Below are 56259 nucleotides of genomic sequence, written 5' to 3'. Positions count from 1 at the left end.
CAGCTGCTTGCACACATCGGTCCCGGACATGCCGGGCAGCATCAGGTCGAGCAGCACGATGTCGGCGCCGCCACGATCGAACTCGGCCAGGGCGGCTTGTCCATCGGTCACGACCGTGGCCTCGAAGCCCTCCTTGCGCAACAGGAATGCCAGCGGATCGGCCAGCGACTCCTCATCCTCCACGATCAGCACACTGGTCATCAGCGCGACTTCTCCTCATCGCTTCGTCCCCCGCAAGCGGGCGGTACCCCCACTGCATCGTCGTACGCGCGGGTCATCGACTTAGTTCTTCCTCTCGTTGTGACCTGTTGGGCCGCACGTCGCGACCCTGCGGTTGATCGGGTTGTTCGTCCTCGTCCCGGTAGGCCGGAATCGACAGCGTGAAGGTGGATCCCGTCCCCGGCTTGCTCCACACTCCGATGCTGCCGTTGTGGTTGGCCGCGACGTGTTTGACGATGGCCAGGCCCAGCCCGCTACCGCCAGTGGCGCGCGAGCGTGCCTTGTCCCCCCGGAAGAACCGCTCGAAGACGCGCTCCTGATCCTCCAGCGCGATCCCGATGCCGCGGTCGGTAACGGCGATCTCGATGTTGTCGCCGCGGCGGCGTCGACTGATCGAAACCGGCGAACCGGGCGGCGAATAGGCGATCGCGTTGGACACCAGGTTGGCCAACGCGGTGACCAGAAGCGTTTCGTCGCCCAGCACCCGCAGGCCGCTGGGCGCATCGGTGCGAATCTCGATGTGGGCGTTGTCGGCGCCCACCTTGTGACGTGAAATCGCTTCCGACACAACGGTGTCCACGTCGACCTCGGTGACGTTGGGCAACCGCTCCGCGCCCTGCAGGCGCGACAGCTCGATCAGCTCGGCGACCATGTCCCCCAGCCGGTTGGCCTCGACCAGCACCTTCTCGGCGAACCGGCGAACGGTTTCGGGGTCGTCCGCCGACGCCAGCAGGGCCTCGGCGAGCAACGCCATGGCGCCAACCGGGGTCTTGAGCTCGTGGCTGACGTTGGCCACGAAATCGCGCCTGGTGGCTTCCATGCGCGCATAGTCGGACTGGTCGTGGGCGAACACGACGGCGAACCGGCGGTCTTCTTCGCTGAGCAACCGGGCCTGCCCGTGCACCGACAGCCCGGACCGGCCCGCCGCCCGTTTGGCCGGCCGCAGATCGAATTCGACGTCGATGCCCCCGAGCGCCCGCTGCGCCGCCTCCCACGCCTGATCATCGAGCTGCCGATCGCGCACCAGGCCCAGTTCCCTGGCCCGATCATTGAGGTAGACGACGTCGCGGTGGGAATCCACCACCGCGACACCCAGCGGCATCAGGGCGACGATGCGCTGCAGCATCTGCGCGACGGTGATCCCGGTCCATTCCGTGCTGACTCGCTGCCGGCGCTGGGCCGCTTTCGGGGACAGCCGGGTCCCGGCCGCTACACCGACGGCCAGTCCCAGCACGGACAACACCCCGGCCAGCAACAGCGCCGAGAACACAGTCACATAGCAAATCCTACAAATCTTCCTGAACGCAGCCCTAGCGGAACGAGGCCAAAATCGAACAAGTCACACCCTGCGCTTCAGGTGTTCCACTGCCGTTCACGCGATGTTCGGCAAACAGGCCTATGGATATTGCCCAAGACTGTGACGTGCGTCAGCCGCGTCCCTGGTTGGCGACGGCCGCCGCGCCCGCTGCGGCCGCCTCCGGGTCGAGGTAGGTACCGCCCGGCACCACCGGCTTCAGGTCGGCGTCCAGGTCGTAGCGCAGCGGAACCCCGGTCGGAATGTTCAGCCCGACGACGTCGTCGTCGGACATCCCGTCGAGGTATTTGACCAGGGCTCGCAATGAATTGCCGTGCGCGACGATCAACACCGTCTTGCCGCTGCGCAGGTCGGGGACGATGACGTCGGTGAAGTACGGCAGAAACCGGACCACCACGTCGGCCAGGCATTCGGTCAGCGGGCCGCCGCCGATGTTGGCGTACCGCGGGTCGGTGTCCTGGCTGAACTGGCTGCCCTTCTCGATCGGGGGCGGCGGCGTGTCGTAGCTGCGCCGCCACGTCATGAACTGCTCGTCGCCGTAGCGCTCCTTGGTCTCCGCCTTGTTCAGGCCCTGCAGCGCGCCGTAGTGCCGTTCGTTGAGTCGCCAGCTGCGCCGCACCGGGATCCACAGCCGGTCGGCGGCGTCCAGCGCCAGGTGCGCGGTGGTGATCGCCCGGCGCAGCAGCGACGTGTAGAGGACGTCGGGCAGCAGGCCCTGCTCGGCCAGCAGCTCGCCGCTGCGCACCGCCTCGGCCCGGCCCTTCTCGGTCAGCCCGACGTCCACCCAACCGGTGAACAGGTTCAGGGCATTCCAATCGCTCTCGCCGTGGCGGAGCAGGACCAGCGTGGCAGTGTCTCCCATGCCGGCTAGCTTATTCGTCGTCTTCGTCGATCAGGTGAGCGAACGCCTCGAGGTTCTTCAGCGACTCGCCGCGGGACACCCGCCACTCCCATTCTTTCTGGATCGATGAGCGAAAACCCAACTCCAGCAACGTATTAAAGTCCGAATCCACCGCTTCGAGCACCTGTCCGAGCACTCGGTCGATCTCGTCGGCGTCCACCGACGCCAGCGACATGCGGCCCACCAGGTAGATGTCGCCGACCTTGTCCAGGGTGTAGGCCACCCCATAGAGGCGGCGGTTCCGCCTGAGCAGGAAGCGGTAGACGCCCTCGTGGTTCTCGTCGGGCTTGCGGCACACGAACGCCTCGACCCGCACCGAATGCTCGCCGATGCTCAAGATGGTGTTGGTCTTGAGTTTGCGCTCGCCGGGCAGCTCCACCACCAGGCCCGACAGGCCGCCGTGGGCCCCCTCTTGTTTCGAATATTTCAGCCCACTGGCCTGCAGCGCGTCCTCGATCACCCGCTCCACGGTGGAGGTCACGCGCCCACCCCTCGGCGCTCGGCGATGTACCCGCTGATCGCCCGGCGATAGCTGGCCAGCAGCGCATCGGTGGTGTTCTCCCAGGAGAAGGTGGCCGCGTGCGCGGCGGCCGCGCGGCTCATCGCCTCGGCCTGGGGGGCGCGCAGGCGCAGCAGCCGGTCCAGGGCGTCCGCCCACCGGTCGACGCCGTGGCCGGGCACCAGCGTGCCGGTGATCCCGTCGCGCACGGCCACCGGCAGGCCGCCGACCGCGGCGGCGACCACCGGAGTGCCACACGCCTGGGCCTCGACGGCCACCAGACCGAACGACTCCGAGTAACTCGGCACGGCGACCAGGTTGGCCGCCTGGAACAGGGTGGCCAGGTCGGTGCGGGACTGCGGGGGCAGGAAGGTCACCCGCGCCGCGATGCCCAGGTCGTCGGCCAGCCGCCGCAGACCGTCCGGGGACGCCAGGCCGCTGCCCGACGGGCCGCCGGCCACCACGATGCGCACGCCCGGCAATTGCGCGGCGGCCCGCAACACGATGTCGGGCGCCTTCAACGGCTGGATCCGCCCGACGAACGCGACCACGTCCTCGTCGAGCGGCAACCCCAGCGCGGCCCGGGCCGCCCGGCGGTCGCCCGGGTGGAACACCTCGAGATCCACCCCGGGGTGGACGACGTCGATGCGCGCCGGGTCGGCGCGGTGGAGCGAAATCAGTTGCCTGGCTTCGTCATCGGTGTTGACGATCAGCCGGTCCGACTCGTCGACGACCTGTTGCTCGCCGACCGTGCGCAGTGGCGGCTCTGGCGCGTCGCCGGCCGCGAGCGCCGCGTTCTTCACCGCGGCCAGCGTGTGCGCGGTGTGCACCAGCGGCACCGCCCAGCGGTCGCGGGCCAGCCAGCCGACCTGTCCGGACAGCCAATAATGCGAGTGCACGATGTCGTAGTGGCCCGGTTCGTGCGACGCTTCGGCGCGCAGCACCCCGGCGGCGAACGCGCACAGCTGGGTGGGCAGGTCGTATTTGTCCAGGCCCTCGAACGGCCCCGCCACCACGTTGCGCACCAGCACGCCGGGCGCCACCCGCGCGACCGGCGGGTCGGCGGATGCGGTGGCCCGGGTGAAAATCTCCACCTCGATGCCCCTGCGCGCCAGGTGCAACGCGGTTTGCAGCACGTAGACGTTCATGCCCCCGGCGTCGCCGGTGCCCGGCTGGGCCAGCGGTGAGGTGTGCACCGCCAACACGGCGACACGGCGCGGTTTCAGCCGGAAGACGTCATCGTGGCGCACTCTGTCATCTTTACAGGAGGCTCCATTCACGAGCCCAACGCCCAGCACAGGACTTCGCGCTAAGCGGACGGCTCGTCGGCGGCGACATCGCGCAGCCGCGCCCCGACCCGCCGCATCGCACCGAGCGGGTCGGCGTACAGGCCGCCCAGCGACACGGTGCCCGCGCCGGACTCCTGCACCCGATTGCCGAAGACGGTGACACGGATGTCGCGCGGGGGCAACACCGAGCGCTCGGCGAACGCCGCCTCCACGTGCGCCATCCCTTCCGGGTACTCGGTGAAGGCCTGCCCGCCGACCACCAGCTCGTCGGGGTTGAGCATGTCGCGCAGCAGCGCCACCGCCTCCCCGAGCACCCGGCCGCGCTCGTTCAGCAGCTCTTTGGCCTGGTCGTTGCCGGCCCGGGCCAGCCGCAGCAGGTCGGCGATGCCCGCGGCCGGCGCGTTGGCGCGGCCCGCGGGCGAAAACGGCAGGATCCGCAGCCGGCGCGCGGCGGCGAGCACCGCCTCGTCGCTGACCGTGGACTCCAGCTGGCCGGTGCCGCCGAGCAGCTCGGAGTGGGCCGGCAGGGCCGCGATGGTGCCGGGGCCGCTGGCCGGGCAATGCACCCGTCCACCGATCACCAGCGCGTAGCCCACGGTCTCGCGCGCGTAGACGTAGAGACTGGTCGGCGAGCTGGGCAGGAATCGCCGCATGCCGAGCAGCAGCTCGGCCCCGGCCATGGCGTCGACGTGGGAGGCCACCGAGACGGGCAGCCCCAGCGCGTCGGCCAGGACCGGGCCGACCGGCGCCTGCCGCCAACCCAGCCGCGGGTGGTCGACGTGCCCGGTGGCGCTGTCGACCGTGCCACCGATGGCGACGCCGACCCACAGCGGGCGGCGCCGATGCCAACGGCGCAGGTAACGGGCGGCGCTGTCGGCCAGCGACGCCAGCGCGGGCCCGGCGGCGCTCAGCGGTGTCGGTGTCTCGACGGTGTCGAGCGTGCGACCGAACAGGTCGGTGGCCACGATGCTGGTGGTCCGCGCGCCCACGTGGATGCCCAGCGTCACGAACGGTTCGTGGTTGACCTCCACCGGCACGCGGGGCCGGCCGATCGCGCCCGCGACGGCCAGGTCCGCGCGTTCGCGCAGCAAGCCGGCGTCGAGCAGGGCGATGACCTGGCGGTTGACCGTCGCGATGCTCAGCGAGGTGACGCCGGCGATGACGTCACGCCCGACGGGGCCGCGCAGCCGGACGGCCCGGAACACCGAGGCGGCCGCGGAGTCGGGGATGTGCAGTGCCGGCGGCAGGATCTGCCGGCGCACCGTCCGGTGCCCCTTGCGGCCGGCACGGTTGGTCGAATCGTGAGTCTGGGTGAGGGTGTTCGTGCGCACGAGCGTCCTTTTGTCCGATTTTCGTTGGCCGTCACTGGCCACACCTGAAAGTCAGGAGCGGCAAAGTGCGCGACAACAACACGCACCCGCCGCGCAAAGACACGCGGTGGTCGTGGTGCTGGACAGGGCGCTGAGGTGCACCCCAAAAATTTAGCACGTTCATTAAGGTTGTTTCGATGGTGGGAAATATCAGGAATGAGCGGGTCGCGGTGGTCACCGGTGCCAGTTCCGGGATCGGGGAGGCGACGGCCCACACCCTTGCCGCCCAGGGCTTCCACGTGGTCGCGGTGGCGCGGCGGGCAGACCGGATCAACGCCCTGGCCAGGGAGATCGGCGGAACGGCGATTGCGGCCGACGTCACGGACGACGCCGCGGTCGCCGCGCTGGCCGATGAGTTGAGCCGGGTCGACGTGCTGGTCAACAACGCGGGTGGCGCCCGCGGGCTGGCACCGGTCGCCGACGCCGACCTCGAGCACTGGCGATGGATGTGGGAGACCAACGTGCTGGGCACGCTGCGGGTCACCCGCGCGCTGCTGCCCAAGCTCATCGATTCCGGCGACGGCCTGATCATCACGGTGACTTCCGTTGCCGCACTTGAGGTTTACGACGGCGGCGCCGGGTACACCGCGGCCAAACACGGCCAGGGAGCGCTGCACCGCACGCTGCGCGGCGAGCTGCTGGGCAAGCCGGTGCGGCTGACCGAGATCGCGCCGGGCGCGGTCGAGACCGAGTTTTCGCTGGTGCGCTTCGACGGCGATCAGCAGCGGGCGGACGCCGTGTACAGCGGCATCACCCCGCTGGTCGCCGAGGACGTCGCCGAGGTGATCGGCTTCGTGGCGTCCCGGCCATCCCACGTCGACCTCGACCTGATCGTGATGAAGCCCCGCGATCAGGCGTCGGCCACCCGCTTTAACCGCCGGGGCTAGTGCTCGTGGTCGTGGTCGTCGGCGTGCCGGACAGGCTGGGAGCGGTCGACGGGGTGACGGGCGCGGTGACCGGGATCTGCGTCGACGGCTGACGCGCGGTCGGCGGCGGCAGCGCCGACATGGCGACCCAGGTATCCCAGTCGACCGCCCAGTCCCAGATGTCGCCGTCGGAGTAGGACAGCTGGATGGAGCTGCCGGTCACCTCGACCGGGTCGCCGTACATCGCCGATTGGTAGTACTGCTCCGCGTCGCCGGTCGACAGGTTGATGCAGCCGTTGGTGACGTTGGTGTTGCCCTGCGCGCCCGCGCTCGCCGGGTTGGCGTGGATGAACTCGCCGTTGTTGGAGATCCGCACCGCCCACCGCTCGTGCACATGGCTGTAGCCGGCCGCGGGGTTGGACATGTAGAAGTCGGCGTACTTCTCGGTGACCACGTGGATGCCGTTGCGGGTGACGTTGCGCGCCTTGTCGGCCTCGCCGTAGCTGCACGGAAAGTCCATGATGACGCCTTCGTCCCTGATCACCTGGATGCGGTGCGACGAGACCTCGGCCTTCACCACCTGCCGGCGACCGATCGCGATATTCAGCGAGATGTCCTCGGCCCCGTACGCGCTGTCGCCGAACGGCAGGCCGTACAGCTTGGCGTCGACGTTGACGGTCGTGCCCGCGGGGTAGTACTCGCGGGTGCGCCAGTGCACCCGGGCGCCGGCCGCCTCGTCGGGCAGCCAGGCCCAGCTGCCCTCGACGGGCGGATTCGTGGTGACGGTCAGCGCCTTCTCGACGGCGGCCTTGTCGGTGATCGGCGCGTCGAACTGGATGATGATCGGCGCCGCCACCCCGACGGTCTGCCCGTCGGCCAGCTGAAACGCCCCGCTGATCTTCTTGGTGGGCGACACGGTGGTGAATTTGCCCGCGACCGGGATCGCCTTGCCGTCGTGCCCGACCGCCGATCCGGTCCAGGTGTAGGTCGAGTCGTAGCCCAGCGGCTCGGTGGTGGTGTAGACGGTGCGGTCGGAGTTGAACTTGCCCGCCACCACTTTGCCCGCGGAATTCGTCAGCGCCACGTGCTGGAACCAACCGTCGCTGATCTGGACGCTGATCGGCGCGATCGGCACCACGTTCTCGGTCGCGTCGGCCGGCTGGAACTTCAGCTGCGGCCCGGGCTGCTCCTTCTTCTGGGCCTGCCTGGACGTGGTGCCGCTGCACGCGGCCAACAGGCTCGGGGCGAACACCCCCAGTCCGAGGGTCGCCAAAGCCACGCGCCGGTTGATCGGCGGCGGGTTCTGCGACGTGCTCACGAAAAACAAAGATACCGGGCAAAATCCATCAACCCCGCCGCGACAAATCGCCGTCGGGGCGGTCGTGGGAGGGATTCCGAGCTACAGCCTGCAGCCCAGCAGCACCGGCTCGGGTTTCAGTGTGACACCAAACACATCGCGGACGCCGTCGCGGATGGTGCGGGCCAGTGCGAGCACGTCTTCGGTGGTGGCGCCGCCGCGGTTGGTCAGCGCCAATGCGTGCTTGGTGGACAGCCGGCACCGGGCCGCCGGATCGGCGGGATAACCCTTGGCGAAGCCGGCCCGCTCCACCAGCCAGCCGGCGGCCAGCTTGACGCCGTCCGGTGCCGGATAGTGCGGGACCGGCCCCTCGAAGCCGGCGGCCAGCCGCTCGTAGACCTCGGGCGCGACGACCGGGTTGGTGAAGAACGAACCCACGCTCCACGTGTCGTGGTCGCCCGGGTCGAGCACCATGCCTTTGCGGCCGCGCAGCGTCAGCACCGCCCGGCGGACCGCCCGGGGATCGGCACGCTCCCCACTGCCGGCGCCCAGCGCGGCCGCGAGTTCACCGTAGCGCAGCGGCGCGCTGCGCCCCGAGGCATCCAGCGCGAACTCGACTTCCAGTACGAGCCAAGGCATTTCGAACCCGGCGTGACCGGTCCGCTTGAACACGCTGGTGCGGTAGCCGAAGCCGAGCTCGCCGCCGGGCACCCAGCGGACCTCGCCGCTGCCGCGGTCGAGTATCCGGACCCGCGTGATGGTGTCGGAGACCTCGGCGCCGTAGGCCCCGACGTTCTGCACCGGGGTCGCCCCGGCCGAGCCGGGGATCCCGGACAGGCATTCCAGCCCACCCAGACCGTGCTCGATGGCGGTGACCACGACGTCGTCCCATACCGCACCGGCCTCCGCGCGCACCAGGTTGCCGTCGACGGCGATGCCGTCGTTGGCCAACCGCACCGCGGTCAGGTCGGTCAGCGTGTCGGCGATCACCAGGTTGGAGCCGCCGGCGAACACCAGCACCGGGCCACGTTCTCCCCCACGGCTTTCGGCGTCCAGCTGTGCCAGCACGTCGAGCACCTGCTGGGTGCTGGCGCAGGTGATCAGGCGGCGCGCCACCGGCCCGATCCGCAGCGTCGTCAGCGGCGCGAGCGACACCGCGTCGGCCACATGCGCGCCGGCGAATGTCGAACCGGCATCGCTGGATTTCATGGCCCGTAACGGTAGCCTCACCTGCTATGCCGCGTTCATTCGACTTGTCGGCCGACTACGACGGCAGCGTTGACGAGGTGCATCGGGCGTTCACCGACGAGACCTATTGGTTGGCACGGCTGGCCGGATCCGGCGTTGACCTCGCAACGCTGGAGTCGATGCGGGTCGGCGGCGAGACCGGGGACGAAGACACCGTCGAGGTCGTCACCGTCCAGGTGATCCACAGCCACAAGCTGCCGGGGATGGTCACGCAATTGCACAGCGGCGATCTGCGCATCCGCCGCGAGGAAACGTGGGGACCGGTAGCCGACGGCGCGGCGCGGGGTACGGTCGTCGGCTCGATATTGGACGCCCCGGTGCACCTCACCGGCACCGCCATGCTGTCGTCGATCCCGAAGACCGGCGGTGCGCGACTGAGCTTCCGGGCCACCGTCCAGGTCCGCGTCCCGATCATCGGCGGCAAGCTGGAAAACATCATCGGCACCCGGCTGGCCGAGCTGGTGGCGGCCGAACAACGGTTCACCACGGAGTGGATCGCCGGAACGGTGTGACCTGCCCGGCCTAAGCTGGCGCCCATGCGAATCGCGTTGGCGCAGATCTCCAGCGGCACCGATCCGGTCGCGAACCTGGAGCTGGTGCGCGAGTACAGCGGACGGGCCGCCGACGCGGGCGCGGACGTGGTGGTGTTCCCGGAGGCGACCATGTGCCGGTTCGGCGTTCCGTTGGCGCCGATCGCCGAGCCGCTCGACGGCCCATGGGCGACGAGCGTGCGGCGCACCGCGACCGACTGCGGGATCGCGGTGATCGCCGGCATGTTCACCCCGGCCGGGGACGGCCGGGTGAAGAACACGCTGATCGCGGCCGGCCCGGGCAGCCCCAACGAACCGGACACCCACTACGACAAGATCCACCTCTACGACGCGTTCGGGTTCACCGAGTCGCGCACCGTCGCACCCGGCCGCGAGCCGGTGGTGATCACGGTCGCCGGCGTGCGGGTGGGGTTGACCGTCTGTTACGACATCCGCTTCCCGGCCCTGTACACCGAGCTGGCCCGCCGCGGCGCGCAGCTGATCGCCGTGTGCGCGTCCTGGGGCGCCGGCCCCGGCAAGCTCGACCAGTGGACGCTGCTGGCGCGGGCGCGCGCGCTCGACTCGATGACGTACGTCGCGGCCGCCGGCCAGGCCGACCCCGGCGCGACATTGACGAACACGGGCGCGCCCACCGGGGTGGGCGGCAGCCTGGTGGCCTCACCGTTCGGTGAAGTCGTCGCGTCGGCCGGCCCGGAGCCGGAGTTGGTGGTCGCCGACATCGACGTCGAACGGGTGGCCAAGGCCCGCGAGAGCATCGCGGTGCTGCGCAACCACTCACATTTCGCTCAGCTCGATAGGGCAGAATCGGTCGGGTGACGAACCCACAAGGACCACCGAACGACCCGTCGACGTGGGGCCGTCCTGGCAGCCCGGGGGCCTTCGGCCAGCCCCCCACCGAGCGGCCAACCGAGCAGATCAATACCGGCGGTGCCGCCGCGCCGCCGCCGTCCGCCGGTCCGCCGCCGGGTCAGACCGAGCGGCTGGGCACGCCCCCGCCGAGCATGCAGCAGCCCGATTACCCGCCGCCGCCTCCACCGATCCCGCCTGCGGGCCCGACGGAGAAGCTGGCCACACCCGGCGGCAACGCGGCGCCGGGGAAGAAGCGCCGCTTCCTGCGCGATCCGCTTTCGGTCGTGCTCGTCTGCATCATCGTGGTCTGCCTGGTGATCGCCGGGCTGGTCGGCGCCGAGCTGTATGTCCGCCACATCGCCAACAGGAAGGTCGCCGAGGCGGTGGCCTGCGAGGTCAAGGATCAGGCCACCGCGTCGTTCGGGGTGGCGCCGCTGATGCTCTGGCAGCAGCTCACCAAGCACTACACGAACATCTCGGTGACGACGGCGGGCAACCAGGTCCGCGACGCCAAGGGCATGAAGATCGCCATCGACATCCGTAACGTCCAGCTCAAGAACACCGCGAATTCCAAGGGCACCATCGGATCGCTCGACGCGACCATCACGTGGACGTCGGACGGGATCAAGGAATCCGTCCAGAACGCGATTCCGGTGCTCGGCCCGTTCGTGACCAACACGGTGACCACGCATCCCAACGACGGCACCATCGAGCTCAAGGGCATGCTGGACAACCTCACCACCAAGCCGGTGGTGTCGGGCACCGGCCTGAAGCTGCAGATCATGAGCTTCAACGCGCTCGGGTTCACGATGCCCAAGGAGTCGGTGCAGTCGACGCTGGACGACTTCACGTCGCAATTCACCAAGAACTACCCGCTGGGCATCCACGCGGACAGCGTCCAGGTCACCTCGACCGGTGTGACCAGTCACTTCTCGACGCAGAACGCGAGCATTCCCACCGGCAACAACAACGACCCCTGCTTCGCCAACCTCTGACGGTCTGAGCCGTCCGGCGCGGGCGCGCTGAGGCGCCGGACCATTCAGCCCAGCCCGTCGAGCACCGCCCGGGTGCCGGACAGGCCCAGCCGGGTGGCGCCCGCATCCAGCATCGCCAGTGCCGCGGTGGCGTCGCGGATGCCGCCGCTGGCCTTTACGCCCAGCCGGCCGCCGACGGTCTGGCTCATCACGGCGACCGCGCGCACCGACGCGCCACCCGCGGGATGGAACCCGGTCGACGTTTTCACGAAGTCGGCGCCGGCATCCTCGGCCGCGCGACACACCTGGACCAGCGTGCCCTCGTCCGTCCCGGACAACAGCACGGCCGACTCCACGATCACCTTCAGCACGGCATCGGGGACGGCGGCGCGCACGGCCGCGATATCGGCCCGCACCGCGCCGATGTTCCCGGCCAGTGCGGCGCCGATGTCGATGACCATGTCGACCTCGGCGGCGCCGGATGCCACGGCCTGTTTGGCCTCCTGCGCCTTGATCGCCGACGTGTGCTTGCCCGACGGGAAACCCGCCACGCTGGCCACCGGTAGGACTCCCCCGGCTCGCACGGCGACGGGCACCATCGACGGCGAGACGCACACGGCGTAGACGCCCAGCTCCGCGGCCTCGGCGACCAGGGCGGCCACGTCCGCCTCCGTGGCCTCGGGCTTGAGCAGGGTGTGGTCGACCATGGCCGCCAATTGGGCGCGGGTGGGTTTGCTCGCCACTAGAACCTTTCCTCGGGTCCGCCCGGGTTGCATCCGGACGCCACCATCTCGGCGTCGTCGACGACGGGTCGCCACGGCTCCAGGTTCCAGCTGACCTTGCCGGGCTCCGCCAGTTCGGCGAACTGCCAGTGACAGATGAACTGAGCGCGCATGCCGGGGGTGTCGGCGTTCGGTGACAGCGCCAGCACCTCGCCCCACGCCTCGTCGGCGAGGGCGGCGTTGGCGGGCTGCGTGGAGGCCAGCCGGCCCGACGGTGTCGGGTAGACGCGCAGGCTGGCCAGGCCATGCCACTGCGCCCACTGGGTGTGGTCGATGAACGGCGGCGACATCGTGACCGGGTCGGCCGCCGCCGCACTGCCCGGGCCCCACAGCGCGACGAGCGCCGCCGCCGGCGCCGTCAGCAGCGCCTTCATCGCGCTAGCGCGACTTACCTTGAATTTCCAGGAGTTTGGGTCGCACGTCGACCAGATACACGCCCGCCGCACACGCGGCGATGGCCATCCCGAGTACCCCGAAGACGAAACTCAGAATGGACGTCAGCGCGACGGCCCCGCCGAGGATCACCAGCCACACCGGCTTGGTCAGCTTGTCGGCGGCGGTGTAGGCGTCGGGCCGCTGCAAGGCGGCATGCACGAACGCGTATACCGCCGTGACCAAGACGGCGATCTGCAAGACCAACATGACGGTACCCACGAGGTGGCTCACGCCTTAAGCGTATGCGGGCGCCATCGGAAACGTCGACTCAGAGTTGCCCGATCGACAACTCCGAGTCGTCCGCTCGACTTACTTCTGGGTGACCTTCTTGGCGGCGGCCTTCTTGGCCGGAGCCTTCTTGGCCGGAGCCTTCTTGGCGGGCGCCTTCTTGGCGACGGCCGTCTGCGCCTTCCCGGCGGCCTCGTCGGACTTCTTGGGCAGCTCGATGCCGACCAGCTTGGCCGCGCGCTCACCGACGGCGCGGGTCTGCGACGCGACGGTGCCCAGCGCCTCCTGGGTCAGCTCGACGGCCTGGTCCACGTAGCCCTCGGCGCGGGCGGAGGCGTCGTCCAGGCCCGTCTGGCTGCGCAGCCGCTGCAGGGCGGCCTCGCCCCGCTCGACCAGCTCGTTGTAGCGGTTGGTCGCCGCGTCCAGGTAGCCCTCGGCCGCCTTGCGCAGTTCGTCGCTAGTGAACCGCTCGCGAAGCTCGCCCAGCTGCTCGGGCAGGTCCTCCTGCAACTTGGTCAGGCGCGCGCGGCTCTCCTCCACCCGCGAGCGGGTGTCGGCGCGGGTCTCCTCCGCGCGGTCACGCAGGTTGGCGATCAATTCGTTGACCGTCGCCAGAGCCAGGTCTGCCGCGCCGAGGGCCGCCAGCAGGGGAGCCCGCAAGTCCTCGATATTCGTGTTGTCCGCCATGGTTTTTCCTTTCATGGTTTTCCGTTGTCGGCGTTCTTGGTGTTGTTGTGGGAGCCAGGCGAGCGGGTGTTTCTCCTCCGGGGTCCGTCGGATCCTCGCTTCTGGGTAACCCGGGCGGTCGGTGGTCTATACCTCACCAGCGCTACCCGATGGGTTCGGACGAACACTCCTCGCTGGTTGGCTCACTGGATTCGTTTTGTTGGGTGAACGATGTGTAGATGTCGAGCAGAACCTGCTTCTGTCGCTCGGTGATCGCGGTGTCGGTGATGATGGCGTCGCGCACCTGGCTCTTGTCGCTGGGCTCGAGGATTCCGGCCCGCACGTAGAGCACCTCGGCGGAGACGCGCAGCGCCTTCGCGATCTGGTTGAGCACGTCGGCCGACGGCTTGCGCAACCCGCGTTCCACCTGGCTCAGGTACGGATTGCTGACACCGGACTTCTCGGCGAGTTGGCGCACCGAGACCTGCGCGAGTTCGCGCTGGCTCCGGATGAAACTCCCGATGTCCGACGCCATGTCGGAGGCGGCGTTGGACACCTTGGCGGAGAGCTTCTCCTCGGGCCCCATCGCGTGCTCCTGGGTCGGACGATCGATCGTGACGACCACAGACTACTACAAGTGCTTGCTATTGCAAGCACTTGTTAGCACTACTAGAAAAGTAGCTGCGCGACGGCGTAGATCACCAGGCCCGCCAGCGAGCCCACCACGGTGCCGTTGATCCGGATGAACTGCAGGTCACGGCCCACGTGGAGCTCGATGCGCCGGCTGGCCTCCTCGGCGTCCCAGCGCTCGATGGTTTCGGTGATGATCGCCGTGATCTCCACCCCGTATTGCGAAACCAGGTGCTGGGCCGCGCGCACGATCCAGTTGTCCACCTTGTCGCGCAGGTCGGCGTCGTCGCGCAGCGACTCCCCGATGCGGACCACCGTGTCGGCGATGCGGGTGCGCAGCGTGCTGGAGGGGTCATCGACGCCCTCGAGCACCAGCCGTTTCAGGGTCTTCCAGGCCGTCGCGGCGGCGTTGGCGATCTCGTCGCGCGCCATCAGCTGTTCTTTGATCGCGTCGGCGCGCGCGATGGTCTCCGCGTCGTTCTGCAGGTCGTCGGCGAATTCGAACAGGAACCGGGTGGCAGACCGGCGCAGCTCGTGATCGGAATTTCGGCGCACCTTGTCGGTGAAGTCCATCAGCTCGCGGTGAATGCGGTCGCCGACCAGGTGGTCGACGAAGCGCGGCGACCACGTCGGCGAGTCGCGCTCGACCACGCGCTGGATGACCTCGCCGGCGTTCAGCGACCACTGGAATGCGCGGTCGGCCAGCAACTGGATCAAGGCCTCCTGCCGGTTCTCGGCCAGCAGGGTCGCCAACACCCGCCCGACCGGCGGCCCCCACTGCGGCTCGGCGATGCGGCGGACGATCATCCGGTCGATCACCTGCTGAACGTCGTCGTCACGCAGCAGCTCGACCAGCACCCGCAGCACCGTCGCCGTCTCGCCGGCCACGCGCTGGGCGTGCGCGGTCTCCGACAGCCACTTGCCGAGCCGGCCGGGCACCTGGGCGTCTCGCAGCTTGGTCTCCACCACCGGCGGCGACAGGAAGTTCTCCCGCACGAAGGTGCCCAGCCCCTCGCCGAGCTGATCCTTCTTGCGCTTGATGATCGCCGTGTGCGGGATGGGGATGCCCAGCGGATGCCGGAACAGTGCGGTCACCGCGAACCAGTCGGCCAGCGCGCCCACCATCCCCGCCTCGGACGCGGCTCCGACGAAGCCCACCCAGGCGCCGAGGTGGGCGTGCGCCTGGGCCCAGCGGCAGGCGAGGAACAGGACGGTGGCGCCGACCAGGAAGCCCAGCGCCACGGCCTTCATCCGGCGCAGCGCCACCCGGCGCTCCGCGTCGGCCTGCGGGTCGGCGCCGGCGAAGGATTCGGCGAACGAGGTGTGTGGACGCCCCGTTCCGGTCGACGGTGGCGTCGGGCTCGGCGCCGCGGCGTGCGGTCCCGACGCTTCGCCTCGAGGCGAGGCTCTGTGTACCACCACTCCATCATCTATCGTTCGCGGGCGATTAGTGTGACGACACTGGTCGGCGGCCCGCGCCGGGATGCGGCCGGAGCCCCAAACACGTCCGCACGCCGTAGTATCGAGGCGTCTAGTGAATGGGATTCGGCGACAGTGGCAGAGCGAACGTTGGCTGCGGCGGTTAAGACGGATGGCCGCAAGCGGCGCTGGCACCAGCACAAGGTGGAGCGCCGCAACGAGTTGGTAGACGGCACGATCGATGCGATTCGGCGGCGGGGCGGCACCCTGAGCATGGACGACATCGCCGCGGAGATCGGCGTCTCCAAAACCGTGCTGTATCGCTATTTCGTCGACAAGAACGACCTGACCACCGCCGTGATGATGCGGTTCACCCAGACCACACTGATTCCCAACATGGCCGCGGCGCTGACGTCCAACCTGGACGGCTTCGACCTGACCCGCGAGGTCATCCGGGTGTACGTCGACACCGTGGCGTCCGAGCCCGAGCCGTACCGGTTCGTGATGTCCAACAGCTCGGCGAGCAAGAGCAAGGTGATCGCCGACTCCGAGCGGATCATCGCCCGCATGCTCGCGGTGATGATGCGGCGCCGCATGCAGCAGGCCGGGATGGACACCGGCGGTGTGGAGCCGTGGTCCTACCTGATCGTCGGCGGCGTGCAGCTGGCCACGCACTCCTGGATGTCCTCCCCCCGCATGAGCCGCGACGAGTTGATCGACTACCTGACGATGCTGAGCTGGAACGCGCTGAAGGGCATCGTCGAGGTCGGCGGATCGCTGCAGAAGTTCCGCGCGGAGCCCCATCCGTCGCCGATCGTGCCGCCCCGTGAGCATGCGGATCAGTCCCCGCTCGAGTGAGCTGCAACGCAGCGCGGCTTTTTGTCAATTCGGTCCGTCTCGTGTGACGCTATGACCGGCTGGGGAGAGCGACTTGCATTGCCGTAGCGGCTAACATGCAGGGGTGCATCGGGGGTGACGCAGGGTTGCGTCGTGCTGGCCGGCGATCCCTGCCTCCGCATAAACGAAAGGCTCTACTCGACATGTCCGTGCAGCTCACGCCGCATTTTGGAAACGTGCAAGCCCACTACGACTTGTCCGACGACTTCTTCCGCTTGTTCCTGGACCCCACCCAGACGTACAGCTGCGCCTACTTCGAGCGTGACGACATGACCCTGGAAGAGGCGCAGCTGGCCAAGATCGATCTGGCGCTGGGCAAGCTGAAGCTCGAGCCGGGGATGACGCTGCTCGACATCGGCTGCGGCTGGGGCGCCACCATGCGGCGGGCCATCGAGAAGTACGACGTGAACGTCGTGGGCCTGACGTTGTCGGAGAACCAGGCCGAGCACGTGCAGAAGACGTTCGACGCGATGGACACGCCCCGCACCCGGCGAGTGCTGCTGGAGGGGTGGGAGAAGTTCCACGAGCCCGTCGACCGCATCGTCTCGATCGGCGCCTTCGAGCACTTCGGTCGCCAGCGCTACGGCCGCTTCTTCAAGATGGCCTACCAAGCGCTGCCGTCCGACGGTGTGATGTTGCTCCACACCATCGTTCGCCCGTCTTTCAAAGACGCCCGCGCGCGGGGCATGAAGCTCACCCGCGAGATCGTGCACTTCTCGCAATTCATCCTGACCGAGATCTTCCCCGGGGGCTGGCTGCCCACACCGCAGACCGTCGGGGAGTACGCGGTCACGGCCGGGTTCGAGCTGACCCGGGTGCACTCGCTGCAGCTGCACTACGCGAGGACGCTGGAGACCTGGGCGGCCGCCCTCGAGGCCAATCGCGAGCAGGCCATCGCCATCCAGTCCCAAGAGGTCTACGACCGTTACATGAAGTACCTGACGGGATGCGCGAAGCTGTTCCGCCAGGGTTACACCGACGTGGATCAGTTCACGCTGGAAAAGTAGCGGAACGAAACCCGGTCCCTCGCCGCCTACTTCACGAGGGTGAACTGGCCGACATTGCTGATGCCCTTGCGGAAGAAGTCCTCGCAGCCGGTCAGGTAGTGCATATACCGGTCGTAGACCTCCTGCGACTGGATCCTGATGGCCTCTTCCTTGTTGGCCTCCAGATTTGCCGCCCATATATTGAGAGTCCGCTCGTAGTGCTCACGCAGTAATTGCACCTTTTCGACCGAGAACCCGGCGGGCTCAGCGAATTTGAAAATATCTTCCTGCGTCGGCAACTGGCCGCCTGGGAAAATCTCGGTGCCGATGAATCGCGCGAATCTTATATCCCTCATCGTCAGCTTGATGCCGAGTGCGGGCATCTGCTGCCATTGATAGGTCAAAATGGTGTGCAAGAGCATCCGGCCGTCGTCGGGCAGGATGTGGTGGGCGCGTTCAAAAAACGCCGGCCAGCGGTCCGCCTTGAAGGCTTCGAAGGCGCCGATGGAGACAATCCGGTCGACCTTGTCCTCGAACTCTTCCCAGCCCTGCAGGCGGACTTCGACGCTGCGCTCGGTGGGGATAGCGGCGAGTTTGGCCTTACTGTAGGCAAACTGGTTGCGGCTCAGCGTGATCCCGATCACGTTGACGTCATACTTCTCGATCGCCCGCTGCAGCGCTCCCCCCCAGCCGCAACCGATGTCGAGCAGCGTCATCCCCGGCTCGAGATTCAATTTGCCCAGCGCCAGATCGAACTTCGCATTCTGCGCCTCTTCGAGCGTCATGTCGCCGCGTTCGAAATAAGCGCACGTATAGCCCATTGTCGGATCTAGGAACAGCGCAAAGAACTCATCCGAAACGTCGTAGATGGATTGCGATTCTTCATAGAACGGAGTCAATGTGGTCATGGGGTTCCCGATTACCCTTTCGTGTATTTAACACGAGCATACTAACCGGAAAACCCAACGCTGTCTTGACTTCCCGAGCGGAATATCGGTGTCGTCGGCGTTGCGCGGCGGGTCGTCAGTAGCTGTAGAAACCCCGGCCCGCTTTTTTGCCGAGCCGGCCGGCCTCCACCATGCGCAGCAACAGCGGCGGCGGACCGTACTGCGGCTCCTTGAATTCCTCGAACATCTTGTCCGCGATCAGCTTCAGGGTGTCCAGACCGACGAGGTCGGACAGCCGCAGCGGGCCCATCGGGTGTGACAGCCCGGCGACGACCGCCTTGTCGACGTCTTCGACGGTGGCAAAGCCGGCCTCCACCATCCGGATGGCCGACAGCAGGTAGGGAACCAGCAGCGCGTTGACGACGAAGCCGGACCGGTCCGAGCAGCGCACCACCTGCTTGCCCAGGACGGCGCTCGCGAACTCCTCGGTGCGCGCGGCGGCGGCTTCGTCGGTGACCAGGGTGCTGACCAACTCGACCAACGGCAGCACCGGCACGGGGTTGAAGAAGTGCAGCCCCAGCACTCTCTGCGGGTTCTTGGTGGCGGCGGCGATCTTCATGATCGGAATGCTGGAGGTGTTGGACGCCAGGACCGCGTCGGGGTCGCCGATGACGCGGTCGAGTTCGGCGAAGATGTCCGCCTTGACGGCCTCGTCCTCGATGATCGCCTCGATGACCAGTTGGCGGTCGGCGAGGTCCTCGAGGTCGGTGGTGAAGGTCAGCTTGCTCAGCGCGCGGTCGCGCTCGCGCTCGGTGACCTTGCCCGCGCTGACCCCGCGCTCCAGGGACTTCACGATGCGGTTGCGTCCGGCCGTGATCAGGGCCTCGGTGGTCTCGAACACCGTCACGTCGACACCGGCACGCACCGAGACTTCGGCGATGCCGGATCCCATCTGGCCGGCCCCGACAACCCCTACCCGCTGAATCGCTGCGTCGCTCACTGTCATCTCTTTCGGTGTCGTATCGTCTTGCACCGCAATAGGCCCCGCCCAGTATCAACTGGGCGGGGCCTACGCTACTTCATCGCCGAACCGGCGCGGAATCGCCTCAACTGGGCCGCAGAAGAACGATTCCGTGCCTGCTCAGCACCCCTCAGTGACTCAGTGACTCGAGCCCGCCGGTTTCACTTCATCCTCGCGGGCCAAAGCCCGCTCGTCCTCAGTGACTCGAGCCCGCCGGTTTCACTTCATCCTCGCGGGCCAAAGCCCGCTCGTCCTCAGTGAAACTGACCCTCTTCGGTGGAGCCGGTCAGCGCGGTGGTCGACGAGGTGGGGTCGACCGTGGTGGCGATGCGGTCGAAGTAACCGGCACCGACCTCGCGCTGGTGCTTGGTCGCGGTGTAACCGCGCTCCTCGGCGGCGAACTCGCGCTCCTGCAGCTCGACGTAGGCGCTCATCTGGTTGCGGGCGTAGCCGTAGGCCAGATCGAACATCGAGTAGTTCAGCGCGTGGAAGCCGGCCAGCGTGATGAACTGGAACTTGAATCCCATTGCGCCAAGCTCCTTTTGGAACTTCGCGATGGTGGAGTCGTCCAGGTGCTTCTTCCAGTTGAAGGACGGCGAGCAGTTGTAGGCCAGCATCTGGTCGGGGAACTCGGACTTGACGCCCTCGGCGAACTTGGCCGCGAGCTCGAGGTCCGGGGTCCCGGTCTCCATCCAGATCAGGTCCGAGTACGGCGCGTAGGCCTTGGCCCGGGCGATGCAGGGCTCGAGGCCGTTCTTGACCCGGTAGAAGCCCTCCTTGGTCCGCTCACCGGTGATGAACGGCTGGTCGCGCTCGTCGACGTCCGAGGTGATCAGGGTGGCGGCCTCGGCGTCGGTGCGGGCGATCACCACCGTCGGCACGTCGGCGACGTCAGCTGCCAGCCGGGCCGAGGTCAGCGTGCGGATGTGCTGCTGGGTGGGGATCAGCACCTTGCCACCGAGGTGGCCGCACTTCTTCTCCGAAGCCAGCTGGTCCTCCCAGTGCGACCCCGCGACGCCCGCGGCGATCATCGCCTTCTGCAGCTCGTAGACGTTCAGCGCGCCACCGAAGCCGGCCTCGCCGTCGGCGACGATCGGCGCCAGCCAGTTCTCCACCGAGGTGTCGCCCTCCACGCGGGCGATCTCGTCGGCGCGCAGCAGCGCGTTGTTGATGCGCCGCACCACCTGCGGCACCGAGTTGGCCGGGTACAGGCTCTGGTCGGGGTAGGTGTGGCCGGACAGGTTGGCGTCACCGGCGACCTGCCAACCCGACAGGTAGATGGCCTTCAGGCCGGCGCGGACCTGCTGAACGGCCATGTTGCCGGTCAGGGCGCCCAGGGCGTTGATGTACTCCAGGTCGTGCAGCTGCTCCCAGAGCACCTCGGCGCCGCGGCGGGCCAGCGTGTGCTCCTCGACGACGCTGCCCTGCAGGGCCACGACGTCCTGAGCGGTGTAGGTACGGCTGACGTCCTTCCAACGCGGGTTGGTGTCCCAGTCCTTCTGGATCTGTTCGGCGCTCTTGGGGGTGCCAACGGCAGACATTGCGCATGCTCCTTAACGATCTTCACTACAGAGGTGGGTGAACGCGTCACCGGCGGTAGCTAGCGGCTCAACTTCGCTGGTGTGCTAACTCGAAGATGGCACAGCCTGACCACGCATTTCCACCCGTTTCATTTGCCAATTTCGGCAACGACTCGGCGTGGATTAGCAAATCTTGCGAAGATGAACCGCAACTGAACCGTTTCAGAATCTACCCGCCGGTAACCAGAATCCGCAGGTCAGCCGGTGAATTAACGGGACGCTTGTCCGGTTAGCGGTTGAAGAGCGCGGCGACCGCTTTGGTCTCGTCGCCGACCGCATATGTGAGCGTTGTAACAGGCCGATCGACGAGCCCAGGACCGAATTGGTCGGTCGATCCGGCCGGATGGAGGTGCGAGATGATCTCGAGTTTGTCGCCCAGCGCCACCGGCGCCTCGTGCTCGATGGTGATGCGCAGCGGCCGCGCCATCAGCGCCAGGTGAGACGCCAGGTAGTCCTCGACGACGCTCCAGTACACCGAGTTGTTCATGTGGTCGAACAGGTCGATGTCGGTGACCCGGACGGGAAACTCGTGGATCTCGACCGCGTCGTCGCGGCTACCCGGCTTCAGGTAGCCCTTCCACCGCAGCCGGTCCACCGACGTCGTCTTGTGCAGGCCGGCCAGGAAGTCGTCGGAGATGCGCGACGGCATCTGGGTCTCCCGGTTGATGTTGATCCAGAACGCCTCGGACTCGATCAGCCCGCCCTTGCGTCCGTCGACGCGGACCCGCATCTCGCACCACCGGTTGGAGGTGCCCGAACACCACCGCCGGCACCGCAGCATGTCCTGGAATTCGATCGGGCGGAGCAGGTCGACCATGGTGCGCCGGACGATCCACAGCGGGTGGGTCTCCTCGAAACCCATCTCGCGCAGCTGGTCCTGGCCGATGTCCTGGATGTGCCGCGCGGCCGCGTCCAGCCGGAGCCGGCCCGTGCGGTCGATGTCGGCGACCCGCAGCGGCCACTCGCGATCGAACACGTCGGGGTGACCGTCGGGCACCGGCATCAGTTCTTTGTCCAGGCTCACGGCTTCGCTCCCCGTTTCCTCCTCGTACGCAACCCCAGGCTTAGCCCTGAGGCCTCCGCTGCGAATCATGCCAACGACCTGGGGCAAAAACCAATTCCGACGCGACCGGCGCCGCTGCGAACTCTGCCAATTTCCGCTTAGCAGGCCCGGTAAGCTGGGTGAAGTGTCCAAGACGTTCGTCGGCTCCCGGGTCCGCCAGCTGCGCAGCGAGCGCGGGTTCTCCCAGGCCGCCCTGGCCCAGATGCTGGAGATCTCGCCGAGCTACCTCAACCAGATCGAGCATGACGTCCGCCCCCTGACGGTGGCGGTGCTGCTGCGGATCACCGAGGTGTTCGGCGTCGACGCCACCTTCTTCGCGCCCCAGGACGACACCAGGCTGGTCGCCGAGCTGCGCGAGGTCACCATGGACCGCGACCTGGACATCGACGTCGACCCGACCGAGGTGGCCGAGATGGTCAGCGCCCACCCCACCCTGGCCCGGGCGGTGGTCAACCTGCACCGGCGCTACCGGATCACCACGGCGCAGCTGGCCGCCGCCACCGAGGAGCGGTACTCCGACGGCAGCGGCACCGGGTCGATCACCATGCCGCACGAAGAGGTGCGCGACTATTTCTACCAACGGCAGAACTACCTGCACGAGCTGGACACCGCCGCCGAAGACCTGACCATCCAGATGCGGCTGCACCACGGCGACCTGGCCCGCGAGCTGAATCGCCGGCTGACCGAGGTGCACGGGGTGCACATCAACAGGAGGATCGATCTCGGCGACACGGTGCTGCACCGGTATGACCCGCAAACCAAGACGCTGGAGATCAGCAACCACCTCTCGCTGGGTCAGCAGGTCTTCAAGATGGCCGCCGAATTGGCCTACCTCGAGTACGGCGACCTCATCGACGCCTTGGTGGAGGAGGGCAAGTTCACCAGCGACGAGTCGCACACGCTGGCCCGTCTCGGGCTGGCCAACTACTTCGCCGCGGCCGCGGTGCTGCCCTACCGCCAGTTCCACGACGTGTCGGAGAATTTCCGCTATGACGTCGAGCGGCTGTCCTCGTTCTACTCGGTGAGCTATGAGACCATCGCGCACCGGCTTTCGACGATGCAACGGCCGTCGATGCGCGGGGTGCCGTTCTCCTTCGTCCGGGTCGACCGGGCCGGCAACATGTCAAAGCGCCAGTCCGCCACCGGCTTTCACTTCTCCTCCAGCGGCGGCACCTGCCCGCTGTGGAACGTGTACGAGACGTTCGCCAACCCCGGCAAGATCCTGGTCCAGATCGCCCAGATGCCCGACGGCCGCAACTACATGTGGGTGGCCCGCACGGTGGAGCGCCGCGCCGCCCGGTATGGTCAGCCCGGTAAAACCTTCGCGATCGGACTGGGTTGCGAGCTTCGCCACGCGCACCGGCTCGTCTACTCGGAAGGACTCGACGTCTCGGGGGATTCAGGAACAGTGGCCACACCGATCGGCGCGGGCTGCCGGGTCTGCGAACGCGACAACTGCCCGCAGCGGGCTTTCCCGGCCCTGGGGCGCGCGCTGGATCTCGACGAGCACCGCAGCACCGTCTCCCCCTACCTGGTGAAGCAGCCGTGACCGCACCTCGGCACGGCCGCATCCCGTCGGGGCGGTTCCGCGAACTGGGCCCGATCAACTGGGTGCTGGCGAAGGCGGCCGCGCGCACGGTGCGGGCTCCCGAGATGCACCTGTTCACCACGTTGGGCCAGCACCGGTTGCTCTTCTTAGCGTGGAGCATCTACAGCGGCCGCGTGCTGCGCGGCCGGCTGCCCGCGATCGACACCGAGCTGGTGATCCTGCGCGTCGCCCACCTGCGCGCCTGCGAATACGAGCTGCAGCACCACCGCCGGATGGCCGCCAAGCAGGGCCTGAACGCGGACCTGCAGGCCGCCATCTTCGCCTGGCCCGAGCGGCTGGACCGCGTCGAGGCGCGCCTGACCGTGCGGCAGCAGGCGCTGCTGGCGGCGACGGACGAGCTCATCAAGGACCGCACCATCACCGACGCCACCTGGCAGCGGCTCGCCGAGCACCTCGACCGGCGTCAGCTGATCGAATTCTGCTTGCTGGCAAGCCAATACGACGGGCTGGCCGCGACGATGGCGGCACTGGACATCCCGCTGGACAACCCGCGCTAGCCCGCGGTCAAAGGTAGACGTTGGCGAAGACGGCCAGCGTCAGCAGCAGCGGCGGCAGGGACAGCGCGAACCCGAACCCCGACCACGCGTAGTTGCGGCGCCGGCGCATCAGCGACGCCCACGTGGTGGCGCAGACGGCCAGGGCGAGCGAGAGCAGCAACACCGTGGGGGCCCACCGGCCCACCGCCGCGTTGTCGTCGGCGATCGAAAAAGCCGCCAGCCACAGGACATAGCCCGCGGCGAGGCCGCCGACGGCCCCCAGAACGACGTCGCTGCGCATGCGGCTGCTAGAAGTTGATCATGTGGCCGACCAGGCCGTGGAAGCACTCCTGCAGCGCCTCGGACATGGTCGGATGGGTGTGCACGTTGCGCGCCAGCTCGGTGGCGGTCAGGTCCCACTTCTGCGCCAGCGTCAGCTCAGGCAGCAGCTCGGACACGTCGTGGCCGATCAGGTGCCCGCCCAGCAGCTCGAGGTGTCTGGCGTCGGCGACCAGCTTGACGAAGCCGCTGGGGTCGCCCAGGCCGTGGGCCTTGCCGTTGGCGGTGAACGGGAACTTGGCCACCACGACGTCGTAACCTTCGTCGCGGGCCTGCTGCTCGGTCAGTCCGAAGCTGGCCACCTGCGGCTGGCAGAAGGTGGCCCGCGGCAGCATCCGGCAGTCGCCGAGCGGCAAAGTCTCGGCGCCGGCGATGGTTTCGGCCGCCACCACGCCCATGGCCTCGGCGACGTGGGCCAGCATGAGGAAGGCGGTGACGTCGCCGATGGCGTAGATGTGGGGCACGCTGGTGCGCATGTACTCGTTGATGCCGATACCCCGGTGTTCGTTCAGCGCCACGCCGGCCTTCTCCAGCCCGTAGCCCTCGACGTTGGGCGCGAACCCGATGGCCTGCAACACCTTTGCGGCCTTGAGCTCCTCGGGCTTGCCGTCCTTGCTGACGGCCACGGTGACCTCGCTGCCGTTGTCGTCGATGGACTCGACCTTGGTGCCGGTGAGGATCTTGATGCCCAGCTTCTTGAACTGCTTCTCGATCTCCTTGGAGACCTCGGCGTCCTCGTTGGGCAGCGCGCGCGGCAAGAACTCCACGATGGTCACGTCCACGCCGTAGTTGCGCATGACGTAGCCGAACTCCATGCCGATCGCGCCGGCGCCGGCGATGACGATCGACTCCGGCAGCTCGCGGGACAGGATCTGCTCTTCGTAGGTGACCACGTTGGCCGACAGCGACGTTCCGGGGACCAGCCGGGTGCTGCTGCCGGTGGCGATGATGGCGTTGTCGAACGTCACGGTTTCGGTACCGCCGTCGTTGAGGTCGACGGACACCGTGTTGGCGTCGGTGAACCGGCCGTAGCCGTGGATCTCGGTGATCTTGTTCTTCTTCATCAGGAAGTGCACGCCGGCCACCCGGCCCTCGGCCACCTTGCGGCTGCGGTCGAAGGCGGCGCCGTAGTCGAACGTCGCGTCGCCGCTCATCCCGAAAGCCTTGCCCTCCTTGGTGAAGATGTGCACCAGCTCGGCGTTGCGCAGCAACGCCTTGGAGGGGATGCAGCCGACGTTGAGGCAGACTCCGCCCCAGTACTTCGGCTCGATGATTGCGGTGTTCAGGCCGAGCTGTGCGGCGCGGACGGCTGCGACATATCCGCCGGGACCGGCCCCGAGGACGACGACGTCAAAATGGGTCACGGCCCCTACCCTAGTGGCCGCCCGGGTCCGGCGTTAATACGGAATGAGGCCGACGAGACAGTGGCCCACCCGGGCGCAGTGGTAATACCCGTCCAGAGGCGCCGCGGCGGCCAGGGAGGCGAACGGCCCCGACATCACCGCCAGCGACAGCGCGGCGACCAGCGGCCTGCCCTCGACCATCGCGAGCAGCACGCCGGCGACCGCGCAGGCCACCACGTAGACCAGGATCACGAACAGCACCGGGGTGACGTCGGCCGAGTGATACCACCAATAGAACAGGCCGAACCCGACGACGGCCGCCACCGACCACACGCCGAGGACGACCAGCAGCAGCTTCCACCACTTGAGGTAGAGGTAGCGGCCGGGAACGGTGACCGGCTGCACCGGCCCGACAGCGGAGTCGACGCCGGAATCCTCCCCAGCGGCGGCCGGCGCGGGCGCCTCGGGCTCGTCGGTCGCCGCGGCGGCCTCCTCACCTTCCGCGTCGTCGTCGGAGAAGTCCGGTATCCAGGACTGCGTCCCGGTGTCCTCGTCGGAATCGGAGAAGTCCGGCACCCAGGACTGGGTGCCGGGGCTGGACGGGGTTTCGTCGTCAGCCACGGGCGGTCACCTGGAGGGCGACGAGCACGCCGAACCAGCCGGTCGCCAGGGCCAGGACGAACGCGCCCAGCGTCGTCACCCACCGGCGTCCGGAGAACAGGATCGTCACCAGCCCGGCCACGCTGGGAATCCCGACCACTGACGCCAGGGCGAACGCGGGGCGCACGCCCGGATGGACCGCCACGGCGAATCCCACCCCGGCGAGTAACCCGACCGCGGCGCCGATCAGCATGGCGGCTGCCAGCGACCGTGGCCGCGGGAGGGGGATCACGATTCCGACATTACTGCGGTCGCCCGCGGGGAGCGCCCGTTCGGAATGCCGCGTCCGCCACCACCTCACCGCGCGCGGCTGGGCGCTCGCCACGTTCGTAGTCGGCCCCGGTGATGACCGGCGCCCGGCGCAGCTCGGCCTGTTCGTCGTCGGTGAAGACGCGGCCGCGGGACAGGAACCGCAGCCCCTCGGGCGCCTCCAGGCTGAACCCGCCGCCGCGGCCCGGGACCACGTCGATGACCAGCTGCGTGTGCTTCCAGGTCTCGTACTGCGGCCCCGAGATCCAGACCGGCACCCCGTCTCCGACGTCGAGCACGCCCAGCAACACGTCGCGGTCGCCGACCAGGAAGTCCCCGCGCGGGAAGCACATCGGCGACGACCCGTCGCAGCAGCCCCCGGACTGGTGGAACATCACCGGGCCGTGGCGGTCCTGCAGGCGGGCCAGCAGCTCCGCGGCCGGAGCCGTGATGACAACTCCTGTTGGAGGCCCGGAACCCATCTAGAAGAACCCCTGCGCCTTCTCGGAGTAGGACACCATCAGGTTCTTGGTCTGCTGGTAGTGGTCGAGCATCATCTTGTGGTTCTCGCGGCCGATGCCGGACTGCTTGTAGCCGCCGAACGCGGCGTGCGCGGGATAGGCGTGGTAGCAGTTCACCCACACCCGGCCGGCCTGGATGTCGCGCCCGGCCCGGTAGGCGGTGTTGCCGTCGCGGCTCCACACCCCCGCGCCCAGCCCGTAGAGGGTGTCGTTGGCGATCGAGATGGCGTCGTCGTAGCCGGAGAACGACGTCACCGCCACCACGGGGCCGAAGATCTCCTCCTGGAAGATCCGCATCTTGTTGTTGCCGGCGAAGATCGTCGGCTGCATGTAGTAGCCGCCGGACAGGTCGCCCCCCAGCTCGGCGCGCTCCCCGCCGGTGATGATCTTGGCGCCTTCGTTTCTGCCGATCTCGATGTAGGACAGCACCTTTTCCAGTTGGTCGTTGGAGGCCTGCGAGCCCAGCATGGTCTCGGTGTCCAGCGGGTCGCCCTGGCGCACCGCCTTCGTCCGGATCGCGGCGAGCTCGAGGAACTCGTCGTAGATGTCGGACTGGATCAGGCTGCGCGACGGGCAGGTGCACACCTCACCCTGGTTGAGGGCGAACATGGTGAACCCCTCGAGCGCCTTGTCCTGAAAGTCGTCGTGCTTGGCCATCACGTCGGAGAAGAAGATGTTGGGGCTCTTGCCGCCGAGCTCCAGCGTGACCGGGATCAGGTTCTGCGAGGCGTACTGCATGATCAGCCGCCCGGTGGTGGTCTCGCCGGTGAAGGCGATCTTGGCGATCCGGTTGCTCGAGGCCAGCGGCTTGCCCGCCTCGGCGCCGAACCCGTTGACGACGTTGACGACCCCGGCGGGCAGCAGGTCGCCGATCAGCGACATCAGATAGAGCACCGAGACCGGCGTCTGCTCGGCGGGCTTGAGCACCACCGCGTTGCCCGCCGCCAGTGCGGGCGCCAGCTTCCAGGTGGCCATCAGGATCGGGAAGTTCCACGGGATGATCTGCCCGACCACGCCGAGTGGCTCGTGGAAGTGGTAGGCGACGGTGTCCTCGTCGATCTGGGACAGCGAACCCTCCTGGGCGCGGATTGCCCCGGCGAAGTAGCGGAAGTGGTCGATCGCCAGCGTGATGTCGGCGCCGAGCGCCTCGCGGATCGGTTTGCCGTTGTCCCACACCTCGGCCACCGCCAGCGCCGTCTTGTGCTCCTCCATCCGGTCGGCGATCTTGTTCAGGACCGCCGCCCGCTCGGCCGGCGCGGTCCTGCCCCACGCCCGGGCCGCCCCGTGGGCGGCGTCGAGCGCCTTCTCGACATCGGCCTCGCCGGAGCGGGCCACCTCGCAGAACGGCTGGCCGGTGACCGGCGTCGGGTTCTCGAAGTAGCGGCCCTGCGCGGGCCGGACCCACTGGCCCCCGATGAAATTGTCGTAGCGGGATTCGTACGACATCAACGCCCCAGCGGAACCTGGACGTGCGAAAACAGTCATCCGCTCTCACTCCTCGTTCGCCTGTGTAATACACCTCACACTACCGCCGGAGGCCACAATGGCTTCCATGACGCCACCAGCCGCCGCTACCCCCGACGACGCCCAAGACCCCTACCTGTGGCTCGAGGACGTCACCGGCGACGAGCCGCTGGACTGGGTGCGGGCGCGTAACGAACCGACGCTGGCGACGTTCTGCGACGCGGACTTCGAGCGGATGCGCGCCGAGGCGCTCGAGGTGCTCGACACCGACGCCCGCATCCCCTACGTCGTCCGCCGCGGCGAGTACCTGTACAACTTCTGGCGCGACGCCGCCAACCCGCGTGGGTTGTGGCGGCGCACCACGCTGGACAGCTATCGCACCGATTCCCCCGAGTGGGACGTGCTGATCGACGTCGATGAGCTGGGGCGAACCGACGACACGAACTGGGTGTGGGCCGGCGCCGGCGTCATCGAGCCGGAGTACACCCGCGCGCTGGTCGCGCTGTCCCGGGGCGGCTCGGACGCCTCGATCGTGCGCGAATTCGACATGGGCAGCCGCGAATTCGTCGCCGACGGATTCGCGCTGCCGGAGGCCAAATCGCAGGTCGCCTGGGTGGACCCCGACACCGTCCTGGTGGGCACCGACTTCGGCGACGGCTCGCTCACCGACTCGGGCTACCCGCGGGTGATCAAGCGGTGGCGCCGCGGCACCCCGCTGGCCGACGCGGAAATCGTGTTCGAGGGCGCCCGCACCGACGTCCGCGTGTCCGCCTCGGTGGATCGCACCCCCGGCTTCGAGCGCACCCTGCTGGGCCGCGCCCTCGACTTCTGGAACGAAGAGATCTACGAATTGCGGGGGCCGGAGCTGATCCGGATCGACGCGCCCACCGACGCCAGCCTGTCGATACACCGGCAGTGGCTCCTGATCGAGCTGCGCACCGATTGGTTCTACGGCGCACAGAGCTATCCCGCGGGCGCCCTGCTGGCGGCCGACTACGACGAATTCTTAGCGGGCACAGCGGAATTGAGTGTGGTGTTCGAGCCCGACGAGCACACCGCGCTGAATCACTACGCGTGGACGCGGGACCGTCTGCTGTTGGTCACCCTCGCCGACGTGGCCAGCCGGGTGGAGATCGTCACGCCGGGCACCTGGCGGCGCGAGCCGGTCCCCGGCATCCCGCCGGCGACCAACACCGTCGTCGTGGCCGCCGACGACACCGGCGACGAGTTCTTCCTCGACTCCAGCGGCTTCGTCACACCTTCGCGGCTGCTGCGCGGCACCGGCGAGGGGCCGCTGCAACAGATCAAGTCCGCGCCGGCCTTCTTCGACGCCGAGAACATCACCGTCGCACAGCATTTCGTGGCATCCGACGACGGCACGCAGATCCCGTACTTCGTGGTGCGGCCCGCCGGCGCCGAAGGCCCCGGGCCGACCATGCTGTACGGCTACGGCGGGTTCGAATCCGCCAACACCCCCGCCTACAGCGGCGTGCTCGGGCGGCTGTGGCTGGCCCGCGGGGGCACCTACGTGCTCGCCAACATCCGCGGCGGCGGGGAATACGGGCCGCGCTGGCACACCCAGGCGATGCGCGAGGGCCGGCACAAGGTGGCCGAGGACTTCGCCGCCGTGGCAACCGATCTGGTGAACCGTGGCATCGCAGGCGTCGACCAGCTGGGCGCGCAGGGCGGCAGCAACGGCGGCCTGCTGATGGGCATCATGCTCACCCAGTACCCGGAGCGGTTCGGCGCGCTGGTCTGCAGCGTGCCGCTGCTGGACATGAAGCGCTACCACCTGCTGCTCGCAGGCGCCTCGTGGATGGCCGAGTACGGCGACCCGGACAACCCGGAGGACTGGGCGTTCATCTCCGAATACTCGCCCTACCAGAACATCACGGCGACGCGTCACTACCCGCCGGTGCTGATGACCACGTCGACCCGCGACGATCGGGTGCATCCGGGCCACGCCCGCAAGATGACGGCGGCGCTGCTGGCCGCGGGGCATCCGGTCTATTACTACGAGAACATCGAGGGCGGGCACGCCGGCGCGGCCGACAACCAACAGGTCGCGTTCAAGGCGGCGCTGACCTATTCGTTCCTGTGGCGAATGCTGGGCCGCGCCGCGTGCGGCTCATAAGATCGTCAACGTGTCGGCGACCCAACGCATCGAGCTCACCCTGCTGGCGACCGGATTGATCTTCATCCTGGCTTCGGCGGCGCAGGCACGCTACCGCTTCATCGGCCACCGCCGCGCCGGCCGGCGGTTCTACTGGGCGACCGCGATCATCGGCACCGCCTGTTTCGCGGTCGGCACCGGCAGGCTCTGGCCCAACGCCGTCTGCGTGGCGCTGATCTTTTCCGGCCTCCTCGTCCTGTCGGCCTACCTGACGACGCCGTATCTCAAGATCGGCGACCGGATCTACGCGTCGTTACCGGAGAACCGCCAGCCCGACCCGTAAGGACGCCATGACCGCACCCGACTTCGAGACGCTGCTGTACACGACGGCCGGCCCGGTCGCCACCATCACGCTGAACCGTCCCGAGCAGCTCAACACCATCGTGCCGCCGATGCCCGACGAGATCGAGGCGGCCGTCGGCCGGGCGGAGCGCGACCCGGCCGTCAAGGTCATCGTGCTGCGCGGCGCCGGCCGCGCCTTCTCCGGCGGCTACGACTTCGGCGGCGGCTTTGCGCACTGGGGCGATTCGATGATGACCGACGGCCGCTGGGATCCGGGCAAGGACTTCGCGATGGTCACCGCCCGCGAGACCGGGCCGACGAGCAAGTTCATGGCCATCTGGCGGGCGTCCAAGCCGGTCATCGCCCAGGTGCACGGCTGGTGCGTCGGCGGGGCCAGCGACTACGCCCTGTGCGCGGACCTGGTCATCGCCAGCGACGACGCGGTGATCGGCACCCCCTACAGCCGGATGTGGGGCGCATACCTGAGCGGGATGTGGCTCTACCGGCTCAGCTTCGCCAAGGCCAAGTGGCATTCGCTGACCGGGCGGCCGCTGACCGGCGCCCAGGCCGCCGAGATCGAGCTGATCAACGAGGCGGTGCCGTTCGAGCGCCTCGAGGCGCGGGTCGCCGAGATCGCCGCCGACCTGGCCCGGATCCCGCTGTCGCAACTGCAGGCGCAGAAGCTGATCGTCAACCAGGCCTACGAGAACATGGGTTTGGCGTCCACCCAGACGCTGGGCGGCATCCTCGACGGCCTGATGCGCAACACCCCCGACGCCCTCGACTTCATCAAGACCGCCGAAGCCCAGGGGGTGCGGGCGGCAGTGGAGCGCCGCGACGGCCCGTTCGGCGATTACAGCCAGGCCCCGCCGGAGCTGCGGCCCGACCCGACGCACGTCATCGTGCCTGATCGCGACCAATGCTGAGCTGAGCTAGGGACTGTCCGCGGCCGGCGAAAAAGTGTTACCGTAACAACTATGTCTCGGCTGAACACCGGCTTGCGCGCAGGCGCCGCCTTCCTCGCCCTCGGCATCGCTGCCGCCGTCTTCCCGAAGACGGCCGTGGCCGACTCCACGGAAGACTTTCCGATTCCGCGCCGCATGATCAACACCACCTGCGACGCCGAGCAGATCATGGCCGCCACCCGCGACACCAGCCCGGTGTACTACCAGCGGTACATGATCGACTTCAACAACCACCCGAACGTCCAGCAGGCGACGATCGACAAGGTGCACTGGTTCTACTCGTTGTCGCCGGAGGACCGCCGCACCTACTCCGAGAACTTCTACAACAACGATCCGCTGTGGTACGCGTGGCCCAACCACATGAAGCTCTTCTTCAACAACAAGGGCGTCGTCGCGAAGGCCACCGATGTGTGCAGCCAGTACCCGCCCGGCGACATGTCGGTGTGGAACTGGGCCTAAAGGCTTAAAAATCCGCGCGCCCCTGAGGGGGACGCGCGGATTTTTTATCTGCACGCGGGCGCTCAGCGCGGCTGTACCACTCCGCCCGCCGGGTGCTCATCGACGTTCTTGAGGAGCAAATCACGCACAGCCGGACGCGGCCCGTACGGTCGCAGCATGGTGCTGGCCGGCCGTGGACGCACGTGCTGCGGCCACCAGAACCAGCGTCCGAGCAGGGTGGCCAGCGACGGCGTCATGAACGACCGCACGATCAAGGTGTCGAACAACAAACCCAGCGCGATCGTCGTACCCACCTGGGCCATCACCAGCAGCGGGCTGAACATGAACGTGGCCATGGTCGCGGCGAACACCAGACCGGCGGAGGTCACCACCGAGCCCGAACCGGCCATCGCACGGATCGTCCCCGTTTTGAGCCCGGCGTGGATTTCCTCCTTGAACCGCGATATCAACAGCAGGTTGTAGTCGGAGCCGACCGCCAGCAGCAGAATGATCGCCATCGCCAGCACCATCCAGTGCAACTTCATGCCCAGGATGTACTGCCATAGGAGCACGGAGAGCCCGAAAGAGGCGCCCAGTGACAACAACACCGTACCGACGATCACGACGGCCGCCACGGCGCTTCGGGTGATCACCAGCATGATGATGAAAATCAATGTGGCGGCGGCAATTCCGGCGATCATCAGGTCGATGTTGGAGCCGTCGTGCATGTCCTTGTACGTCGCGGCGGTGCCGCCGAGGTAGACCTTGGCGCCCTCCCAGGGCGTGCCCTTGATCGCCTCGTGCACGGCCTGCTTGATCGGTTCGATGTGGCTGATGCCTTCGGGGGTCGCCGGGTCGCCCTCATGGGAGATGATCAACCGGACCGCGTGCCCGTCCGGTGAGATGAACTGTTTGAGACCCCGTGCGAAATCCGGGCTCTTGAACGCCTCCGGCGGAAGGTAGAACGTGTCGTCGTTCTTCGCTTTGTCGAAGGCATCGCCCTGGGCGGTGGCATTGTCGGACTGCGCTCTGGCCTGTTCGTTGAGGCCCATGGTGGTTGCGTAGTTCGACATGATGGTGTCGAGGTTGCGCTGCTGACTCTCGATCTGCGGCGGTATCAGCGCCACCAGCTTCGGCTGGATCTGATCCAACTTGTCCAGGTTCGCGCTGAGGTCCACGATGTTCTGGGCCACCTGGTCGATGCCGTCGAGCGCGTTGAAGACCGACCGGAGCGCCCAGCACACCGGAATGTCATAGCAGTGCCTCTCCCAGTAGAAGAAGCTGCGGATCGGCCGGAAGAAGTCGTCGAAGTTGGCGATGTCGTCGCGCAATGCCTCGGTGATCCTCACGGTTTCTTTGGTGAGCCTGGTGGTTTCGTGCGTCGTGTTGCTGAGGTCCTGGGTGACCTGCATCTGCTCGTGCAACGTCGCCATCGTCTTGCGCAGCTCGTCGGCCTGCTTGAGCAGGTTCTTCGCCTGTTCGTCTTGATAGTGCTGGGTCTGGATCCGCGCTGCGGCTTGCGCACCCATCTGAAAACCGAGGGTGCTGTGGTCGAGCGGCGTGCCCAATGGCCGGGTAATGGTCTGCACCCGGCCGATACCGGGAATGTGGAAGACCGCCTTGGCGACCTTGTCCAGGACCAGGAAGTCGGCCGGGTTGCGCAGGTCGTGATCGGTCTCGATCATCAACAGCTCGGGATTGAGCCGAGCCTGGTCGAAGTGCCGGTCCGCGGCGGCATAACCGACGTTGGCCGGGGTGTCCGCCGGCAGGAAGTGGCGTTGGTCGTAGTCCGTCTTGTAACCGGGCAGGGCGAGCAGACCAACCAATGCGACCCCGATGGTCACCGCGAGAACCGGTGCGGGCCAGCGGACGACCGCGGTGCCGATGCGACGCCAGCCCCGGGTCTGCAGCTTGCGCTTCGGGTCGAGCAGCTTGAAGAACGATGCCACCGTCAGGACCGCCGGAGCCAGCGTCAAAGCCGCCAACACCGCGACCAGCATGCCGACCGCACAAGGCACCCCCAGCGACTCGAAGTACGGCAGCCGGCAGAAGCTCAGGCAGTACATCGCGCCGGCGATGGTCAGGCCCGACCCGAGGACGACATGCGCGGTGCTGTGGAACATGGTGTAGAAGGCTTGTTCGCGGGTCTCGCCGAGGCCGCGCGCCTCGTGGTAGCGGCCGACCACGAAGATCGCGTAATCCGTCCCGGCGGCGATCGCCATCAGCACCAGCATGTTGTTGGCGAACGTGGAAAGCCCCATGACGCCGTAGTTACCGAGCGTCGCGACGACGCCCCGAGCCGCGGCCAACTCGATGAACACCATCGCCAGCATGATCAGCATGGTGATGACCGAGCGGTAGACGAACAGCAGCATCACCACGATCACCAAGAAAGTGATGAGAGTGACGATCGCGACGCCCTTCTCGCCCGCGTGGGACTGATCGGCGAACAGCGGACCCGGGCCGGTGACGTAAGCCTTGATTCCCGGCGGCGCGGGCACCGAGTCCACGATCTTGCGGAGGGCCAGGGCAGACTCGTTCGCCTGCCCGCCGCCCATGTTGCCGGCGAGGTAGACCTGGACGTACGCGGCCTTTTGATCGTGGCTCTGGGAACCCGCCGCCGTCAGCGGATCACTCCAGAAATCCTGCACGTGCTGAACGTGTATCTTGTCTTGCTCGGCGCGCCTGACGATCTCGTCGTAGTAGCGGTGTGCTTCGGCCCCGAGTGGCTTGTCGCCCTCCAGCAAGATCATGGCCGAGTTGTCGGAGTTGAACTCTTTGAACGTCGATCCGACTTTCATCATCGACTGAAAGGACGCCGCGGCAGTCGGACTCATCGACACCGAGTGCGTTTTGGCGACGACCTCCAGCTGTGGCGAGATGGTGTTGGTGACGAAGACAATGCCCAACCACACCAGGACGATCGGCAGGGGGAGCCGATGGATCATCCGCGGCAGGAACGGCGGGATCAGCGGCTGATCGACGCGCGGCGGAGCCTCGCTCGGCTCGCTCATGCGGACTTGTCCAGGCAGTAGACGAAGGGATTCACGGTTTCGTTGGAATCCGAGCGATTCGGGGCCTTGATGACGTCACCGTGCCCGTCGTGGTTGTTCACGACGAACCGGCAGGCGATCCAGCTGCCGTCTCCTTGCGCCACCAGGTTTGCCGGGATGCCGGGCTTCGTTGAACTCAATGTTTTGCTCCAGGGCAAGGGCACGTTCAGTGCCTGCTGCGGATGGGTGTTTTCGTCGAGGTAGTTGATGGTTGCGGTGCTGCCCGGTGAGCCCCAGACCTCGAGCGTGATCGTCTTGGCGTTGAACTGGTCGAGGACCTCGCCCGAGGTGCCACCACCGAACGAACCGCTGTGAACGCCGAAGACGCCGTGCAAGCGGTATACGACGAATCCCGACACCGCGACGACGGCTGCGATCGTGAGCACCAGCCAGAAGCGCCCCAAGATCCCCTTTTTCTTGGCGTGCTGCGGGGCGACATTTTTGCCCTCGCCGCCGGCGGAACCCTGCTTCTGCAGCGGCTCGGTTCTCGGCTCAGTCGTCGTCATCGGCGCTTGAAGTCCTTCACTGGTTGCAGTTCGCCAAGCCATGGCGCCCCCTCCCTTCTGCGTTCATTCCGAACCCGACATGAGGCCGATGCACGTCGCGGTCAGCAAGCGGGTGAGGGCGGACGCGAAGTCCAGGTTCCACTCCGGCGGAATCACTTCCGGCTCCTCGGCGTAGGCGTCGGTCAGGCGCTCCGGTGGGTTGGCGACCTGCCACAGCGTCGCCGCCAGCGAGTACGCGGCCAGCAGGATGTCCAGCGACCCCGAGCGGCCGAGTTCCGGCAGCGCACTCTCGATGGATTCGGCGAGCGAGAGCGTGGCGGCGGTGCTGATCCGCTTGACCTCGACGACCCGCTCCGCGTCGACCTCGTGTTCGAGGTGCAGGTGCAGGTTGGCCAGCAGGTCGCAGAACAGCGGGTCGTCGGCCAGGGCTTCGGCCAGCGTCTCGGCGATTCTCGACGGCGACTTCGGCCCGGGCTCGGCCAGCTTGTCGGACACGGTGGTCGACCAGCGCACCCACCCTTCGGCGGACAGGTGCAGCAGGACTTCCTTGTGCGAGCTGAAGTAGCGGCGGACCGCGGAGTAGTGAATGCCGGCCCGGCTGGCGACGGCGGTCAGGGTGACCGAGGCGACGCCCGTCTCGAGCGCCAGCGAGCGCGCGGCTTCCACGAGTGCCTCCGCACGTTGGCGCTTCTTCTCCTCGGTGCGGGCGCGCTGGAAGGTGAGTTGCGCCACCGGCAGAGCGTAACGCACATGGTGTGATTTGTATAACGCACGGGACGTGATTTGTGCCCGATCACTGAACCGTTCGCGGCGGGGAAAGGTGTATATGGGTATGCACACCATCGCGCTCATCGGCTTCGTCGGCGGCCTCATCACCGGCATCTCGCCGTGCATCCTGCCGGTGCTGCCGGTGCTCCTGCTATCGGGCGCGGGCAGCACCCGGGGGATCAGCGCCGCCGCACGGCCCTACCTGGTGATCGCCGGCCTGGTGTGCAGCTTCTCCGTGGCCACGCTGGTCGGCTCCGGTTTGCTGACGGCGCTGCATCTGCCGCAGGATGCGATCCGGTGGGCGGCCCTGGTGGTGTTGGTGCTGATCGGCCTGGGATTGATCTTCCCGCCGTTGCAGCACCTGATCGAGCGACCGTTCGCGTACCTGCCGCAGCGTCAAATCGGCGCCAACGCAGACGGTTTCGGGCTCGGCCTGGCGCTGGGCGCGCTGTATGTGCCCTGCGCGGGCCCGGTGCTCGCGGCGATCGTGGTCGCCGGCGGCACGCAATCGATCGGGCCCGGCGCGCTGGTGTTGACCGGGACGTTCGCGCTGGGCAATGCGCTGCCGCTGCTGGCATTCGCCCTCGCCGGGCGGCGCGTCGCCGAACGCGTCGCCGCGTTCCGCCGCCGCCGGCGCGCGATTCAGGTCGCCGGCGGGATCATGATGGTGGTGCTGGCCGTGGCGCTGGTCTTCAACCTGCCGGCGATGTTGCAGCGCGCCATCCCCGACTACACCACGGCGATGCAGAGCAAGATCGGCGCCGACGACCTCCAGCGCACGCTGAACCCCGCCCCGGCGTCGCCGCCGCCCGGATCGAGCGGCTTGCGGCTGAGCCCGACCGGGGCGAGCGCCACCGGCGCGCTGACCGACTGCCTGGACGGCGCCACCCAGTTGCAGCAGTGCGGCCCCGCCCCCGCCATCGCCGGCATCGCCGAGTGGCTGAACACCCCGGACGGCCAACCGCTCGACCGGGCGGCGGTGCGCGGCAAAGTGGTCCTCGTCGACTTCTGGGCCTACTCCTGCATCAATTGCCAGCGCGCGATCCCGCATGTCGTGGACTGGTACAACCGCTACCGCGACAGCGGATTCGTCGTCGTCGGCGTGCACACCCCCGAGTACGCCTTCGAACGGGTCCCGTCCAACGTGGCCAGCGGCGCCGCCGGACTGCACATCACCTACCCTGTCGCGCTCGACAACGACTACACGACCTGGAACAACTTCTCGAACCTGTACTGGCCGGCCGAGTACCTGATCGACGCCAACGGAACGGTCCGGCACACCAAATTCGGGGAGGGCGACTACGACGGGACCGAGAAGCTCATCCGCGACCTATTGGTCGACGCCCACCCCGGCGCCCAACTGCCCGCGGCGACGCGGGCGCCCGACACCACCCCGCAGACTCGGCTAACGCCCGAGACCTACCTTGGCGTCGAGCGGGCCGGAAACTACGGCGGCACAGGCGATTACAAGGCGGGCACCGCGACGTTCGACTACCCGCCGCAGTTGGCCGGCGACAGGTTCGCGCTAGCCGGACGGTGGAAGCTCGACGACCAGGGCGCCACCGCCGACAGCGACGACGCGGCCATCCGGCTGGACTACACCGCCAAGGACGTCTACGTCGTCGCCGGCGGCACGGGCACTCTCACGGTGACCCGGGACGGCAAGAGCACCACGACGGCGATCGGCGGACCGCCCAACCTGCACCAGATCGTGGCCGACGAAGCCGCGCGCAGCGACCGGCTCGACATGCGGGTCAGCCCTGGGCTGCAAGTCTTTTCGTTCACCTTCGGCTAGCTCGCGGGCGTCTTGCGCAGGCCGCCCAGCATGGCGACGAGCACGCCGGCGACCGCCAGGGCCACGCCGGTGAGCAGCGTCAGGTTGAGCCACTGGTGCAGGCTCGCCTCGGCGTGGCCGGCCATGGCCTCGGCGATACGGCGGATGTCGCCGGTGGTGTGGTTGAGCGCGGCGCCGACGTAGCGGCGGCCGACCTCGATGCCCGCCCATCCGCCCGCGCCGACCAGCAGCGCGCAGACCCCCAGGCTGGTGAGCGCCTTGCCGCGGCGCCGGGCGGTGGCCAGCGTCAGCACGGCGCAGACCACGCTGAGGGCCGCCGCGCCGACGCTCACCCACGGCCCCCAGGTGGCGAGCGGGCTGAGCCGGCCCGGCCGCAGCGATCGCGGCGCCGACGCCGTCAGCGGAACGCTCAGCGTCGCAGGCACTTCCACGTTGTGGCTGCTCAGTATCCGCGCCACCGACTCGTCCTGCAGCATCGGCGCCACATCGATCGCCCACGATCCGCCGGCCCCGTCGGCGCTGAACAACCAGCGGTGCGCCGCCCGGTTGGCCCGGGCGAACAGCGCCGGAAAGGCCGGCCCGGCGGTGAACGCGGCGGCGGCCCGGTGCAGCTGCGCGGCGTCGACCGCTCGGCGTCCCCCGGTGCGATCCGCGATGAGGGCGAGCGCGCGGTTGGTCAGTTCGTCCGCGGCCGCGGACTGCAGCGCGGGATCGCCGGCGGCCCGCTGGGCCAGCGCGGCGTAGCCGGCCTCGCTGACGACGTTGCACTGCAGCCACGCCGCCGGGACCGCCACGGCCAGCGCGACGGTGGTCGCCAGCCACAGCACCACCCGAAAGACCGCGGACAGGAATCGCACGCTGCGAAAACCCAAGCCCTACGGCGCGATTCCGCGAACGTAGGCGGCCTGGCCCAGGTGCTGGGCGCAGTCGTCGATGATGCTCACCAACCGCGCGCTGGCCGTCACCGGCGGGTCCCAGTTGGTGTCGACCACCCGCTCCAGCTCGGCGGCGGTCACGCCGGCGACGTACTCGAGGGTGAGCTTGTGCACCGCGTGGTAGTAGCCCGACAGCAGGTCCACGGGCGCCCTGACCTTGCCGACCTGCTCGGGGCCGTGCCCGTAGCCGGTGTCGTTGCGCGGCAGGTCGAGCCCGAACCGGTCCACCCAGCCGTCGCGCAGCCACACCTGCTCGACGCCGGCCACGTCGGCCAGCTGGATGTCCTGCACCCGCGCGCTGTGCCACAGCAACCAGGCGATGCTGTTGGCGTCCGGGGTGACTCGATAGTTGGCGACCTCCTCGGTCAGCCCGTCGGCGATCCCGTCGACGTGTTCGATCAACCGGGTGAAGGAGTCGCGGAGCAGTTCTTGGGCGGCGGAGTCGGGGCTGGAGGTGTTGGCCATACCAGCGACATTAGATCCTGGCACCACCGGCGGGCGCGGTCGTAGATTATTTGGATGACCTACGACCTCATCATCCGCAACGGCACCATCGTCGACGGGCTGGGCGGTGAGCCGATCGTCGGCGACGTCGCGGTGAAAGACGGCATCATTGAGGCGGTCGGACACGTCAACGGCCACACCGCCGCACGCGAAATCGACGCCACCGGGCTGCTCGTCACGCCGGGCTTCGTCGACCTGCACACCCACTACGACGGCCAGTCCATCTGGTCGGAACGCCTCACGCCGTCGTCGGCGCACGGGGTGACCACCGTGGTCATGGGCAACTGCGGGGTGGGCTTCGCCCCGTGCCGGCAGGAGGACCACGACGTGCTCGTCGACGTGATGGCCGGCGTGGAGGACATCCCCGGCGTCGTCATGACCGACGGCCTGCCCTGGACGTGGGAGACGTTCCCCGAATACCTGGACGCGCTGGACGCCGGCCGACGTGACATCGACGTCGCCGCGTACCTGCCGCACTCCCCGCTGCGGGTCTACGTGATGGGCGAGCGCGGCGCCAACCGCGAGCCGGCCACCGCCGAGGACCTGGCGAAGATGCGGGCGCTGGCCAAGGAGGCGATCGAGGTCGGGGCGCTGGGCTTCGCGTCGTCGCGGCTGACCATCCACAAAACGGAAAGCGGTTCGCCCATCCCGAGTTACGACGCGGCGCGCGAGGAGATCGAGGAGATCGCCCGCGGTGTCGTCGACGGGGGCGGGGGCCTGCTGCAGTTCGTGCCGGACATCCCGTCGGGGGGCTACGAACCGGTGCTGCAGATGGTGTTCGACGTGGCCGAGGATGTCGGCCTGCCGCTCACGTTCACGCTCGTGGTCGCCAACGCCGGCGACCCGACGTGGCCGGACGCCATCACCATGATCGAGAAGGCCAACGCGGCCGGGGGCGACATCACCGCGCAGCTGCTGCCGCGACCGATCGGGTTGATCATCGGGCTGCAGCTGTCCGCCAACCCGTTCGTGCTCTACCCGAGCTACCGGGAGATCGCGCACCTGCCGCTGGCCGAGCGGGTCGCCGAGATGCGCAAGCCGGAGGTGCGCGCCCGCATCCTGGCCGACAAGCCCGGCGTCGGTCACCCGATCCTCTACGTGGCGCAGATGTGGGACTGGATCTTCCCGCTGGGTGACAACCCGGACTACGAGCCGGACCCGTCGACCAGCATCGGGGCCCGGGCCCGCGCCCGCGGGGTCGACCCGATGGAGGAGGCCTACGACCGGCTGCTCGACGACGAGGGCCGCGCCATGCTGTTGGTGGCCACCAGCAACCTGCAGGGCAATTCGCTGGACACCGTCGGCGAGCTGCTGCACCGCGACGACGTGGTCCTGGGGCTCGGCGACGGCGGCGCGCACTACGGGATGATCTGCGACGCCAGCTATTCGACGTACTTCCTGGCGCACTGGGCCCGCGACCGCAAGTCCGGGCGGTTCACCGTGCCGGAGGCGGTCCGCGAACTCACCTCGGTGCCGGCCCGCATCGCCGGGCTGGGCGACCGCGGCCGCATCGCCGTCGGGTACAAGGCCGACCTGAACGTCATCGATCACGCCGCGCTGCGGCTGCACAAGCCGGTCATCAGCTACGACCTGCCCGCCGGCGGGCGGCGCCTGGACCAGACCGCCGACGGGTACGTCGCCACCGTCGTCGCCGGCGAGGTGATCGCGGAAAACGGCGTGCCGACCGACGCCCGCCCCGGCAGATTGGTCCGTGGGCGGCAGCCCCGGCCAGCAGCCCGGCAATAACGCCACCGCAACGGCCGGATCCCGGGTAAGTTAAGCCGGTGACGAGCCCGCATTTTGCGTGGTTGCCGCCAGAAATCAACTCGGCACGAATCCATTCGGGTCCCGGAGCCGGGCCGTTGCTTGCTGCCGCGGAAGCCTGGGACGGCCTTGCCGAGGACCTGGCATCGTCAGCATCGTCGTTTTCTTCGGTCACGTCAAACCTTGCCAACGGGTCCTGGCAGGGCCCGTCGTCGGCGGCGATGATGGCCCTCGCCACGCATTATGTGAGCTGGCTCAGCGCCGCGGCGGCGCAGGCGGAGGCGGTGTCCAGTCAGGCCTCGGCCGTCGCGGCCGCGTTCGAGGGTGCCCTGGCGGCGACGGTCCAGCCGGCGGTGGTCGCGGCCAACCGCGCCCTGGCGCAGGCGCTGGCGGCCAGCAATCATCTGGGTCAGAACACCCCCGCGATCGCCGACATCGAGGCCGCCTATGACCAGATGTGGGCGTCGGACGTCGCGGCGATGTACGGGTACCACGCCGACGCGTCGGCGGCCGTGGAGAAATTGGCGCCCTGGCAGCAGGTCCTGCAGAACCTCGGTTTCCACTTCAGCAGCAGCGGCCAGCTGACATTCGGCCTGCCGGCGGCGCGGGTTCCGCGCACGCTGTAGCGGCCCGGCCCGCGCCTATCCTGGAGCACCATGCGCACCAAGAAGAGGGTGGACATCGAGCGGCTGGGGGCGGCTCTCCCCGGCTACCCGTACGCCTACCTGGTCACGGTGGACGACGACTATCGCGTGCACACCGTGACGGTCGAGCCGCAAATGCGCGAGGCGCGGATCGACGTCGGTCTGATCGGCGGTCGCACGCAGCAGAATCTGGCCCGGCGCCGCGACGTCACCCTGCTGTGGCCCCCGACGGAGCCCGGCGGCTATTCGCTGATCGTCGACGGCGCCGCGGAGGTGACCCCGGCCGGGGATGCCGTCCGCCTCGAGGTGACGCCCACCCGCGCGCTGCTGCACCGCGATGCCGACCCCGATTCGCCGGAGGCGGCCAAGGGCTGCCTGCACGACTGCGTGGTGTTCTCGCTGCCGGGTTAGGGCGCGCCGTACAGTCTCATCCGTGAGCCGCGTCGCACCGCTCGCCCCGCCGTGGAGCGAGGAAGATGCCGCCGGAATCAACAGCTGGGGTCATCCGGACCGCAGCTATGAGCCGCTGCTGCTGGTGCGCTGCCTGCAGCGCCACCCGGCGCTGGCCACCCGGTTGCGCAAGCTCGGTGAATCGCTCTATGTCGCAGCGCTTTTGCCGGCCCGAGTCCGAACGATCGCGATCCTGCGCATCTGTGCGCTGGTCGGTTGCGAGTACGAATGGGGCGGGCAGGCGGCGTTCTGGGGCCCGATCGCGGGCGTCAGCGACGACGAGTGCGACGCGCTGGTCACCAGCGACGCCGACGATCCGCGGTGGAGTCCGGCCGAGCGAACGCTGATCGGGGCGGTGGACGAGCTCGAGGCCACCGGCTCGTGGTCGGAGGCGACCTGGACGGCGTTGGGCCGCAACCTCAGTGACGAGTAGCGGATCGAATTGCTCACCGCAGTCGGCTGGTATCGCACCATCTGCACGCTGTGCAACGCGCTCGCGCTTGACGTGGAGGGCTGGATGCGGCGCTGGCCCTCAGCTCGCTGACCGGTCCCTTTTGAGGCCCGGATGCTGGTTCTTCAACAGCGGCAGCAGCACCCGTCGCGGCATGAACTGGAAAAGCCGGGTGGAGAGCCGGCTCGGCAGCCCGGCGATGACCGTGCCGCGGTCATGCTCGAGCGCGTCGACCCCGGTGCGCGCCACGTCGCGCGACGGCATCCACATGAACTTCGGGAAGGCGTCGGCGAATGTGCGCTCGTCCATGCCGGCGTTCTTGAGGAACTCGGTGCGCACCGGCCCCGGGCACAGCAGCGCGACGGTGACACCGGTGCCGGCGAGCTCACCGCGCACCCCCTCGGTGTAGGTCTTCACGAACGCCTTCGTGGCGGCGTAGCCCGCTTGCCCCGGGAAGGGGTGGTAGCCCGCGGTGGATCCGACGTTGAGGATCGCGCCGCGGCCGCGTGGCACCATCCGCTGCACGGCGCGGGTGGTCAGGTCGATGACCGCCTCGACGTTGACCCGCACCTGGGCGATCTCGTCGTCGACGCGCGTCTTCGCCACCGAGCCGATGGTGCCGATGCCGGCGTTGTTGACGAGGATGTCGGTGGTCAGCCCGCGGCGCTCCACCTCGTCGAGGAGGCCGGCGCGGGCTGTCGCGTCCGCGATATCGCAGGCGATCACTTCGACGCGCACACTTTGCGCCAGTTCTTCGGCCAGCTCCCGCAGCCGGTCTTCGCGGCGGGCGACCAGTGTGACGCCGTGGCCGCGGTCGGCCAGCTCGCGCGCGATGTCGGCCCCGATGCCCGACGATGCGCCGGTCACGACGGCGGTGCTGGTGGGCGAGGGGGTCGGAAGGGCCACGCGGTCAAACGTACAAGGCGGGCCAGCGCCGAACGTGAAACCGGGGCGGAAAAGTCGCCGAAATCCCGCCCTGAGCTCACGCTCGGCGGACACGAAAAAGCCCGGCCTGCAAAGCAGACCGGGCTTTTCGTTGACTTCCTAGAAGTCCATCCCGCCCATTCCGCCGGTCGGGTCGCCCGCGGGAGCGGCCGCCTTCTCCGGCTTGTCGGCGACGACGGCCTCGGTGGTCAGGAACAGCGCCGCGATGGACGCCGCGTTCTGCAGCGCCGAGCGGGTCACCTTCACCGGGTCGGCAACGCCGGCCTTGAGCAGGTCCTCGTACTCACCGGTGGCGGCGTTCAGGCCGGTACCGGCGGGCGAGTTGCGGACCTTCTCGGCCACCACTCCGGGCTCCAGGCCACCATTGAAGGCGATCTGCTTCAGCGGAGCCTCGAGCGCCACCCGCACGATGTTGACGCCGGTCGCCTCGTCGCCGGACAGCTTCAGCTCGTCCAGGGCCGGGGCCGCGTGCAGCAGGGCCACGCCACCACCGGCGACGATGCCCTCCTCGACGGCCGCCTTGGCGTTGCGGACCGCGTCCTCGATGCGGTGCTTGCGCTCCTTGAGCTCCACCTCGGTGGCGGCGCCGGCCTTGATCACCGCAACACCGCCGGCCAGCTTGGCCAGTCGCTCCTGCAGCTTCTCGCGGTCGTAGTCGGAGTCGCTGTTCTCGATCTCCTGGCGGATCTGGGCCACGCGCCCGGCGATGGCGTCGGTGTCACCGGCGCCCTCGACGATGGTGGTCTCGTCCTTGGTGACGACGACCTTGCGGGCCTTGCCGAGCAGGGCGACGTCGGCGCTCTCCAGCGACAGGCCGACCTCCTCGCTGATCACCTGGCCACCGGTGAGGATCGCCATGTCCTGCAGCATCGCCTTGCGGCGGTCACCGAAGCCGGGGGCCTTGACCGCCACCGACTTGAAGGTGCCGCGGATCTTGTTGACGACCAGGGTGGAAAGCGCCTCGCCCTCGACGTCCTCGGCGATGATCAGCAGCGGCTTGCCGGCCTGGATGACCTTCTCCAACAGCGGCAGCAGGTCCTTGACCGTCGACACCTTCGAGCTGACCAGCAGGATGTAGGGGTCCTCCAGGACCGCTTCCTGCCGCTCGGCGTCGGTGACGAAGTAGCCCGAGATGTAGCCCTTGTCGAACCGCATGCCCTCGGTGAGCTCGAGCTGCAGGCCGAAGGTGTTGGACTCCTCGACGGTGATGACGCCCTCGTTGCCGACCTTGTCCATCGCCTCGGCGATCAGGTCACCGATCGACTGGTCGCCCGCGGAAATCGCCGCGGTGGCGGCGATCTGGTCCTTGGTCTCGACCTCCTTGGCCGACTTGAGCAGGGTCTCGGTGACCTTCTCGACCGCCTTCTCGATGCCGCGCTTGAGGCTCAGCGGGTTGGCGCCCGCCGCGACGTTGCGCAGGCCCTCCTTGACCAGCGCCTGGGCCAGCACCGTGGCCGTCGTCGTGCCGTCACCGGCGACGTCGTCGGTCTTCTTGGCGACTTCCTTGACCAGCTCGGCGCCGATCTTCTCGTACGGGTCCTCCAGCTCGATCTCCTTGGCGATGGACACACCATCGTTGGTGATCGTGGGGGCGCCCCACTTCTTCTCCAGGACGACGTTGCGGCCCTTGGGACCCAACGTCACCTTTACCGCGTCGGCGAGGGCGTTGAGCCCCCGCTCGAGGCCGCGACGGGCCTCTTCGTCATAAGCGATGATCTTGGACATTGCGAAGTGAATCCTCCGGTTGGGGGTTACACGTCTTTGGCCGGACGCAGTGCCCGCGACGGACGACCGCAGCTGTGTTCGGCTTCGGTCTCACCGTCCCGACCTAGCACTCACTGGTCGCGAGTGCCAAAGTCATTCTTAGCACTCGCCTATGCCGAGTGCAAGAACAGTTGTCCCCTATCGCGGCGGGCGTAAACCGTCGATGACGACGCCGGTCGCCCGCTCGGCCAGCGCCGAGTCGTACGCCTGCATCGCCTGGCATCCGACGAGGATCGCCTTCACATCCCGCATGTCGATGTCCCGCCGCGCCGTGCCCGCTTCCTGCGCGGCGCGCAGCAGCTCGCCGAGCATCGCCTTGAAGGCGTCTTCCGCCTCGGGCGCGGCGCAGGCGACGTCGATCCCGTAGCCGGCCAGGGCGTCGACCAGGCCGCGGTCCGCGGCCCCCCACTGCAACACCAGCGAACGCAGGAAGGCGAAGAGCGCCTCCCCCGGGCCCTCGGACTCCAACAGGGCGCGCCCGTCGTCGACCATCCTGCCCATGCGGTCCGCGATGACCGCGGTGAACAGCGCCTCCTTCGTCGGGAAGTGCCGGTAGACGGTGCCGGCCCCGACCCCGGCACGCCGGGCGATCTCGTCGATCGGCACGGACAAGCCCTCGGCCGCAAAGGTTTCGTAGGCCACGTCCAGCACGCGGGCGCGGTTGCGCGCCGCGTCGGCGCGCAACGGCCGTGTCGGTTGCGCCATCTGTTCTTCACCATCCAGCCGTTGACAAAACGGGGCGCACGTTCCGTATAGTAGGGCAACCGGAGCGCTCGCCCCGTTTATCTTAATAGGTTAGGAGCCTTCCATGGCCAAATGGACCGCAGCGGACATCCCCGACCAGGCCGGCCGCGTCGCCGTCATCACCGGGGCCAACACCGGCCTGGGTTACGAGACCGCCGCCGCGCTGGCCGACCACGGCGCCCGCGTCGTGCTGGCCGTGCGCAACCTGGACAAGGGCAAGGACGCCGCCGCCCGGATCGCCGCCAAGAGCCCCGGCGCCGACGTGGTGCTGCAGGAGCTCGACCTGACGTCGCTGGACTCCGTCCGCGCGGCGGCCGAACGGCTCAAGTCCGACTACGACCACATCGACCTGCTGATCAACAACGCCGGCGTCATGTACACGCCGAAGGAAACCACCAAGGACGGCTTCGAGCTGCAGTTCGGCACCAACCACCTGGGCCACTTCGCGCTCACCGGCCTGCTGCTGGAGCGGCTGCTGCCGGTCCCCGGATCGCGGGTCGTGACGGTGAGCAGCATGGGCCACCGCATCCTCGCCGACATCCACTTCGACGACCTGCAGTGGGAGCGCTCTTACAACCGGGTCGCAGCCTATGGGCAGGCCAAGCTGGCCAACCTGCTGTTCACCTACGAACTGCAGCGCAAGCTCGCCCCCCACGGCACGACGATCGCCGCCGCCGCCCACCCCGGCGGGTCGAACACCGAGCTGGGCCGCTACACGCCCACGGTGTTCCGGCCGCTCGTCAACGTGTTCTTCTCGGTGATCGCTCAGGACGCGGCCATGGGCGCCCTTCCCACGCTGCGGGCCGCGACCGACCCGGGCGTGCTCGGCGGCCAGTACTACGGCCCCGACGGATTCGCCGAGACCCGCGGCTATCCCAAGCTCGTCGGGTCCAGCGAGAAGTCCCACGACGTCGACATGCAGCGGCGGTTGTGGGCGGTGTCGGAGGAACTCACCGGCGTCACGTATCCCCTCAACTGAGGTCGAGCAGCTGCTCGTAGAAGCCGCCGAAGCCGCGGGCCCGGTCGGCCAGGTGGATCTCCAGGATCCAATGGCAGACGCGGCCGGCCGGGTCCGTGCGCCGCATCGGCCTGTTCGACCCGGGCGCGATGTACCACTGGACGCCCGGGCCGGCGATCTTGCGGTGCGGGAACTCCCCGACCAGGTGCCCGGCGATGGAGCTGGCGAAGTCGAAACCCTCGGCGTGCGCGACGCCGACGACGAAGTCGTACAGCTCGGCCCCGGTGACGTCCGGGTGCTCGTCGAAGTACTCGCGGCCGGCCTGCCACACCCGGGGCAGCGCGTCGCGGAGCGACGTTTTGTCCGGGTCGTCGCCGAGCACGAAGGTGCGGCCGAAGTCGGCCTCCCACTCGGCGAAGATGGGCCCCAGGTCGAGGAAGACGACGTCGCCGTCGGCGACGACCCGGTCCGGCGGCCGCTCGTTGAACGGTTGCAGCGTGTTCTCCCCCGCCCGCACGATCCGCCGGTGCCAGTGCCGGGTGACGCCGAGCAGCTCCGCGGCGAGTTCGTTGATCTCGTCGGACAGCTGCATCTCCGAGACGCCCGGGCGGATCATGGCGCGCCGCTCGATCTCGTCGAACAGCCGCTCCGCCCCGGCCTGCGCGTCCAGCAGCCGTTCCACCCGCACCTGTTCGTCCGCCCCCTGCACACCGGCGATGCTAACTGGCAGGCTGGGCAGATGTCTTTCGTCGTGCCGCCGTATCCGCCGCCCCGCTACACCGCCGACCAGCCCGAGGTCAGCGCCTGGCTCAAGCGGGCCGACTCGCCGCCCGACTATGAAACCGGGGGCGTCAAGTACCACTACCTGGCCAACCAGCGCGACACCGGCGGCGACTACGGGCTCTACCGGGTCGACATCCCCGCGGGCGGCGGCGGCCCCGGGCCGCACTTTCACCGGGCGATGTCCGAGGCGTTCTTCGTGCTGTCCGGGACGATGAAGCTCTACGACGGCACCCAGTGGGCCGACGGCCGGCAGGGCGACTTCCTCTATGTGCCGCCGGGCGGCGTCCACGGCTTCCGCAACGGGGCCGACGACGAGCCGGCGTCCATCCTGATGCTGTTCGCCCCGGGCGCCCCCCGGGAGGCCTACTTCGAAGGCTTCGCGGCGCTGGCCGACATGACCGACGACGAACGCAGGGAGTGGTTCGTTCGCCACGACAACTACTGGATCCAGTAGTCGGCGTCGACCAGTTTGCGGGTGCGCTCGAAGAAAGTCCGCCCGCTGTAAGGGAATTGGGTGACCACCTTCCCGCTGGAATGCCGGAAGTAGTTGTCGCACGCCAACCACACCTTGCCCGCCATGGCGGCCTGGATCTCGTCGTTGTAGCGGCGCTGCGCGTCTGGAGTCACCTCGACGGTGCGCGCGCCGCGACGGTTCAGCACGTCGAGGATGTGCCGGACGAACGTGGTCTGCGCCTCGTGGATGTAGATGATCGAGTTGACGCCGTTCGTGTTGGGGCCGTACAGCGTGAAGAAGTTCGGGTAGCCGGCCACCAGTGTGCCCAGGTAGGCCTCGGCGCCGTCGCGCCACACGTCGGCGAGACGACGGCCGCCGGTTCCGTACACGTCGATGCTGGCCAGATAGTCGGCGGCGGTGAACCCGGTGCCGTAGATGATGGTGTCGACGGGGTGCTCGACGCCGTCGGCGGTGCGCACGCCGCGCTCGGTCAGCTCGGCGATCGCGGTCGTGTCCAGGGAGACGTTGGGCAGCGCGAACGTGGGGTACCAGTCGCGCGACATCAGCGGCCGTTTGCAGCCGGCGGGGTAGTCCGGCGTCAGCTTGGCGCGCAGCTCCGGGTCGGCGACCTTGCGCATCAGGTAGCTGCGGGCCAGCTCGGTCGCCTCCCGGGTCTGGGCGGCGTCGACGTCGAAGCTGGCCGACTCGTAGGCGTCGAAGGCCTCGTCGCGCAGCTTGCGCGCGGCGGCCGGGTCGCGTTCGAACAACTCGTGCTGCTCGGGGGTGAACGGGAAGTCGAAGCGGGGCGCGATCCAGATCGGCGTCCGCTGAAACACGGTCAGGTGCGCGGTTTCTCGCGCGATCGCGGGCACGTACTGGATCGCGCTGGCGCCGGTGCCGATGGAGGCGACCCGTTCCCCGGCCGTCGACTTGGTGTGGTCCCAGCGCGCGGAGTGGAATCGGCGGCCCCGGAACCGCCGCGTCCCGGGGATGTCGGGGATGTGGGGCACGTCGAGCATTCCCACGGCGCTGACCACCACGTCGAACTCGTGCTCGGTGCCGTCGTCGTCGGTCAGCGTCCAGCGGCGCCGGGTGTCCGACCAGCGCGCGCTGGTGATCGCGGTGTTCGCCCGCAGCCGCGCACCCAGCCCGTGCCCGGCGGCCACGTTCTCGAGGTAGGCCAGGATCTCGGGCTGGTTGGCGTAGGTCTTGCTCCACCGCGGGTTGGGCGCGAAGGAGTACGAGTACAGGTGCGACGGGACGTCGCACGCCGCGCCCGGGAAGGTGTTGTGCCGCCAGGTCCCGCCGAAGCCGTCGGCCCGGTCGAAGAGGGTGAACCGGTAGCCGCCCTCGGCCAGCTGGATGCCCATGGCGATGCCGCCGGCGCCCGCGCCGATGATCCCGACGGTCGGCCGCTCACCCATTCGGGCCCGACACGTCGCGGGCGAACGCCACGGCGGCCTCGCAATCCGGAACGCACACCCGGGTGTGGACCACTCCGGTAACCACGTTCTCGACTCTACGTCGGCACGCCCGCCTCACCGGGTCGGCCCGGGAAATCCGACCGGCCGATAATGGCCGGGTGCGGTCGGTAACTGAGCATCAACGTGTCGTAGCCGAACTCATCCGGGCCCGGCCGGCGGCCACCGCCGCGCTGGCCGAGGCGCAAGGGCTGGTGCTGGCCGAGGATGTGGTCGCGCGGCTGGCGTTGCCGGTCTTCGACAACTCCGCGATGGACGGGTACGCGGTGCGGGCCGAGGAGACGTCCGGCGCCACCGCCGAGACGCCGGTGGTGCTCGAAGTCGCCGAGGACATTCCCGCCGGGCGCACCGACGAGTTGACGCTGCGACCGAACACCGCGCACCGCATCATGACGGGTGCGCCGCTGCCCGCCGGTGCGACGGCCGTCGTGCCGGTCGAAGACACCGACGGCGGTGTGGAGGTGGTGTCGATCCGCGCGCCGCGTTCGGCCGGCGCGCACATCCGCCGGGCGGGCGAGGACGTCGCCCCCGGTACCACCGTGCTGCGGCGGGGCCAGGTGGTGACGCCGGCCGTGCTGGGCCTGGCCGCCGCGCTGGGAATGGCCGAGCTGCCGGTGCTGCCGCGCCAGCGGGTGCTGGTGATGTCCACCGGCTCGGAGCTGGTGGCGCCGGGCGGCCCGCTGCGGCCGGGGCAGATCTACGAGTCCAACTCGATCATGCTGGCCGGGGCGGTCCGCGACGCCGGCGCCGACGTGGTCGCCGTCGTGACCGCCGAAGACGATGTGGCGCAATTCAGCGCGCTGCTCGACCGGTACGCCGCGGACGCCGACCTGATCATCACCAGCGGCGGGGTCAGCGCCGGCGCCTACGAGGTGGTCAAGGACGCGTTCGGGCGCGCGGGCGACCAGGGCGTCGAGTTCGTCAAGGTGGCGATGCAGCCGGGCATGCCGCAGGGCATCGGCCGGGTGGCCGGCGCGACCATCGTCACGCTGCCGGGCAACCCGGTCAGCGCCCTGGTGTCCTTCGAGGTGTTCATCCGGCCCGCGCTGCGCAAAGCCATGGGCCTGCCCGACCCCGACCGCCCACACCGGGCCGCCGTGCTCACCGAGTCGTTGACCTCGCCGCGCGGCAAGCGGCAGTTCCGCCGCGCGGTGCTCGACCGCGGCTCCGGCACCGTCACCAGTTACGGGCCGCCGGCGTCGCATCACCTCCGGTGGCTGGCGTCGGCGAACGCGCTGCTGGACATCCCCGAGGACGTCGTCGAGGTGTCCGAGGGGACCGAGCTGCAGGTCTGGGACCTGGCCTAACCGGCGGGGCTGGCTACCTGCCGATGGAAGTCGTCGGCCCGGCCGAAGGCGGTGGCGCAGCGGATCGCGACGGCGACGACCGTCATCAGCACCGGGATCGTCACCAGGGCCGCCGCCAGCCCGAACCGGCCGGCCAGGTGGCCGATCAGCGGCGGGCCCAGCAGGTAGCCCAGCCAGCCCGTCGCCGCGACGATGGCGATCGCCGAGCCCGCACCGCCCGCGCCGTAGGCGGCGCTGAACGCGGTCGGCACCAGCAGCGCCACCCCGACCCCCAGGCACGCGAAACCGGCCACGCCGACCGCGGCGTTGGCGGTGGCCAGCGTGACGCCCATGCCCGCCGCGGCGAACACCGCGAGGGCCGGCAGCAAGCGGCGGGCCGAAAGCCGGGAATGCAACCGGATCGCGCCCAGGCGGGTGATCACCATCGTCAACGTGTAGGCCGCATAGCTCAGCGCGGCGATCCCGGGGCCGGTGCCCACGACGTTGCGCAGGTAGTTGGCCGACCAGTCGGTGGCGGCGCCCTCGCAGAGGAAGGACACGAAGGCCACCGCCGCAAGGATCGCCACCGTCGGCGTCATCCAGGCCGCCCTGGCCCCGTCCGTCGCGGCCGCGACCGCGGCCTCCCGGTCCGGGATCAGCCGCCGGGTCAGCGGCCCGACGACGATCAGGGCCACCAGCCCGACGGTCGCCAGCTGCGGCGTCAGCCCGACGCCCGCGCTGACGCACGCGGCGCCGATCAGGGCGCCCAGCAGCGCGCCGAGGCTCCACATGCCGTGGAAGCGGGCCATGATCGGCGCCCGCGCCAGCCGCTCGACGGTGCCGGCCTGGGTGTTCATCGCGACGTCCAGGCCGCCCTGGAACATCCCCCACAGCGCCAGCGCCGCAAACAGCGACACCCCGGACCGGGCCAGGCCCACGGTCGTCCCCGCAAGGGCGTAGCCGGCGGCGGTCACCGGGATCAGCCGGTGGCTTCCCCAGCGCGGCAGCGCCCAGTGGCTGCCCAGCGTGGCCACCACCGAGCCCAGCGGCGCCCCGAACAGCGCCGTGCCCAACGCCGCGTCGGACAGGCCGAGCCCGGCCTTGACGGACGGAATGTGGGCGGCCCACGAGGAGAACCCGACGGCGTGGGCGATGAACACGGCGGTGACGGCCATCTGGGCGCCGCGCAGCCGCGGCGTCGCCGTCTCGTCGTTGCGATGCATGTCGAGGGTGGGCGTTCCCCCTGCGGGCGGCAACCAACCGGCCCCCGCCTTTCGTAAGATGGCCGCGTGGCACGACGCCCCCGCCCTATCGGCCCCACGGCCGAGGATCCCACCTTCAGCCCGCAGCACGCGTTGGAGTTGGTGCGCTCGACCATTCCGCCGGTTCACCCGGCCGGCCGCCCGTTCATCGCCGGTGGGCTGGCGGTGGCGCTGGCCGGCCGCAGGCACCGATGGGTGCGGCGGGCCGGTCTGCTGGCGGCGGCCGCCTGCGCGGGCTTCTTCCGCCACCCGCCGCGGGTGCCGCCGGCCCGGCCGGGCGCGATCGTCGCGCCCGCCGACGGGGTGGTGTGCGTGATCGACTCCGCCGCCCCGCCCGCCGAACTCGGCATGGGCGACGCGCCGCTACCGCGCGTCAGCATCTTCCTTTCCCTGCTCGACGCCCACGTGCAGCGCGCGCCGGTGAGCGGCGAGGTGATCGCCGTGCAGCACCGGCCCGGCCGGTTCGGCTCGGCCGACCTGCCCGCGGCCAGCACCGAGAACGAGCGCACCAGCCTGCGCATCCGCACCCCCAGCGGCGCGGAGGTGGTGGCGGTGCAGGTCGCCGGCCTGCTGGCGCGGCGCATCATCTGCGACGCGCGCGTCGGGGACAAGCTGACCATCGGCGACACCTACGGCCTGATCCGGTTCGGCTCCCGGCTCGACACCTATCTGCCGGCGGGTACCCAGCCGCTGGTTCACGAGGGCCAGCGCGCGATCGCCGGCGAAACCGTGCTGGCCGAACTGCCATGATCAGCAAGCCGCGCGGCAGGCCGTCGGTCAACCTGCAGATCCTGCCCAGCGCGATGACCGTGCTGTCCATCTGCGCGGGCCTGACCGCCATCCGGTTCGCCCTCGAGCACCAGCCCAAGGCGGCGATGGCGTTGATCGCCGCGGCCGCCATCCTGGACGGGCTGGACGGGCGGGTGGCCCGCATCCTGGACGCGCAGTCGCGCATGGGCGAGGAGATCGACTCGCTGGCCGACGCGGTCAACTTCGGGGTGACACCGGCGATCGTGCTCTACGTGACGCTGCTGACGACGTCGCCGGCCGGTTGGGTGGTGATCCTGCTCTACGCCGTGTGCGTGGTGCTGCGGCTGGCGCGGTACAACGCGCTGCAGGCCGACGGCAGCCAGCCCGCGTACACACACGAGTTCTTCGTCGGCATGCCGGCGCCGGCGGGCGCGATCTCGATGATCGGGCTGATCGGGCTCAAGCTGCAGTTCGGTGAGGGCTGGTGGACCTCGACGACGTTCCTGTGCATCTGGATCACCGGGACCTCGATGCTGATGATCAGCAAGATCCCGATGCGCAAGATGCACGCCGCGGCGGTGCCCCCCAGCTGGGCCGCGCCGCTGCTGGCGCTGCTGGCGATCTGCGCGGCCGCGGCGGTGCTGGCGCCCTACGTCCTGATCTGGGTCATCATCGTCGCCTACCTCTGCCACGTGCCGTTCGCGGTCCGCAACCAGCGCTGGCTGGCCGCCCACCCCGAGGCGTGGTCGGACGAGCCCAAGCAGCGCCGCGCCGCCCGCCGCGCGATCCGCCGGGCACAACCGCACCGCCGGTCGATGGCGCGGCTCGGGCTGCACAAACCGGGTGGGCGCGTGCGATGAGCCGGCCGGGCGACGATGCGGCCCGTCAGCTCACGCTCACCGCGCGGTTGAACACCTCCGCCGTCGATTCGCGCCGCGGCGTGGTCCGGTTGCATCCGAGCGCGGTCGCCGCGCTCGGCATTCGGGAGTGGGACGCGGTGGCGTTGACGGGCTCGCGGACCACGGCCGCGGTGGCGGGCCTGGCCGGCCCGGGCACCCCGGTCGGCACCGTGCTGCTCGACGACGTGACCCTGTCGAATGCGGGGCTGCGTGAGGGCACCGCGGTGATCGTCGGCGCGGCCACCGTCTACGGCGCCCGGTCGGTCACGCTGTCCGGCTCGTCGCTGGCCAGCCAGGCGATTTCACCGGTCACCCTGCGGCAGGCCCTGCTCGGCAAGGTGCTGACCGTCGGCGACGCCGTGTCGTTGTTGCCGCGCGACCTCGGCCCACCGTTCTCGGCCCCTCCTGGCGGCCGGACGGCCGCCGCTGCGCTGGCCGCCTCGGTCGGCATCAGCTGGACGTCGGAGCTGCTGACGGTCACCGGCGTCGACCCGGCGGGTCCGGTCAGCGTCCAGCCCAACTCGCTGGTCACCTGGGGCGCCGGCGTGCCGTCGGGGGCCGGGCCGTCGCAGGAGTTCGTCGACGTCGCCAGCCCGGAGACCGTCGTCGAGGAGCTGAAGGGATCGCAGCCGCAGGCCGCCAAGCTCGCCGAATGGCTCAAGCTGGCGCTCGACGAGCCGCACCTGCTCAAGACGCTGGGCGCCGGCGCCAACCTCGGCGTGCTGGTGTCGGGCCCGGCCGGCGTCGGCAAGGTGACGCTGGTGCGCGCGGTCTGCGACGGGCGCCGGCTGGTGAAGCTGGACGGGCCGGAGGTCGGCGCGCTGACCGCCGAGGACCGGCTCAAGACCGTGAGCTCGGCGGTGCGCGCCGTCCGCGACGGGGGTGGCGTGCTGCTGATCACCGATGTCGACGCCCTGCTGCCGGTCACCCCCGAGCCGGTGGCCGCGTTGATCCTGGGCGAGCTGCGCACCGCGGTGGCGACCGAGGGCGTCGCGCTGATCGCCACCTCCGCCCGGCCCGACCAGCTCGACGCGCGGCTGCGCGCACCGGACCTGTGCGACCGGGAGCTGAGCCTGCCCCTGCCCGACGCCGGCACCCGCAAGGCGCTGCTGGAGTCGCTGCTGACGTCGGTGCCCGCCGGGGGCCTGGATCTGGTTGAAATCGCTTCCCGGACTCCGGGTTTCGTGGTCGCCGACCTGGCGGCGCTGGTGCGGGAAGCGGCGCTGCGGGCGGCGTCGCGCGCCAGCACCGACGGCCGCCCGCCCGAGCTGATCCAGGAGGACCTGCTCGGGGCGCTGACCGTCATCCGGCCGCTGTCCCGTTCGGCCAGCGAGGAAGTGGCCGTCGGCAACATCACCCTCGACGACGTCGGCGACATGGCCGAGGCCAGGCAGGCGCTCACCGAGGCCGTGCTGTGGCCGCTGCAGCATCCCGACACCTTCGCCCGGCTGGGCGTCGAACCGCCCCGCGGCGTGCTGCTGTACGGGCCGCCCGGCTGCGGCAAGACGTTCGTGGTGCGCGCGCTGGCCAGCACCGGGCAGTTGTCCGTGCACGCCGTCAAGGGTTCCGAGC

57 protein-coding genes and 2 pseudogenes (2 of these 59 running past the window's edge) are annotated in these 56259 nt (G+C 69.0%); 23 read left to right on the top strand and 36 right to left on the bottom strand.

Annotation, left to right across the window (positions count from 1 at the left end):
- The 7 genes and pseudogenes from regX to AWC03_RS12700 all read right to left on the bottom strand — a co-directional run.
- On the bottom strand, nt 1-201 hold the 5' end (the start) of the coding sequence (gene regX, locus AWC03_RS12725) for a two-component sensory transduction protein RegX (protein WP_007167631.1). The gene continues 483 nt to the left of window position 1, outside the view; only the first 201 of its 684 coding nucleotides appear in the window; the start codon lies at nt 199-201; its stop codon lies beyond the left edge, outside the window.
- Nucleotides 201-272, bottom strand: a pseudogene (locus AWC03_RS27865) (16S rRNA (guanine(966)-N(2))-methyltransferase RsmD); the annotation flags it as partial. The pseudogene AWC03_RS27865 and the gene regX, both read right to left, overlap by 1 nt.
- Nucleotides 273-274: 2 nt before the next feature.
- Complete coding sequence (locus tag AWC03_RS12720) at nt 275-1495, bottom strand: sensor histidine kinase (protein WP_090420257.1); 1221 nt, start codon at nt 1493-1495, stop codon at nt 275-277.
- Between the two features lie 151 nt (nt 1496-1646).
- On the bottom strand, nt 1647-2396 hold the full coding sequence (locus tag AWC03_RS12715; protein WP_085240822.1) for a phosphoglyceromutase: 750 nt from the start codon (nt 2394-2396) through the stop codon (nt 1647-1649).
- A gap of 10 nt (nt 2397-2406) precedes the next feature.
- Complete coding sequence (locus AWC03_RS12710) at nt 2407-2916, bottom strand: type III secretion system chaperone family protein (protein ID WP_085240821.1); 510 nt, start codon at nt 2914-2916, stop codon at nt 2407-2409.
- Complete coding sequence (gene mshA, locus AWC03_RS12705) at nt 2913-4214, bottom strand: D-inositol-3-phosphate glycosyltransferase (RefSeq protein WP_244275168.1); 1302 nt, start codon at nt 4212-4214, stop codon at nt 2913-2915. Before mshA ends, AWC03_RS12710 begins: the two co-directional genes overlap by 4 nt.
- Nucleotides 4215-4243: 29 nt before the next feature.
- Nucleotides 4244-5554 (bottom strand): ROK family protein, encoded by a 1311-nt coding sequence (locus tag AWC03_RS12700; RefSeq protein ID WP_085240819.1) that lies wholly within the window; start codon nt 5552-5554, stop codon nt 4244-4246.
- Between the two features lie 176 nt (nt 5555-5730).
- Between AWC03_RS12700 and AWC03_RS12690 the strand changes: the two genes are divergently transcribed.
- The gene (locus AWC03_RS12690) at nt 5731-6480 is read left to right on the top strand and encodes an SDR family NAD(P)-dependent oxidoreductase (protein WP_085240818.1); all 750 of its coding nucleotides are present in this window, start codon (nt 5731-5733) and stop codon (nt 6478-6480) included.
- On the opposite strand, the gene AWC03_RS12685 is transcribed toward AWC03_RS12690, so the two are convergent.
- Nucleotides 6464-7825: a L,D-transpeptidase gene (locus AWC03_RS12685; RefSeq protein ID WP_211279230.1), complete on the bottom strand. Its 1362-nt coding sequence runs from the start codon at nt 7823-7825 to the stop codon at nt 6464-6466. The two genes, AWC03_RS12690 and AWC03_RS12685, sit on opposite strands and share 17 nt — an antisense overlap.
- A gap of 33 nt (nt 7826-7858) precedes the next feature.
- Nucleotides 7859-8965, bottom strand: a complete 1107-nt coding sequence (locus AWC03_RS12680; RefSeq protein WP_085240816.1) for a UDP-N-acetylmuramate dehydrogenase — start codon at nt 8963-8965, stop codon at nt 7859-7861.
- 26 nt (nt 8966-8991) lie between these two features.
- On the opposite strand from AWC03_RS12680, the gene AWC03_RS12675 reads away from it, so the two are divergent.
- Genes AWC03_RS12675 through AWC03_RS12665 form a run of 3 tightly spaced genes read left to right on the top strand, consistent with a single transcriptional unit; the run spans nt 8992 to nt 11399 of the window.
- Entirely contained in the window at nt 8992-9516 is a 525-nt protein-coding gene (locus tag AWC03_RS12675) for a DUF2505 domain-containing protein (protein WP_085240815.1), read from the top strand.
- Between the two features lie 24 nt (nt 9517-9540).
- The gene (locus AWC03_RS12670) at nt 9541-10371 is read left to right on the top strand and encodes a carbon-nitrogen hydrolase family protein (RefSeq protein WP_085240814.1); all 831 of its coding nucleotides are present in this window, start codon (nt 9541-9543) and stop codon (nt 10369-10371) included.
- On the top strand, nt 10368-11399 hold the full coding sequence (locus tag AWC03_RS12665; protein WP_085240813.1) for an LmeA family phospholipid-binding protein: 1032 nt from the start codon (nt 10368-10370) through the stop codon (nt 11397-11399). The genes AWC03_RS12670 and AWC03_RS12665 overlap by 4 nt, the downstream gene beginning before the upstream one ends.
- A 44-nt stretch (nt 11400-11443) precedes the next feature.
- Here AWC03_RS12665 and deoC read toward each other — a convergent pair whose 3' ends face one another.
- The 6 genes from deoC to AWC03_RS12635 form a co-directional block, all read right to left on the bottom strand.
- On the bottom strand, nt 11444-12121 hold the full coding sequence (gene deoC / locus AWC03_RS12660; RefSeq protein ID WP_090420252.1) for a deoxyribose-phosphate aldolase: 678 nt from the start codon (nt 12119-12121) through the stop codon (nt 11444-11446).
- Nucleotides 12121-12534, bottom strand: a complete 414-nt coding sequence (locus tag AWC03_RS12655; protein ID WP_085240811.1) for a DUF2599 domain-containing protein — start codon at nt 12532-12534, stop codon at nt 12121-12123. The genes deoC and AWC03_RS12655 overlap by 1 nt, the downstream gene beginning before the upstream one ends.
- A 4-nt stretch (nt 12535-12538) precedes the next feature.
- A complete protein-coding gene (locus AWC03_RS12650) occupies nt 12539-12826 on the bottom strand; it encodes a DUF2516 family protein (protein WP_067920761.1) in 288 nt (95 codons plus the stop codon).
- A 78-nt stretch (nt 12827-12904) separates the two neighbouring features.
- Nucleotides 12905-13510: a heparin-binding hemagglutinin gene (locus AWC03_RS12645; protein WP_085240810.1), complete on the bottom strand. Its 606-nt coding sequence runs from the start codon at nt 13508-13510 to the stop codon at nt 12905-12907.
- Between the two features lie 142 nt (nt 13511-13652).
- Nucleotides 13653-14075, bottom strand: a complete 423-nt coding sequence (locus tag AWC03_RS12640) for a helix-turn-helix domain-containing protein (RefSeq protein WP_085240809.1) — start codon at nt 14073-14075, stop codon at nt 13653-13655.
- A gap of 83 nt (nt 14076-14158) precedes the next feature.
- On the bottom strand, nt 14159-15385 hold the full coding sequence (locus AWC03_RS12635) for a DUF445 domain-containing protein (RefSeq protein WP_244275255.1): 1227 nt from the start codon (nt 15383-15385) through the stop codon (nt 14159-14161).
- Between the two features lie 288 nt (nt 15386-15673).
- On the opposite strand from AWC03_RS12635, the gene AWC03_RS12630 reads away from it, so the two are divergent.
- Together AWC03_RS12630 and pcaA are read left to right on the top strand one after the other, a co-directional pair.
- On the top strand, nt 15674-16396 hold the full coding sequence (locus tag AWC03_RS12630) for a TetR/AcrR family transcriptional regulator (RefSeq protein WP_085240807.1): 723 nt from the start codon (nt 15674-15676) through the stop codon (nt 16394-16396).
- A gap of 182 nt (nt 16397-16578) precedes the next feature.
- Complete coding sequence (pcaA, locus tag AWC03_RS12625) at nt 16579-17442, top strand: cyclopropane mycolic acid synthase PcaA (RefSeq protein WP_085240806.1); 864 nt, start codon at nt 16579-16581, stop codon at nt 17440-17442.
- 26 nt (nt 17443-17468) lie between these two features.
- Here pcaA and AWC03_RS12620 read toward each other — a convergent pair whose 3' ends face one another.
- The 4 genes from AWC03_RS12620 to AWC03_RS12605 all read right to left on the bottom strand — a co-directional run bounded on the left by AWC03_RS12620 (nt 17469) and on the right by AWC03_RS12605 (nt 21933).
- A complete protein-coding gene (locus AWC03_RS12620; protein WP_085240805.1) occupies nt 17469-18329 on the bottom strand; it encodes a cyclopropane mycolic acid synthase family methyltransferase in 861 nt (286 codons plus the stop codon).
- Between the two features lie 115 nt (nt 18330-18444).
- Nucleotides 18445-19308 carry a 3-hydroxybutyryl-CoA dehydrogenase gene (locus AWC03_RS12615; RefSeq protein WP_090421514.1) on the bottom strand — a complete coding sequence of 288 codons (864 nt, stop codon included), beginning with the start codon at nt 19306-19308 and terminating at the stop codon, nt 18445-18447.
- A gap of 275 nt (nt 19309-19583) precedes the next feature.
- A complete protein-coding gene (aceA, locus tag AWC03_RS12610; RefSeq protein WP_085240803.1) occupies nt 19584-20870 on the bottom strand; it encodes an isocitrate lyase in 1287 nt (428 codons plus the stop codon).
- Nucleotides 20871-21138: 268 nt separating this feature from the next.
- Nucleotides 21139-21933 carry an acyl-[acyl-carrier-protein] thioesterase gene (locus AWC03_RS12605; RefSeq protein WP_085240802.1) on the bottom strand — a complete coding sequence of 265 codons (795 nt, stop codon included), beginning with the start codon at nt 21931-21933 and terminating at the stop codon, nt 21139-21141.
- Nucleotides 21934-22096: 163 nt separating this feature from the next.
- On the opposite strand from AWC03_RS12605, the gene ramB reads away from it, so the two are divergent.
- Both ramB and AWC03_RS12595 read left to right on the top strand, forming a co-directional pair.
- A complete protein-coding gene (gene ramB / locus AWC03_RS12600; RefSeq protein WP_085240801.1) occupies nt 22097-23521 on the top strand; it encodes an acetate metabolism transcriptional regulator RamB in 1425 nt (474 codons plus the stop codon).
- Nucleotides 23518-24078 carry a carboxymuconolactone decarboxylase family protein gene (locus AWC03_RS12595; protein ID WP_085240800.1) on the top strand — a complete coding sequence of 187 codons (561 nt, stop codon included), beginning with the start codon at nt 23518-23520 and terminating at the stop codon, nt 24076-24078. The genes ramB and AWC03_RS12595 overlap by 4 nt, the downstream gene beginning before the upstream one ends.
- Nucleotides 24079-24085: 7 nt before the next feature.
- Here the strand turns inward: AWC03_RS12595 and AWC03_RS12590 are convergent, their stop codons facing one another.
- The 6 genes from AWC03_RS12590 to exaC are packed head-to-tail and all read right to left on the bottom strand — an operon-like array spanning nt 24086 to nt 28654.
- Complete coding sequence (locus AWC03_RS12590) at nt 24086-24358, bottom strand: hypothetical protein (protein WP_085240799.1); 273 nt, start codon at nt 24356-24358, stop codon at nt 24086-24088.
- Between the two features lie 7 nt (nt 24359-24365).
- Nucleotides 24366-25760 (bottom strand): dihydrolipoyl dehydrogenase, encoded by a 1395-nt coding sequence (gene lpdA, locus AWC03_RS12585; protein ID WP_085240798.1) that lies wholly within the window; start codon nt 25758-25760, stop codon nt 24366-24368.
- 33 nt (nt 25761-25793) lie between these two features.
- Nucleotides 25794-26360, bottom strand: coding sequence for a hypothetical protein (locus AWC03_RS12580; RefSeq protein WP_085240797.1), 567 nt, complete (start codon nt 26358-26360; stop codon nt 25794-25796).
- On the bottom strand, nt 26353-26631 hold the full coding sequence (locus AWC03_RS12575) for a putative holin (RefSeq protein WP_142278379.1): 279 nt from the start codon (nt 26629-26631) through the stop codon (nt 26353-26355). Before AWC03_RS12575 ends, AWC03_RS12580 begins: the two co-directional genes overlap by 8 nt.
- Nucleotides 26632-26641: 10 nt before the next feature.
- A complete protein-coding gene (locus AWC03_RS12570; protein ID WP_085240795.1) occupies nt 26642-27130 on the bottom strand; it encodes a DUF779 domain-containing protein in 489 nt (162 codons plus the stop codon).
- Complete coding sequence (exaC, locus tag AWC03_RS12565) at nt 27131-28654, bottom strand: acetaldehyde dehydrogenase ExaC (protein ID WP_085240794.1); 1524 nt, start codon at nt 28652-28654, stop codon at nt 27131-27133.
- A 67-nt stretch (nt 28655-28721) separates the two neighbouring features.
- On the opposite strand from exaC, the gene AWC03_RS12560 reads away from it, so the two are divergent.
- From AWC03_RS12560 to AWC03_RS12545, 4 genes are read left to right on the top strand one after another with little or no spacing between them, the layout of a single operon-like run.
- Nucleotides 28722-30767, top strand: coding sequence for a prolyl oligopeptidase family serine peptidase (locus AWC03_RS12560; protein ID WP_169716521.1), 2046 nt, complete (start codon nt 28722-28724; stop codon nt 30765-30767).
- A gap of 10 nt (nt 30768-30777) precedes the next feature.
- A complete protein-coding gene (locus AWC03_RS12555) occupies nt 30778-31089 on the top strand; it encodes a hypothetical protein (protein WP_085240792.1) in 312 nt (103 codons plus the stop codon).
- 7 nt (nt 31090-31096) lie between these two features.
- Entirely contained in the window at nt 31097-32014 is a 918-nt protein-coding gene (locus tag AWC03_RS12550; RefSeq protein WP_085240791.1) for a crotonase/enoyl-CoA hydratase family protein, read from the top strand.
- A 51-nt stretch (nt 32015-32065) separates the two neighbouring features.
- A complete protein-coding gene (locus tag AWC03_RS12545) occupies nt 32066-32512 on the top strand; it encodes a DUF5078 domain-containing protein (RefSeq protein WP_085240790.1) in 447 nt (148 codons plus the stop codon).
- A 62-nt stretch (nt 32513-32574) separates the two neighbouring features.
- Here the strand turns inward: AWC03_RS12545 and AWC03_RS12540 are convergent, their stop codons facing one another.
- The 3 genes from AWC03_RS12540 to AWC03_RS12530 form a co-directional block, all read right to left on the bottom strand.
- Nucleotides 32575-35505 (bottom strand): MMPL/RND family transporter, encoded by a 2931-nt coding sequence (locus AWC03_RS12540; RefSeq protein WP_085240789.1) that lies wholly within the window; start codon nt 35503-35505, stop codon nt 32575-32577.
- On the bottom strand, nt 35502-36050 hold the full coding sequence (locus tag AWC03_RS12535; protein WP_085240788.1) for an MmpS family transport accessory protein: 549 nt from the start codon (nt 36048-36050) through the stop codon (nt 35502-35504). The genes AWC03_RS12540 and AWC03_RS12535 overlap by 4 nt, the downstream gene beginning before the upstream one ends.
- Nucleotides 36051-36113: 63 nt before the next feature.
- Nucleotides 36114-36800, bottom strand: a complete 687-nt coding sequence (locus AWC03_RS12530; RefSeq protein ID WP_090420232.1) for a TetR/AcrR family transcriptional regulator — start codon at nt 36798-36800, stop codon at nt 36114-36116.
- An 82-nt stretch (nt 36801-36882) separates the two neighbouring features.
- Here AWC03_RS12530 and AWC03_RS12525 point away from each other — a divergent pair, with 82 nt between their 5' ends.
- Entirely contained in the window at nt 36883-38613 is a 1731-nt protein-coding gene (locus AWC03_RS12525) for a cytochrome c biogenesis protein DipZ (RefSeq protein ID WP_085240786.1), read from the top strand.
- Here the strand turns inward: AWC03_RS12525 and AWC03_RS12520 are convergent.
- Both AWC03_RS12520 and AWC03_RS12515 read right to left on the bottom strand, forming a co-directional pair.
- The gene (locus AWC03_RS12520) at nt 38610-39470 is read right to left on the bottom strand and encodes a hypothetical protein (RefSeq protein ID WP_085240785.1); all 861 of its coding nucleotides are present in this window, start codon (nt 39468-39470) and stop codon (nt 38610-38612) included. The genes AWC03_RS12525 and AWC03_RS12520 overlap by 4 nt on opposite strands.
- A gap of 18 nt (nt 39471-39488) precedes the next feature.
- The gene (locus tag AWC03_RS12515) at nt 39489-40013 is read right to left on the bottom strand and encodes a mycothiol transferase (protein ID WP_085240784.1); all 525 of its coding nucleotides are present in this window, start codon (nt 40011-40013) and stop codon (nt 39489-39491) included.
- 54 nt (nt 40014-40067) lie between these two features.
- Here AWC03_RS12515 and AWC03_RS12510 point away from each other — a divergent pair, with 54 nt between their 5' ends.
- The 4 genes and pseudogenes from AWC03_RS12510 to AWC03_RS12495 all read left to right on the top strand — a co-directional run bounded on the left by AWC03_RS12510 (nt 40068) and on the right by AWC03_RS12495 (nt 43343).
- The gene (locus AWC03_RS12510) at nt 40068-41798 is read left to right on the top strand and encodes an N-acyl-D-amino-acid deacylase family protein (RefSeq protein ID WP_085240783.1); all 1731 of its coding nucleotides are present in this window, start codon (nt 40068-40070) and stop codon (nt 41796-41798) included.
- 38 nt (nt 41799-41836) lie between these two features.
- Nucleotides 41837-42409, top strand: a pseudogene (locus tag AWC03_RS12505) (capsule stability/integrity protein PPE10); the annotation flags it as partial.
- A gap of 63 nt (nt 42410-42472) precedes the next feature.
- On the top strand, nt 42473-42871 hold the full coding sequence (locus AWC03_RS12500; RefSeq protein ID WP_085240781.1) for a hypothetical protein: 399 nt from the start codon (nt 42473-42475) through the stop codon (nt 42869-42871).
- Between the two features lie 22 nt (nt 42872-42893).
- On the top strand, nt 42894-43343 hold the full coding sequence (locus tag AWC03_RS12495; protein WP_249025870.1) for a carboxymuconolactone decarboxylase family protein: 450 nt from the start codon (nt 42894-42896) through the stop codon (nt 43341-43343).
- Between the two features lie 99 nt (nt 43344-43442).
- On the opposite strand, the gene AWC03_RS12490 is transcribed toward AWC03_RS12495, so the two are convergent.
- From AWC03_RS12490 to AWC03_RS12480, 3 genes are all read right to left on the bottom strand, one after another.
- Nucleotides 43443-44267: an SDR family NAD(P)-dependent oxidoreductase gene (locus tag AWC03_RS12490; protein ID WP_085240780.1), complete on the bottom strand. Its 825-nt coding sequence runs from the start codon at nt 44265-44267 to the stop codon at nt 43443-43445.
- Nucleotides 44268-44405: 138 nt separating this feature from the next.
- Complete coding sequence (groL, locus tag AWC03_RS12485) at nt 44406-46031, bottom strand: chaperonin GroEL (RefSeq protein ID WP_085240779.1); 1626 nt, start codon at nt 46029-46031, stop codon at nt 44406-44408.
- Nucleotides 46032-46208: 177 nt separating this feature from the next.
- Nucleotides 46209-46775, bottom strand: a complete 567-nt coding sequence (locus tag AWC03_RS12480) for a TetR/AcrR family transcriptional regulator (RefSeq protein WP_085240778.1) — start codon at nt 46773-46775, stop codon at nt 46209-46211.
- Between the two features lie 103 nt (nt 46776-46878).
- Between AWC03_RS12480 and AWC03_RS12475 the strand changes: the two genes are divergently transcribed.
- Nucleotides 46879-47793, top strand: a complete 915-nt coding sequence (locus tag AWC03_RS12475) for an SDR family NAD(P)-dependent oxidoreductase (RefSeq protein ID WP_085240777.1) — start codon at nt 46879-46881, stop codon at nt 47791-47793.
- Here AWC03_RS12475 and AWC03_RS12470 read toward each other — a convergent pair.
- Nucleotides 47786-48481: a M24 family metallopeptidase gene (locus AWC03_RS12470; RefSeq protein ID WP_085240776.1), complete on the bottom strand. Its 696-nt coding sequence runs from the start codon at nt 48479-48481 to the stop codon at nt 47786-47788. The two genes, AWC03_RS12475 and AWC03_RS12470, sit on opposite strands and share 8 nt — an antisense overlap.
- Before the next feature lie 30 nt (nt 48482-48511).
- On the opposite strand from AWC03_RS12470, the gene AWC03_RS12465 reads away from it, so the two are divergent.
- Nucleotides 48512-49009: a cupin domain-containing protein gene (locus AWC03_RS12465; protein ID WP_085240775.1), complete on the top strand. Its 498-nt coding sequence runs from the start codon at nt 48512-48514 to the stop codon at nt 49007-49009.
- Here AWC03_RS12465 and AWC03_RS12460 read toward each other — a convergent pair.
- Entirely contained in the window at nt 48994-50433 is a 1440-nt protein-coding gene (locus AWC03_RS12460; RefSeq protein WP_085240774.1) for a flavin-containing monooxygenase, read from the bottom strand. The two genes, AWC03_RS12465 and AWC03_RS12460, sit on opposite strands and share 16 nt — an antisense overlap.
- Before the next feature lie 158 nt (nt 50434-50591).
- Here AWC03_RS12460 and moeA point away from each other — a divergent pair, with 158 nt between their 5' ends.
- Complete coding sequence (gene moeA, locus AWC03_RS12455; protein WP_085240773.1) at nt 50592-51797, top strand: molybdopterin molybdotransferase MoeA; 1206 nt, start codon at nt 50592-50594, stop codon at nt 51795-51797.
- On the opposite strand, the gene AWC03_RS12450 is transcribed toward moeA, so the two are convergent.
- The gene (locus AWC03_RS12450; RefSeq protein WP_085240772.1) at nt 51794-52999 is read right to left on the bottom strand and encodes an MFS transporter; all 1206 of its coding nucleotides are present in this window, start codon (nt 52997-52999) and stop codon (nt 51794-51796) included. The genes moeA and AWC03_RS12450 overlap by 4 nt on opposite strands.
- A 66-nt stretch (nt 53000-53065) precedes the next feature.
- Between AWC03_RS12450 and AWC03_RS12445 the strand changes: the two genes are divergently transcribed.
- The 3 genes in view from AWC03_RS12445 to AWC03_RS12435 are tightly spaced (each overlapping or abutting the next) and all read left to right on the top strand, a layout consistent with a single transcriptional unit that may run on beyond the window.
- Nucleotides 53066-53788, top strand: coding sequence for a phosphatidylserine decarboxylase (locus AWC03_RS12445; protein ID WP_085240771.1), 723 nt, complete (start codon nt 53066-53068; stop codon nt 53786-53788).
- Nucleotides 53785-54648 (top strand): CDP-diacylglycerol--serine O-phosphatidyltransferase, encoded by an 864-nt coding sequence (gene pssA / locus AWC03_RS12440; RefSeq protein WP_085240770.1) that lies wholly within the window; start codon nt 53785-53787, stop codon nt 54646-54648. Before AWC03_RS12445 ends, pssA begins: the two co-directional genes overlap by 4 nt.
- Nucleotides 54645-56259: the 5' portion of an AAA family ATPase gene (locus tag AWC03_RS12435; RefSeq protein ID WP_085240769.1), read on the top strand. 575 nt of this gene lie beyond the right edge of the window; 1615 of the gene's 2190 nt are visible here — the first part of the coding sequence; it begins with the start codon at nt 54645-54647; its stop codon lies off the right edge, out of view. Before pssA ends, AWC03_RS12435 begins: the two co-directional genes overlap by 4 nt.

The sequence above is a fragment of the Mycobacterium europaeum genome, assembly GCF_002102155.1.
Classification (GTDB): Bacteria; Actinomycetota; Actinomycetes; order Mycobacteriales; family Mycobacteriaceae; genus Mycobacterium; species Mycobacterium europaeum.
This window is presented reverse-complemented; position numbering and strand designations above follow the sequence as displayed.

Bases quoted from the DNA above. Each gene is read 5' to 3' on its own strand.
- exaC (WP_085240794.1), bottom strand. From the start codon at position 28,654: ATGACTGTTTTCGCACGTCCAGGTTCCGCTGGGGCGTTGATGTCGTAC.
- AWC03_RS12590 (WP_085240799.1), bottom strand. From the start codon at position 24,358: ATGCGCAGCGACGTCGTTCTGGGGGCCGTCGGCGGCCTCGCCGCGGGC.
- AWC03_RS12640 (WP_085240809.1), bottom strand. From the start codon at position 14,075: ATGGGGCCCGAGGAGAAGCTCTCCGCCAAGGTGTCCAACGCCGCCTCC.
- AWC03_RS12525 (WP_085240786.1), top strand. From the start codon at position 36,883: ATGCACACCATCGCGCTCATCGGCTTCGTCGGCGGCCTCATCACCGGC.
- AWC03_RS12515 (WP_085240784.1), bottom strand. From the start codon at position 40,013: ATGGCCAACACCTCCAGCCCCGACTCCGCCGCCCAAGAACTGCTCCGC.
- groL (WP_085240779.1), bottom strand. From the start codon at position 46,031: ATGTCCAAGATCATCGCTTATGACGAAGAGGCCCGTCGCGGCCTCGAG.
- AWC03_RS12545 (WP_085240790.1), top strand. From the start codon at position 32,066: ATGTCTCGGCTGAACACCGGCTTGCGCGCAGGCGCCGCCTTCCTCGCC.
- AWC03_RS12675 (WP_085240815.1), top strand. From the start codon at position 8,992: ATGCCGCGTTCATTCGACTTGTCGGCCGACTACGACGGCAGCGTTGAC.
- AWC03_RS12680 (WP_085240816.1), bottom strand. From the start codon at position 8,965: ATGAAATCCAGCGATGCCGGTTCGACATTCGCCGGCGCGCATGTGGCC.
- AWC03_RS12450 (WP_085240772.1), bottom strand. From the start codon at position 52,999: ATGCATCGCAACGACGAGACGGCGACGCCGCGGCTGCGCGGCGCCCAG.
- AWC03_RS12460 (WP_085240774.1), bottom strand. From the start codon at position 50,433: ATGGGTGAGCGGCCGACCGTCGGGATCATCGGCGCGGGCGCCGGCGGC.
- AWC03_RS12550 (WP_085240791.1), top strand. From the start codon at position 31,097: ATGACCGCACCCGACTTCGAGACGCTGCTGTACACGACGGCCGGCCCG.
- AWC03_RS12560 (WP_169716521.1), top strand. From the start codon at position 28,722: ATGACGCCACCAGCCGCCGCTACCCCCGACGACGCCCAAGACCCCTAC.
- AWC03_RS12670 (WP_085240814.1), top strand. From the start codon at position 9,541: ATGCGAATCGCGTTGGCGCAGATCTCCAGCGGCACCGATCCGGTCGCG.
- AWC03_RS12465 (WP_085240775.1), top strand. From the start codon at position 48,512: ATGTCTTTCGTCGTGCCGCCGTATCCGCCGCCCCGCTACACCGCCGAC.
- pssA (WP_085240770.1), top strand. From the start codon at position 53,785: ATGATCAGCAAGCCGCGCGGCAGGCCGTCGGTCAACCTGCAGATCCTG.
- AWC03_RS12540 (WP_085240789.1), bottom strand. From the start codon at position 35,505: ATGAGCGAGCCGAGCGAGGCTCCGCCGCGCGTCGATCAGCCGCTGATC.
- AWC03_RS12690 (WP_085240818.1), top strand. From the start codon at position 5,731: ATGGTGGGAAATATCAGGAATGAGCGGGTCGCGGTGGTCACCGGTGCC.
- AWC03_RS12645 (WP_085240810.1), bottom strand. From the start codon at position 13,510: ATGGCGGACAACACGAATATCGAGGACTTGCGGGCTCCCCTGCTGGCG.
- AWC03_RS12655 (WP_085240811.1), bottom strand. From the start codon at position 12,534: ATGAAGGCGCTGCTGACGGCGCCGGCGGCGGCGCTCGTCGCGCTGTGG.
- AWC03_RS12715 (WP_085240822.1), bottom strand. From the start codon at position 2,396: ATGGGAGACACTGCCACGCTGGTCCTGCTCCGCCACGGCGAGAGCGAT.
- AWC03_RS12535 (WP_085240788.1), bottom strand. From the start codon at position 36,050: ATGACGACGACTGAGCCGAGAACCGAGCCGCTGCAGAAGCAGGGTTCC.
- AWC03_RS12500 (WP_085240781.1), top strand. From the start codon at position 42,473: ATGCGCACCAAGAAGAGGGTGGACATCGAGCGGCTGGGGGCGGCTCTC.
- AWC03_RS12570 (WP_085240795.1), bottom strand. From the start codon at position 27,130: ATGGGTTCCGGGCCTCCAACAGGAGTTGTCATCACGGCTCCGGCCGCG.
- aceA (WP_085240803.1), bottom strand. From the start codon at position 20,870: ATGTCTGCCGTTGGCACCCCCAAGAGCGCCGAACAGATCCAGAAGGAC.
- pcaA (WP_085240806.1), top strand. From the start codon at position 16,579: ATGTCCGTGCAGCTCACGCCGCATTTTGGAAACGTGCAAGCCCACTAC.
- AWC03_RS12510 (WP_085240783.1), top strand. From the start codon at position 40,068: ATGACCTACGACCTCATCATCCGCAACGGCACCATCGTCGACGGGCTG.
- AWC03_RS12620 (WP_085240805.1), bottom strand. From the start codon at position 18,329: ATGACCACATTGACTCCGTTCTATGAAGAATCGCAATCCATCTACGAC.
- AWC03_RS12475 (WP_085240777.1), top strand. From the start codon at position 46,879: ATGGCCAAATGGACCGCAGCGGACATCCCCGACCAGGCCGGCCGCGTC.
- AWC03_RS12480 (WP_085240778.1), bottom strand. From the start codon at position 46,775: ATGGCGCAACCGACACGGCCGTTGCGCGCCGACGCGGCGCGCAACCGC.